The 57,671-nt window shown below is 67.3% G+C and carries 47 protein-coding genes, 1 tRNA gene and 2 rRNA genes (2 of these 50 cut by a window edge); 21 read left to right on the top strand and 29 right to left on the bottom strand.

All coding sequences use genetic code 11. From position 1 onward, the window contains the following. Nucleotides 1-1,180, bottom strand: partial view of an acyl-CoA carboxylase subunit beta gene (locus ACW178_RS07010; protein WP_191555346.1) — the 5' portion only. It extends 356 nt beyond the left edge of the window; only the first 1,180 of its 1,536 coding nucleotides appear in the window; it begins with the start codon at nt 1,178-1,180; the stop codon falls past the left edge of the window. Here ACW178_RS07010 and ACW178_RS07005 point away from each other — a divergent pair. From ACW178_RS07005 to ACW178_RS06985, 5 genes are all read left to right on the top strand, one after another. Beyond that, complete coding sequence (locus tag ACW178_RS07005; RefSeq protein WP_152949744.1) at nt 1,179-1,319, top strand: hypothetical protein; 141 nt, start codon at nt 1,179-1,181, stop codon at nt 1,317-1,319. The two genes, ACW178_RS07010 and ACW178_RS07005, sit on opposite strands and share 2 nt — an antisense overlap. Beyond that, entirely contained in the window at nt 1,312-2,748 is a 1,437-nt protein-coding gene (locus ACW178_RS07000; RefSeq protein ID WP_191558615.1) for a helix-turn-helix domain-containing protein, read from the top strand. The genes ACW178_RS07005 and ACW178_RS07000 overlap by 8 nt, the downstream gene beginning before the upstream one ends. 78 nt (nt 2,749-2,826) lie before the next feature. Beyond that, complete coding sequence (locus tag ACW178_RS06995) at nt 2,827-3,792, top strand: oxidoreductase (protein WP_492025051.1); 966 nt, start codon at nt 2,827-2,829, stop codon at nt 3,790-3,792. 51 nt (nt 3,793-3,843) lie between these two features. Next, nucleotides 3,844-5,775 (top strand): BCCT family transporter, encoded by a 1,932-nt coding sequence (locus ACW178_RS06990; protein WP_287104227.1) that lies wholly within the window; start codon nt 3,844-3,846, stop codon nt 5,773-5,775. A gap of 47 nt (nt 5,776-5,822) precedes the next feature. Continuing rightward, the gene (locus ACW178_RS06985) at nt 5,823-6,227 is read left to right on the top strand and encodes a DUF1622 domain-containing protein (RefSeq protein ID WP_183217663.1); all 405 of its coding nucleotides are present in this window, start codon (nt 5,823-5,825) and stop codon (nt 6,225-6,227) included. 23 nt (nt 6,228-6,250) lie between these two features. On the opposite strand, the gene ACW178_RS06980 is transcribed toward ACW178_RS06985, so the two are convergent. The 3 genes from ACW178_RS06980 to ACW178_RS06970 are packed head-to-tail and all read right to left on the bottom strand — an operon-like array spanning nt 6,251 to nt 10,911. Continuing rightward, nucleotides 6,251-7,366, bottom strand: a complete 1,116-nt coding sequence (locus tag ACW178_RS06980; RefSeq protein WP_182714092.1) for an osmoprotectant NAGGN system M42 family peptidase — start codon at nt 7,364-7,366, stop codon at nt 6,251-6,253. A gap of 10 nt (nt 7,367-7,376) precedes the next feature. Continuing rightward, nucleotides 7,377-9,146, bottom strand: a complete 1,770-nt coding sequence (gene ngg / locus ACW178_RS06975) for an N-acetylglutaminylglutamine synthetase (RefSeq protein ID WP_287104224.1) — start codon at nt 9,144-9,146, stop codon at nt 7,377-7,379. Beyond that, the gene (locus ACW178_RS06970) at nt 9,136-10,911 is read right to left on the bottom strand and encodes an N-acetylglutaminylglutamine amidotransferase (protein WP_492025009.1); all 1,776 of its coding nucleotides are present in this window, start codon (nt 10,909-10,911) and stop codon (nt 9,136-9,138) included. Before ACW178_RS06970 ends, ngg begins: the two co-directional genes overlap by 11 nt. Before the next feature lie 64 nt (nt 10,912-10,975). Between ACW178_RS06970 and ACW178_RS06965 the strand changes: the two genes are divergently transcribed. Beyond that, nucleotides 10,976-11,473 (top strand): MarR family winged helix-turn-helix transcriptional regulator, encoded by a 498-nt coding sequence (locus ACW178_RS06965; protein WP_191555340.1) that lies wholly within the window; start codon nt 10,976-10,978, stop codon nt 11,471-11,473. Between the two features lie 12 nt (nt 11,474-11,485). On the opposite strand, the gene ACW178_RS06960 is transcribed toward ACW178_RS06965, so the two are convergent. After that, nucleotides 11,486-12,340: a hypothetical protein gene (locus tag ACW178_RS06960; RefSeq protein WP_492025008.1), complete on the bottom strand. Its 855-nt coding sequence runs from the start codon at nt 12,338-12,340 to the stop codon at nt 11,486-11,488. 88 nt (nt 12,341-12,428) lie between these two features. On the opposite strand from ACW178_RS06960, the gene ACW178_RS06955 reads away from it, so the two are divergent. Continuing rightward, on the top strand, nt 12,429-13,838 hold the full coding sequence (locus tag ACW178_RS06955) for an SLC13 family permease (RefSeq protein WP_054765040.1): 1,410 nt from the start codon (nt 12,429-12,431) through the stop codon (nt 13,836-13,838). Between the two features lie 7 nt (nt 13,839-13,845). On the opposite strand, the gene ACW178_RS06950 is transcribed toward ACW178_RS06955, so the two are convergent. Genes ACW178_RS06950 through ACW178_RS06905 form a run of 10 tightly spaced genes read right to left on the bottom strand, consistent with a single transcriptional unit; the run spans nt 13,846 to nt 24,195 of the window. After that, nucleotides 13,846-14,871 carry a Gfo/Idh/MocA family protein gene (locus tag ACW178_RS06950; RefSeq protein WP_287104214.1) on the bottom strand — a complete coding sequence of 342 codons (1,026 nt, stop codon included), beginning with the start codon at nt 14,869-14,871 and terminating at the stop codon, nt 13,846-13,848. Then, nucleotides 14,868-15,854 (bottom strand): MDR/zinc-dependent alcohol dehydrogenase-like family protein, encoded by a 987-nt coding sequence (locus ACW178_RS06945; RefSeq protein ID WP_228186352.1) that lies wholly within the window; start codon nt 15,852-15,854, stop codon nt 14,868-14,870. Before ACW178_RS06945 ends, ACW178_RS06950 begins: the two co-directional genes overlap by 4 nt. Then, the gene (locus tag ACW178_RS06940) at nt 15,838-16,344 is read right to left on the bottom strand and encodes a DUF1003 domain-containing protein (protein ID WP_287104585.1); all 507 of its coding nucleotides are present in this window, start codon (nt 16,342-16,344) and stop codon (nt 15,838-15,840) included. Before ACW178_RS06940 ends, ACW178_RS06945 begins: the two co-directional genes overlap by 17 nt. Before the next feature lie 19 nt (nt 16,345-16,363). Further along, nucleotides 16,364-18,439 carry a bifunctional glycosyltransferase/UDP-glucuronate decarboxylase gene (locus tag ACW178_RS06935; protein WP_287104587.1) on the bottom strand — a complete coding sequence of 692 codons (2,076 nt, stop codon included), beginning with the start codon at nt 18,437-18,439 and terminating at the stop codon, nt 16,364-16,366. Next, nucleotides 18,436-19,527 carry a CgeB family protein gene (locus ACW178_RS06930; RefSeq protein ID WP_287104588.1) on the bottom strand — a complete coding sequence of 364 codons (1,092 nt, stop codon included), beginning with the start codon at nt 19,525-19,527 and terminating at the stop codon, nt 18,436-18,438. The genes ACW178_RS06935 and ACW178_RS06930 overlap by 4 nt, the downstream gene beginning before the upstream one ends. Further along, a complete protein-coding gene (locus tag ACW178_RS06925; RefSeq protein ID WP_287104590.1) occupies nt 19,524-20,660 on the bottom strand; it encodes a CgeB family protein in 1,137 nt (378 codons plus the stop codon). The genes ACW178_RS06930 and ACW178_RS06925 overlap by 4 nt, the downstream gene beginning before the upstream one ends. Next, on the bottom strand, nt 20,657-21,763 hold the full coding sequence (locus ACW178_RS06920) for a glycosyltransferase family 4 protein (protein WP_287104592.1): 1,107 nt from the start codon (nt 21,761-21,763) through the stop codon (nt 20,657-20,659). Before ACW178_RS06920 ends, ACW178_RS06925 begins: the two co-directional genes overlap by 4 nt. After that, the gene (locus ACW178_RS06915) at nt 21,760-22,803 is read right to left on the bottom strand and encodes an SDR family NAD(P)-dependent oxidoreductase (RefSeq protein ID WP_287104594.1); all 1,044 of its coding nucleotides are present in this window, start codon (nt 22,801-22,803) and stop codon (nt 21,760-21,762) included. Before ACW178_RS06915 ends, ACW178_RS06920 begins: the two co-directional genes overlap by 4 nt. Further along, the gene (locus ACW178_RS06910) at nt 22,800-23,912 is read right to left on the bottom strand and encodes an NAD-dependent epimerase/dehydratase family protein (RefSeq protein WP_183217644.1); all 1,113 of its coding nucleotides are present in this window, start codon (nt 23,910-23,912) and stop codon (nt 22,800-22,802) included. Before ACW178_RS06910 ends, ACW178_RS06915 begins: the two co-directional genes overlap by 4 nt. Nucleotides 23,913-23,925: 13 nt before the next feature. Next, nucleotides 23,926-24,195: a hypothetical protein gene (locus ACW178_RS06905; RefSeq protein WP_182714104.1), complete on the bottom strand. Its 270-nt coding sequence runs from the start codon at nt 24,193-24,195 to the stop codon at nt 23,926-23,928. 265 nt (nt 24,196-24,460) lie between these two features. On the opposite strand from ACW178_RS06905, the gene ACW178_RS06900 reads away from it, so the two are divergent. From ACW178_RS06900 to ACW178_RS06885, 4 genes are read left to right on the top strand one after another with little or no spacing between them, the layout of a single operon-like run. Continuing rightward, complete coding sequence (locus ACW178_RS06900; protein WP_492025007.1) at nt 24,461-25,576, top strand: inositol-3-phosphate synthase; 1,116 nt, start codon at nt 24,461-24,463, stop codon at nt 25,574-25,576. Nucleotides 25,577-25,614: 38 nt separating this feature from the next. Continuing rightward, on the top strand, nt 25,615-26,160 hold the full coding sequence (locus ACW178_RS06895) for a histidine phosphatase family protein (RefSeq protein ID WP_492025006.1): 546 nt from the start codon (nt 25,615-25,617) through the stop codon (nt 26,158-26,160). Next, entirely contained in the window at nt 26,153-26,944 is a 792-nt protein-coding gene (locus ACW178_RS06890; protein WP_287105710.1) for a TIGR04290 family methyltransferase, read from the top strand. Before ACW178_RS06895 ends, ACW178_RS06890 begins: the two co-directional genes overlap by 8 nt. Continuing rightward, the gene (locus ACW178_RS06885; RefSeq protein ID WP_287105711.1) at nt 26,941-27,873 is read left to right on the top strand and encodes a glycoside hydrolase 5 family protein; all 933 of its coding nucleotides are present in this window, start codon (nt 26,941-26,943) and stop codon (nt 27,871-27,873) included. The genes ACW178_RS06890 and ACW178_RS06885 overlap by 4 nt, the downstream gene beginning before the upstream one ends. On the opposite strand, the gene ACW178_RS06880 is transcribed toward ACW178_RS06885, so the two are convergent. From ACW178_RS06880 to ACW178_RS06845, 8 genes are all read right to left on the bottom strand, one after another. Then, nucleotides 27,848-28,957 carry a pectinesterase family protein gene (locus ACW178_RS06880; RefSeq protein WP_287105712.1) on the bottom strand — a complete coding sequence of 370 codons (1,110 nt, stop codon included), beginning with the start codon at nt 28,955-28,957 and terminating at the stop codon, nt 27,848-27,850. The genes ACW178_RS06885 and ACW178_RS06880 overlap by 26 nt on opposite strands. A gap of 73 nt (nt 28,958-29,030) precedes the next feature. Next, a complete protein-coding gene (locus tag ACW178_RS06875; protein WP_395942200.1) occupies nt 29,031-32,009 on the bottom strand; it encodes a TonB-dependent receptor in 2,979 nt (992 codons plus the stop codon). A 149-nt stretch (nt 32,010-32,158) separates the two neighbouring features. After that, complete coding sequence (locus tag ACW178_RS06870; RefSeq protein ID WP_201463806.1) at nt 32,159-33,097, bottom strand: FecR family protein; 939 nt, start codon at nt 33,095-33,097, stop codon at nt 32,159-32,161. Continuing rightward, nucleotides 33,094-33,654 carry a sigma-70 family RNA polymerase sigma factor gene (locus ACW178_RS06865; RefSeq protein ID WP_228186374.1) on the bottom strand — a complete coding sequence of 187 codons (561 nt, stop codon included), beginning with the start codon at nt 33,652-33,654 and terminating at the stop codon, nt 33,094-33,096. Before ACW178_RS06865 ends, ACW178_RS06870 begins: the two co-directional genes overlap by 4 nt. Before the next feature lie 94 nt (nt 33,655-33,748). Then, a complete protein-coding gene (pelA, locus tag ACW178_RS06860; protein ID WP_492025005.1) occupies nt 33,749-35,056 on the bottom strand; it encodes a pectate lyase in 1,308 nt (435 codons plus the stop codon). Between the two features lie 85 nt (nt 35,057-35,141). Beyond that, nucleotides 35,142-36,275: an FMN-dependent L-lactate dehydrogenase LldD gene (gene lldD / locus ACW178_RS06855; protein WP_287103787.1), complete on the bottom strand. Its 1,134-nt coding sequence runs from the start codon at nt 36,273-36,275 to the stop codon at nt 35,142-35,144. A gap of 9 nt (nt 36,276-36,284) precedes the next feature. Further along, nucleotides 36,285-37,046, bottom strand: a complete 762-nt coding sequence (lra1, locus tag ACW178_RS06850; RefSeq protein WP_191555325.1) for an L-rhamnose 1-dehydrogenase Lra1 — start codon at nt 37,044-37,046, stop codon at nt 36,285-36,287. Between the two features lie 29 nt (nt 37,047-37,075). Beyond that, nucleotides 37,076-37,855, bottom strand: coding sequence for an IclR family transcriptional regulator (locus tag ACW178_RS06845; RefSeq protein WP_152949725.1), 780 nt, complete (start codon nt 37,853-37,855; stop codon nt 37,076-37,078). A 167-nt stretch (nt 37,856-38,022) separates the two neighbouring features. Here ACW178_RS06845 and rhmD point away from each other — a divergent pair, with 167 nt between their 5' ends. From rhmD to ACW178_RS06805, 8 genes are all read left to right on the top strand, one after another. Beyond that, nucleotides 38,023-39,216, top strand: coding sequence for an L-rhamnonate dehydratase (gene rhmD / locus ACW178_RS06840; protein WP_492025004.1), 1,194 nt, complete (start codon nt 38,023-38,025; stop codon nt 39,214-39,216). Between the two features lie 19 nt (nt 39,217-39,235). Further along, nucleotides 39,236-40,099 carry a 2,4-didehydro-3-deoxy-L-rhamnonate hydrolase gene (locus tag ACW178_RS06835; protein WP_152949723.1) on the top strand — a complete coding sequence of 288 codons (864 nt, stop codon included), beginning with the start codon at nt 39,236-39,238 and terminating at the stop codon, nt 40,097-40,099. Next, on the top strand, nt 40,096-40,848 hold the full coding sequence (locus ACW178_RS06830) for an SDR family NAD(P)-dependent oxidoreductase (RefSeq protein ID WP_287103795.1): 753 nt from the start codon (nt 40,096-40,098) through the stop codon (nt 40,846-40,848). The genes ACW178_RS06835 and ACW178_RS06830 overlap by 4 nt, the downstream gene beginning before the upstream one ends. A 9-nt stretch (nt 40,849-40,857) precedes the next feature. Beyond that, on the top strand, nt 40,858-41,760 hold the full coding sequence (locus ACW178_RS06825; RefSeq protein ID WP_201464063.1) for an amidohydrolase family protein: 903 nt from the start codon (nt 40,858-40,860) through the stop codon (nt 41,758-41,760). 62 nt (nt 41,761-41,822) lie between these two features. Further along, complete coding sequence (locus ACW178_RS06820; protein WP_287103799.1) at nt 41,823-43,100, top strand: sugar MFS transporter; 1,278 nt, start codon at nt 41,823-41,825, stop codon at nt 43,098-43,100. Then, nucleotides 43,100-45,379, top strand: coding sequence for a hypothetical protein (locus ACW178_RS06815; RefSeq protein ID WP_492025003.1), 2,280 nt, complete (start codon nt 43,100-43,102; stop codon nt 45,377-45,379). Before ACW178_RS06820 ends, ACW178_RS06815 begins: the two co-directional genes overlap by 1 nt. Nucleotides 45,380-45,402: 23 nt before the next feature. Continuing rightward, nucleotides 45,403-46,836: an oligogalacturonate lyase family protein gene (locus ACW178_RS06810; protein WP_287105498.1), complete on the top strand. Its 1,434-nt coding sequence runs from the start codon at nt 45,403-45,405 to the stop codon at nt 46,834-46,836. Between the two features lie 155 nt (nt 46,837-46,991). After that, nucleotides 46,992-49,724: a TonB-dependent receptor gene (locus ACW178_RS06805; RefSeq protein WP_201463798.1), complete on the top strand. Its 2,733-nt coding sequence runs from the start codon at nt 46,992-46,994 to the stop codon at nt 49,722-49,724. Between the two features lie 98 nt (nt 49,725-49,822). Here the strand turns inward: ACW178_RS06805 and ACW178_RS06800 are convergent, their stop codons facing one another. Beyond that, nucleotides 49,823-51,223 carry a glycoside hydrolase family 28 protein gene (locus ACW178_RS06800; protein ID WP_287105495.1) on the bottom strand — a complete coding sequence of 467 codons (1,401 nt, stop codon included), beginning with the start codon at nt 51,221-51,223 and terminating at the stop codon, nt 49,823-49,825. Nucleotides 51,224-51,458: 235 nt separating this feature from the next. Here ACW178_RS06800 and ACW178_RS06795 point away from each other — a divergent pair, with 235 nt between their 5' ends. Both ACW178_RS06795 and kduI read left to right on the top strand, forming a co-directional pair. Then, nucleotides 51,459-53,789, top strand: a complete 2,331-nt coding sequence (locus tag ACW178_RS06795) for a glycoside hydrolase family 88 protein (RefSeq protein WP_492025002.1) — start codon at nt 51,459-51,461, stop codon at nt 53,787-53,789. A 64-nt stretch (nt 53,790-53,853) separates the two neighbouring features. Further along, a complete protein-coding gene (gene kduI, locus ACW178_RS06790) occupies nt 53,854-54,699 on the top strand; it encodes a 5-dehydro-4-deoxy-D-glucuronate isomerase (protein ID WP_287105102.1) in 846 nt (281 codons plus the stop codon). A 96-nt stretch (nt 54,700-54,795) separates the two neighbouring features. Here kduI and ACW178_RS06785 read toward each other — a convergent pair whose 3' ends face one another. The 5 genes from ACW178_RS06785 to ACW178_RS06765 all read right to left on the bottom strand — a co-directional run. Continuing rightward, nucleotides 54,796-55,134: a glycoside hydrolase family 3 C-terminal domain-containing protein gene (locus ACW178_RS06785; protein WP_492025001.1), complete on the bottom strand. Its 339-nt coding sequence runs from the start codon at nt 55,132-55,134 to the stop codon at nt 54,796-54,798. A 90-nt stretch (nt 55,135-55,224) separates the two neighbouring features. Then, nucleotides 55,225-56,390, bottom strand: a protein-coding gene (locus ACW178_RS06780) for an IS3 family transposase (RefSeq protein ID WP_191559183.1) whose coding sequence is annotated in 2 segments (ribosomal slippage) — nt 55,225-56,132 and nt 56,132-56,390 — 1,167 coding nt in all. Because the reading frame shifts where the segments join, the coding sequence is not laid out codon by codon here. 256 nt (nt 56,391-56,646) lie between these two features. Then, nucleotides 56,647-56,723: transfer RNA gene (locus ACW178_RS06775), tRNA-Met, on the bottom strand. Between the two features lie 66 nt (nt 56,724-56,789). Continuing rightward, nucleotides 56,790-56,904: ribosomal RNA gene (rrf, locus tag ACW178_RS06770) — 5S ribosomal RNA — on the bottom strand. An 87-nt stretch (nt 56,905-56,991) separates the two neighbouring features. After that, nucleotides 56,992-57,671 (bottom strand): 23S ribosomal RNA (locus tag ACW178_RS06765) (it continues 2,106 nt past the right edge of the window).

Below are 57,671 nucleotides of genomic sequence, written 5' to 3'. Positions count from 1 at the left end.
TCGGAACCGTCGCCTCGGCATAGGCGAAAAGCAGCTTGGCCCCATGTTTGATCAGGGCGCCGTACTCCTGCTTGGTCCCCGGCATGAAGCCCGGCACGTCCACGAAGGTGACGATCGGAATGTCGAAGGCGTCGCAGAAACGCACGAACCGCGCGGCCTTGCGGCTTGAATCGATGTCCAGCACACCCGCCAGCACCTGGGGCTGGTTGGCGACGATCCCGACCGTCCGGCCGTCCAGCCGGCCGAAGCCGCAGATGATGTTCTTGGCGAAGTCGGCCCCGATCTCGAAGAAGTCGGCCTCGTCGAGCACCTTCAGGATCAGCTCCTTCATGTCATAGGGCTGGTTCGGATTGGCCGGGATCAATGTGTCCAGGCTCGGCTCGTCCCGCTCGGGCTCGTCATAGCTCTCGCGCACCGGCGGCTTTTCGCGGTTCGACAGGGGCAAAAAGCCGATCAGGCGGCGCACCTCCGACAGGGCCTCCAGGTCGTTCTCGAACGCCCCGTCCGCCACGCCCGACTTGCCGGCATGCACCCGCGCGCCGCCCAGGTCCTCGTGGCTGACGACCTCGTTGGTGACGGTCTTCACCACATCGGGGCCGGTCACGTACATATAGCTCGTGTCCTTCACCATGAAGATGAAGTCGGTGATGGCCGGCGAATAGACGTCGCCCCCCGCGCACGGCCCCATGATCACGCTGATCTGGGGAATGACGCCGCTGGCCAGGGTGTTCTGCAGGAAGATGTCGGCGTAGCCGGCCAGGCTCTCCACCCCCTCCTGGATCCGCGCCCCGCCCGCGTCGAACAGGCCGATGATCGGCGCGCCGGTGGTCAGGGCCATCTTCTGCAGCTTGACGATCTTGGCCGCATGGGCGCCCGACAGGCTGCCGCCGAACACCGTGAAATCCTTGGAGAAGACATAGACCAGCCGCCCGCCGATGGTGCCGCGCCCCGTCACCACCCCGTCGCCGGGGATGCGCTGCGTCTCCATCCCGAAGTCGTGGCTGCGGTGCTCGACGAACATGTCGGTCTCCTCGAAGGAGCCCTCGTCCAGCAGAACGTCGATGCGTTCGCGCGCCGTCAGCTTGCCCTTGGCGTGCTGGGCGGCGATACGCTTTTCCCCGCCGCCCAGTTTCGCGGCGGCGCGACGGCGCTCCAGTTCTTCAAGGATGGCTTGAGTCATGATCGGTTTCGGCCTCTCGTTCGAACGGCAAGGCGTGGCGCCTTCATCGCAAAATGGCAAACGCAACTTTGCAAAAGATGCGGAACTGCGCGGACTTGCAAAGGCGGCGGCTGTGAACTGCAAACTTGCGAATGGCTGAGAAGCTTTTTCTGGGACCCAAACTGCGCAAGCTGCGCGAGGCGCGCGGCTGGACGCTGGAGGCCTGCGCCGAACGTCTGGGCCTGTCGCCCTCCTATCTGTCGCAGATCGAGACCAATCAGCGCCCGGCCACCGCCCGCGTCCTGATCGCCCTGACCCGCGCCTTCCATATCGACGCCAGCCTGTTCGATCTCGAGGGCGACGCCCGCCTGATCGCCGACCTGCGCGAGGCCACCACCGACATCGCCGGCCCGGTCAGCGGCGGGGCCGAACCCCCGACGGCGGCCGAGCTGAAACAGGCCGTCGCCAACACCCCGCGCCTGGCCCATCAGTTCCTGGCCCTGCACCAGGCCTTCCGCCAGCTGGACGAGCGGGTGAAGGCGCTGGACGACACCCTGGGCCGCGACGAACTGGGCGCCCGCGTCGCCCTGCTGCCCTATGAGGAGGTCCGCGACTTCTTCCACTACCGCGACAACTACGTCGACAGCCTGGACACGGCGGCCGAGGCCCTGGCGGCCGACATCCCCCAGGACGGCCCGATCGAACGGGCGCTGGAGACCCTGCTGGCCGACCGGCACGGCGTCCGCACCGTCTATGTCGCGGGTCAGGAGGCGCTGCGCCGCTACGATCCCGCCAGTCGCATACTCTCCCTGGACGCCTGGCAGCCGGGCGCCACCCGCTCCTTCCAGCTGGCCCACCAGCTGGCCCTCATGTCCTTCCGCGACCGGATCGAGACCGAGCTGGACCGCGCCGCCTTCCGCACCCAGGCCGCGCGCGACGTGGCCCGCGTCGGCCTGGCCAACTACGCCGCCGGCGCCCTTCTGTTGCCCTACCGCGCCTTCCTCGAGGCGGCGCGGGCGGAGAAACACGACATCGACCGGCTGCGCACCCGCTTCCAGGTCAGTTTCGAACAGGTCTGCCACCGGCTCTCGACCCTGCAACGGCCCGGCTGGCGCGGGGTGCCCTTCTATTTCGCCCGCGTCGACATGGCCGGCAACATCACCAAACGCCATAGCGCGACCCGCTTCCAGTTCGCCCGCTTCGGCGGCGCCTGCCCCCTGTGGAACGTCCACGAAGCCTTCGCCACGCCCGACCGGATCGGGGTCCAGCTGGCCGAGATGCCCGACGGCTCGCGCTACATCTCCATTGCACGCTCCGTGTCCAAGCCCAGCGGCTCCTATCTGGCCAACGACCGCCGCTACGCCCTGTCCCTGGGCTGCGAGGTCGAGCACGCCGGGTCGCTGGTCTATGCCGCCGGCCTGGACCTGAACGGTCCCGCCGCCCGGATCGGCGTCAGCTGCCGCATCTGCGAGCGCACCGACTGCACCCAGCGCGCCTTCCCGCCCCTGGACCGCCCCCTTCACGTCCCCGAGAACGAGCGCGGCGTGGTGCCCTATGTGCTGGATGGCCCCCGCCCGGACCGCTATTGATCGGGGCATGACCTCACACGCACCCATCGGCGTCGCCGTCGTCGGCTACGGCCTGGCGGGCCAGACCTTCCACGCCCCCTGATCGAGGCGACCCCCGGCCTGACCCTGTCCGCCGTCGTCTCGTCGCGGCCGGATGCGGTCCACGCCGACCGGCCCGGCGTCGAGGTTCTGCCCGACCTGGATGCGGCCCTGAGCCGTGACGGCATCGGTCTGATCGTCGTCGCCACCCCCGACGCCCTTCACGCCGAACAGTCGATCGCGGCGCTGAAGGCCGGAAGGTCCGTGGTGGTGGACAAGCCCTTCGCCGCCACGCTTGAGCAGGCCGAGGCCGTCGCCGCCGTCGCGGCTTCGTCGCCCGGCGTCTTCAGCGTCTTCCAGAACCGGCGTTGGGACGCGGACTTCCTGACCCTGCGCCGGCTGATCGACCAGGGCGAACTGGGCGAGATCGCCGTGTTCGAAAGCCATTTCGACCGCTTCCGCCCCGCCGTCGCCGACCGCTGGAAGGACAGGCGCGACGGCGGCGTCTGGGCCGATCTGGGCCCGCACCTGATCGACCAGGCGGTGCAGCTGTTCGGCCCGCCCCTGGCCGTCTACGCCGATCTCCAGCCCCAGCGCGTCGGCGCTGCGGCCATTGACTACGCCCACGTCCTGCTGCGCTACGACCGGCTGCGGGTCATTCTGAACATGGGCCACCTCGTCGCCGAGTCCGGCCTGCGCTACCTCGTCCACGGCACGGGCGGCAGCTTCATCAAACACGGGCTGGACGCCCAGGAGGGCCAATCCAAGGCGGGCCTGCGTCCCGGCGACGCCGACTGGGGCCTGGACCCGTCGCCCGGCGTGCTGACCAGGCAGATCGACGGCGAGATCGTCCGCACCACGCCCGCGCCCGAACGCGGCGACTACCTCGCCTTCTACGCCGCGGTCCGCGACGCCATCCGCGGCGCGGCGCCCGCGCCCGTTCCCGCCGACCAGGCGCTGGTCGTCATGCGCGTCCTGGACGCCGGCCTGCGCAGCGCCGCAGAGCGGCGGGAAATCCCCCTGTGAAGACGGTCTGAAAGCCGGTTTGAACCGAACTCGGCAATGGACGCCGCAACCATGGCGGAACTGTCACGCTATAGGTCCATGCTCAAGACCAAGATGAATCCGCGCGTCTTCTGGGGCGCAAGCCTGATCGTCGGCCTGCTGCTGGCCCTGGCCGTCGCCGCCCCCGGCGAGTCCGACCGTCTGTTCCAGGCCGCTCAAGGCTGGGTGATCGACACCTTCGGCTGGTTCTACATCGCCGCCGTCGCCGGATTTCTGCTGCTGATCCTGTTCCTCGCCCTGGGGCCGACCGGGGCCCTAAAGCTCGGGCCGGACGATTCGGAGCCGGACTTCCCCTATGTCTCCTGGCTCGCCATGCTGTTCGCCGCCGGCATGGGCATCGGCCTGATGTATTTCGCCGTCGCCGAGCCGATCCAGCATTACGCCAGCCCGCCCGAGGCCCAGCCCCGCACCTTCGAGGCGGCGCGAGAGGCGATGGTGATCACCTTCACCCATTGGGGCGTCCACGCCTGGGCCGTCTATGCGCTGGTCGGGCTCAGCCTGGCCTATTTCGCCCATCGAAAGGGCCTGCCGCTGACCCTTCGCTCGGGCCTGTCGCCCCTGTTGGGCCGGAGGATCAACGGACCGATCGGCGACGCCGTCGACGTCTTCGCCATCTGCGGCACCCTGTTCGGCATCGCCACCTCCCTGGGTCTGGGGGTGTCGCAGATCAACAGCGGGCTTAACGATTTGACCGGCCTGCCCAATACGCCCTGGGTGCAGGTGGGGCTGATCGCCTTGGTCATGGCGTGCGCGACCGCCTCGGTGCTGACCGGACTGGACAAGGGGGTCCGGCGGCTGTCGGAGCTGAACCTGGTGCTGGCGGTGCTGCTGATGCTGTTCGTCCTGGTCGTCGGGCCGACCGGCTTCCTCTTGAAGGCCCTGGTCCAGAACTTCGGCCTCTATCTGGACCATTTCTTCATCCGCACCTTCAACCTCTACGCCTATGAGCCCCGCGGCTGGATGGCGAACTGGACCCTGTTCTACTGGGCCTGGTGGATCGCCTGGTCGCCCTTCGTGGGCATGTTCATCGCCCGCATCTCACGCGGCCGCACGGTGCGGGAGTTCGTCATCGGCGTGCTGCTGGTTCCCACCGGCTTCACCTTTCTGTGGATGACGATCTTCGGCAATACGGCGGTCAATCTCGATATGGGGGTCGCGGCGGGGGCCATCGCCGATGCGGTGACGGCGGACCTGTCCACCGCCATATTCCGCTTCTTCGAGGAACTGCCGGGCGCCGCCGTCACCTCGACCCTGGCGGTGCTGCTGGTGGCGGTCTTCTTCGTCACCTCGGCGGATTCCGGCTCATTGGTGATCGACACCATCGCGTCGGGCGGGGCCGACGATACGCCGCGTTGGCAAAGGGTCTATTGGTGTTCGCTGGAGGGGCTGGCCGCCGCCCTGCTGCTGTTGGCCGGGGGCCTGGGCGCGCTTCAGGCGGCGACCCTGGTGGCCGCCCTGCCCTTCGCCGTCATCATGATCCTGCTGGCCGCCGGACTGGTGCGGCAGATGAACGCCGACCTGGCCGGACGCGCGGTCGAGACCGAAGGCCCGCCCCTGTCCGAACAGCTCAAACGCATTCTGTCGCCCGCGAACCGGCGCGACATCGACCGCCAGCTGGATCAGGCCGGAGCCCCGGCCCTTGAGACGGTTCGCGCGGCCCTGTCCGCCGAAGGCCTGGAGGCTGAGGTGGCGCGCGAGGCGACAGGCCTGGTCCTGACCGCGGCCGGTCAGAGCGGGCCGACGTTCCATTATCGCCTCGCGGCGCGTGAACGTCCGCGCCCCGCCATGACCGCGCTGGATGCGCCCGAGAAACGCCGCGCGATGGAATGGCGGCTGTCCGCCTATTCCGACGCCGCAGGGCGGGCGCGCGATCTGACGGGGTTCACCCGGGAACAGATCGTCGCCGACGTGCTTGAACATCTGCGCCTTTGGCGCATGGGGTGACGTCGCCCGGACGAGGTCGGCGATACGGATAAGCGATCGGAACGGCCATGCTGAGCCAGGTTCACGCCTTCATCCAACCGTTTGCGGTGCTGCTGGAATTGGCCGGCGCCGGCATCATCGTGGGCGGGGTCTTGCTGGCGACCGGGCTGTTCGCCCTGCACGGCGTCCGGGATCGAAACTGGCGCCAAGCCTATACCACCTATCGGGCGAACCTGGGCCGCGGCATCCTCCTCGGCCTGGAACTCCTGGTTGGGGCGGACATCATCAGCACCATCACCGCACCCCTGACGCTTCAAACGGTCGGCCTGCTGGGTCTGGTCGTCCTGATACGGACCTTCCTCAGCTTTTCGCTGGAAACGGAGATCGAGGGCTGCTGGCCCTGGCGCCGGGCCGCGAGGGCGGAGCCTGGGCGAGCCCCAAGGGCGGAGCCTGGGAGAATGGACAGGCGCTGACGCCGGCACCCCCCCCAGTCGACCTATTCATCAACCGGCTGGTGGGTGAAGCCCTTGACCCCGCTGAGGGGTTTGGCGTCACGGCCGATTTCGACCTCGCTCTCGGCATAGGCGATCAGCAGGCGCGTCAGATCCGCCAGGGCGGTTTCGTGGATCCGCTCATAGCCGTGGCTGGCGTCCACGCCGAAGGTGATCAGGGCGGTGCGGATGTCCGCCCCGGATTCCAGCGCAGAGGCCGAGTCCGAGCGGTAGTAGCGGAAGACGTCCTTCTGATGCGCGATGTCGTGGTCGCGCGCCAGCTGGACCAGTTTGCGCGACAGGTGCCAGTCGAACGGCCCCGTCTGGTCGGCCATGGCGATGGTGACGCCGAACTCAGACGAGTTCTGGCCCGGCGCGGTCGTGCCGTTGTCGACCGTGACCATGGCCGCCACGTCCGGGATCAGCACGGACGAGGCGCCCAGCCCCACCTCCTCGGCGATGGTGAACAGCCACCAGGTGTCGACCGTGGGGGTGCGCTCTTCACGGATCATGCACTCCAGAGCGGCCAAAAGGACCGCGACCCCCGCCTTGTCGTCCAGATGGCGCGAGACGATGAAGCCGGTGTCCGTGAACTCGGGCTGGGGGTCGATGGCGACAATGTCGCCGACGTCGATCCCGAGAGCCAGGGTGTCGTCGCGCCCGTGGGTCACGGCGTCGATTCGCAGCTCGACCTGACGCCAGCTCACCGGCTGGGTGTCCACCTCCTCATTGAAGGTGTGGCCCGAGGCCTTCAGCGGCAGGATGGTGCCGCGCCAGGCGCCGCCCTCCGAAAAGACTGTGGCCCGCGCGCCCTCGGCGAAGCGCGACGACCAGTGGCCGATGGCCACAAGCTCCAGCCGACCGTTGTCCTTCACCTGTTTGACCTGGGCGCCCAGGGTGTCGACGTGGGCCACGACCGCGCGGGCGGGTTTGGAGGACCGGCCCGGCAGGCGGGCCCGGATCGCGCCGCGCCGGGTCAGTTCATAGTCCAGCCCCAGCCGCTGCAGCTCTCGGCACAACCGCCACACGGCCTCATCGGTATAGCCGGTGGGGCTGGGCGTGTTCAGCAGGTCGGCGAGGCGGGACTTCAGATAGTCGAGGTCGATCGCAGGACGGGCCAAGGGGCCTCCTTCAGACGTCGGCCCGAACCACGGCGCGCGCAGAGGTCGGGGCGGACAGGGGGAACAACAGGTCGATGAAACGCTCGGCCGTCGGCTGGGGTTCGTGATTGGCCAGGCCGGGGCGTTCATTGGCCTCGATGAAGGCGTAGTCGGGCTCGCGCGGCGACTTCACCATCAGGTCTATGCCGGTGACAGGGATGTCGATGGCGCGGGCGGCGGCGACGGCGGCGCGGATCAAGGTCGGGTGCACCTCCTCCGTCACATCGTGGATGGTGCCGCCCAGGTGCAGATTGGCCGCCTTGCGCACCAGAACCTCGACGCCCTCGGGCGCGACGTCGTCCAGGCCATAGCCGGCCTCGCCCAGGGTGCGTTCGGTCTCTTCGTCAATGGGTATGGTCGATTCTCCGCCGGTCGCAGCGGCGCGGCGGCGGCTCTGATGCTCGATCAGGGCCCGAAGCGGGGTGCGCCCGTCGCCGATGACGCGGGGCGGGCGACGCAGGGCGCAAGCCACGACCTTGTAGTCGATCACCACCAGACGCAGATCCTCCCCCTGGACCTGTTCCTCGATCAGCACTTCGGAACAGATGCGGCGCGCGCGGACCAGGGCCGACTGGACGGCCTTCATGGTCGTCAGACCCACGGCGACGCCCTGCCCCTGTTCGCCCCGCGCCGGCTTGACCACCAGGGCGCCGAACCGCTCCAGGGCCGCGTCGATGGCGGAGGGATCGTCCGGATCGACCCGCTCGGGCACGCGCACCCCGGCCGCCTCGACGATGCGTCGCGTCATCCGCTTGTCGTCGCAGATGCTGAGCGCCACGGCCGAGGTCAGCTCCGACAGGCTCTCGCGGCACCGCACCGACCGGCCGCCCCAGTTCAGCCGGAACAGTCCGCCCTCGGCGTCGATGATCTCGGTATGGATGCCGCGCCGCCGCGCCTCGTTGACGATGATCCGGGCATAGGGGTTCAGGTCGTGATCGTCGGTCGGGCCGACGAACAGGGCCTCGTTGATCGGGTTCTTGCGCTTGACCCCGAAGAAGGAGACGCGGCGAAACCCCAGCTTCTCGTACAGGGCGATGGCCTGGTCGTTGTCGTGCATGACCGACAGGTCCATGTAGGCCAGGCCCTGGGTCTTGAAATGCTCGGCCAGCCGCCGGACCAGGGCCTCGCCGACGCCCGGCTGGGTCGCCTGGGGATCGACCGCCAGACACCATAGCGAAGATCCGCATTCGGGATCGTCGAAGGCGCGCGCGTGATTGACCCCCGTCACCGTGCCGATGACGGCGCCCGTCGTCGCATCTTCGGCGACGAAATAGGTGATCGTCCGGTCGTCGCGATGGGACCAGAAGAAGTCGGGCGGGACCGGCACCATCTTGCGCTTGGCGTAGATGTCGTTGACCGCCTGGGCGTCCGCCTCGGACGTCAGGCGGCGCACGGTGAAGCCTCTCGGCTGGCGACGGCCCGCGCGATAGGTGGCCAGCTCCAGCCGATAGGTGTGCGACGGGTCCAGGAACAGCTCCTGCGGCGCCTGGGCCAGCAGGACATGCGGATTGCGGACGTAGAAGGCGATGTCGCGCCGGTCCGGCCCCTCGGCGCGCAGGGCCTCGACCAGGGGCTCGGCCGTCTCGAAGGTCTGGGCGAACAGCAGCCGGCCCCAGCCGCAGTCCAGCACGGCGTCCGGCCTCGGTCCGTCGCCGGACTGCACCGGCGGCTTCAACCCCTCGTGACGCAGCCGCTTCAGCCGGTGCGCCTTGGACCGTTCGGGTCGAACGTCAGACGCCATGCTGTTGCATCCACATCTCGAGTACGGCGACCTGCCACAGCTCCGACCCGCGCAGCGGCGTGATGTGCTGGGTCGGATCGGCGAACAGGGTGTCCAGATACCCCCTGTCGAACAGACCCCGGTCGCGGGCGGTCTGATTGGTCAGGGCCTCGCGCACCATCTCCAGATACGGACCCTGGATGTATTTCAGCGCGGGAACGGGGAAATAGCCCTTCTTGCGGTCGATCACCTCGGACGGGATCACCAGACGCGCCGCCTCCTTCAGCACCCCCTTGCCGCCCTGGGCCAGCTTGTGCTCCGGCGGAATCCGGCCGGCCAGTTCGACCAGCTCGTGGTCAAGGAAGGGCACCCGCGCCTCCAGCCCCCAGGCCATGGTCATGTTATCGACCCGCTTCACCGGATCGTCGATCAGCATCACCTGGCTGTCCAGGCGCAGGGCCTGATCGACCGGCGTATCGGCGCCCGGTTGGGCGAAATGGGCCTCGACCAGGGCGCGGCTGACGTCCGTGTCGGCCATATAGGCGCCGTTCAACTGGGTCTTCAGCGTCGCATGGCTGCGGTCGAAAAAAGCCTTGGCGTAGGTCTCGACCGGGTCGGTCGCCCCCAGCATCGGCGGGTACCAGTGATAGCCGGCGAAGACCTCGTCCGCCCCCTGGCCCGACTGCACCACCTTGATATGTTTAGAGACTTCCTGGCTCAGCAGATAGAAGCCGACATTGTCGTAACTGACCATCGGCTCCGACATGGCCCCGATCGTCCCCGGCAGGGCCTCCATCAGCCGCTGGTGCGGCACGAAGATCTGGTGGTGTTTGGTGCCATAGTGTTTGGCGATCAGGTCGGAATAGACGAACTCGTCGCCCTTCTCGCCATTGGCTTCTTCGAAGCCGACCGAGAAGGTCATCAGATCCTTCTGGCCCAGCTCGGCCAGCAGGCCGACGATCAGGCTGGAGTCCACCCCGCCCGACAGCAGGACCCCGACCGGCACGTCCGCGACCATGCGACGCTTCACCGCCTCGCGCAGACTGTCCAGCACCCGGTCGCGCCAGTCCTCGGCGGTCAGGGCCGCGTCCTCGGCGTGGCGGGTCATGTCGGGCCGCCAGTACAGCCGGTCCTTGGCCGTGCCGTCCGCCTCGATCACCCGGATGGTCGCCGGGGGAAACTTCTTCACCCCCTTCAGTATGGTGTGCGGCGGCGGAACGACCGCGTGGAAGGTCATGTAGTGGTGCAGGCCGACCGGATCGATGGTCTTGTCCACATCCCCCGCCGCCAGCAAGGCCGGCAGGGTCGAGGCGAACCTCAGCCGCTTGCCGCTCTCGGCCAGATACAGCGGTTTGATGCCGAAGCGGTCGCGGGCGATCACGGTTCGGCCCGTGTCCCGCTCGTGCAGGACGAAGGCGAACATGCCCTTGAACCGTTCGACGCAGGCCTCGCCCCAGGCCTTCCAAGCCTTGATGATGACCTCGGTGTCGCCGTGCGAGAAGAAGCGGAAGCCCAACCCCTGCAGCTCTTCGCGGAGTTCAGGATAGTTGTAGATGCAGCCGTTGAAGGCCAGGGTCACGCCCAGGTCGGCGTCCACCATCGGCTGCTGCGCCGCCTCCGACAGGTCGATGATCTTCAGCCGGCGATGCCCCAGCCCCACCGGGCCGCGCATTACGATGCCGGACCCGTCCGGTCCCCGAGGCGAGAGTGCATCCGTCATGCGTTGTACGGCGCCGGCGTCGGCCGGGCGTCCGTCGAAATTGATCTCGCCGCTAAGACCGCACATGGGGCCTCCTTGAATTGTGGATGCAGCGGGTACAAATGTTTCGTGTACGAAAGAGTTCAACCGGATGATTGATCTTTCAGCGGGGCTGTCTCCCAAGGGGCCGACGGATTCCACGGCGACACTGGTCCGCTCCCTCAGGCGGATCGCCCAGGCGATCGACGTTCGATCGCGGGAAATCGCGCGCCTGACGGGCCTCACCTTGCCGCAGCTGCTGGTGCTGCAATCCATCCGCGACCTGGGCGAGGTCAGCACCAGCGCCATCTCGCGCGACGTCTCCATGTCCCCGCCCACAGTGGTCGCCGTGCTGGACAAGTTGGAGGCCAAGGGGATGGCCGTGCGTTATCGCTCAACGATTGATCGGCGGATCGTCCATGTCCGGCTGACAGAGGCCGGGCGAGACGCCCTGGCCTCCTCGCCCGGCCTGTTCGGCGACGGCTTCATTTCAGGTTTCGGCCGACTGTCGGCGGACGACAGGGCGGCGATGGCGACGGCCGTGGATCGGCTGGCGACGATGATGCAACCGCGCCCGCCTGCGTTTTCAGAAGACGGCGAAACGGGCTGAGGACGACCGCCGTCAGCCGCCCCGCCACTCGCTGAGCAGCTTGCCGCTCGCATCCTCAAAGGCCACGCGGTCCAGCCGAACCGCGCCGATACAGACCGGCCGCTGATCGGGGCCGGCGGCGCGGCAGCGGATGGCGCGGCCGTCGGCGAAGGCGGCCATTCGCCCTTCCAGCACCAGCCGGTAGCCGCCGGACGGCGCCGGGGGCGGCTGGTCCCCTTCGCCCCTTACGACATATTCGTAGGCGCGACCGTTGCGGCGGCCGGTGCGCGGACCGTCCTGGTCGAAGACCGCCGCCAGGCCCACGGTTTGGGGAGACGGGGCGACGGGGCCGCCGGCCAGGGGATCGCCCTGGACGCCGGGGCAGCCCTCGGCCCTCAACCAGGGACGGGTCAACCAAAAGCCCTCGGCGGCCTCCCAGCTGTCGGCGCCCCCGGCGATCAGGGCGGAGTCGGTCCAGTCGCCCGGCGCCAGCGTCAGCTTCAGGGTTCGCCGCCGATCGCCCCAGGACCAGCGGGCCAGGCCGTCGCCGGACGCAGCGTCCCCGGCGGGCGGCGTGCCGGGCCCCGTGCAGCCGAAGACCTGACGCACCGCAAAGCGCCGACCGACCAGGTCCGTGCCGCCGACCTCGCGCCCCGCCGCATAGGCCGAAGCGGCCACGTCCATGGCCTGCAACAGGCCCGCCCGGTCCAGGGTCGGCGCCGGCGCGACCGAGACGACCGGGGCCTGGGTCTGGTGTTGGGGCTGAGACGGAGCGGCTTCAGGCGCCGGCTCCTCGCGCTGACAGCCCGCCAGGACGAGACCGAGGAGGAGGACAGACGCCGCGAGCGCGACGACCGACGGGCGAGGCGACGCGATCGGTTCGAGCATGAACCAAGCCTAGCATAAGGTCGGTCGCTTTTGGGGCGGCCCTGCGAAAAAGGTTGACGAAGGGCGCGGAGAACGGTCTGCACACCCTATGACTTTCGACCAGATGGTTGCCCTGGCGGTGCTGATCGGCGTGGTCGGCGTCCTGATCCACGGCAAGCTGCGCGCCGACGTCGTCGCCCTGAGCGGCGCGGCCGTCCTGCTCTTGCTCGGCGTCGTGCGGCCCGTCGAAGTGCAGAGCGCCTTCGCCAGTCCGGCCGTCATCGCCCTGGCCGGCCTGTTCGTGATCGCCTACGCCATCGAACTGTCGGGCCTGCTGGGCCTGCTGATCCGGCAGGCGACCGGTCTGGCGGCCCGCGTCGGGGCCCAGGGCATCTGGATCGTCATCGGCCTGTGCGGCGCGGTCGGGGGCTTTTTGAACAACACCCCGGTGGTCGTCCTGGCCGCGCCGGTGATCCGCGACGTGGCCCAGTCGCTGAAGCTGTCGCCCAAACGTTTTCTGATGCCGCTAAGCCACGTCACCGTCATGGGCGGGCTTCTGACCTTGATCGGCACCTCGACGAACCTGTTGGTCAACGACATGGCGCGCAACGCCGGCCAGCCGGTCTTCGGCCTGTTCGAGATCACGCCGGTGGGTCTGTTCATCGCGATCGTCGGCGGCCTGTGGCTCTATTTCTTCGGGGCGCGACAGCTGGGTCGTTCCGTCGCCCAGGACGAGGCCCAGGCCGCGCGGCTGGCCGAGATGGAGGCGGCGCGACGACGCGCCGAGGCCGAGGCGGCGAAGCGGCGCAAGCGCATCATCCCCTTCGGCCTGCCGCGCCTGGGCGAATCCCGCAATCAGGCGGACGGGTCGGGGGACGCCCATCTGGGCGACGTCACCCTGTATGAGGCGGCGGACCGCCCCTTCCGGCTGCGCCCGGCCATGATGTCCCTGGCGGTCTTCGTCCTGGTGATCGCCTCAGCGGCCCTGGGCTGGGCGCCGATCGCCGCCTCGGCCTTCGCCGGGGCCGTGGCGCTGATCCTGCTTCGGGTCATCACGCCGGAGGAAGCCTACGCCGGTCTGAGGCCGGAAATCCTGCTGCTGATCGCCGGCATGGTGGTGGTCGGAACCGCCATTGAGGTGACCGGCCTCGCCGCAGCCGGCGCCGAGCGACTGATCGACGTCATCCGCCCCATGGGGCCGTTCGGCGCCCTGGTCGTGCTCTATGGCGTCACCCTGTTTGCGACGGAGCTTCTGTCCAACGCGACCGTAGCCGTGCTGATCACCCCCATCGCCGTCGCCCTGGCGGAAAGCCTGGGCGTCGATCCCCGGCCCTTTCTGGTCGGGGTCATGATGGCCGCCTCTGCCGCCTTCGCCACCCCCTTCGGCTATCAGACCAATGTGCTGGTCTTCAACATGGGCGGCTACAGCTACATGGACTTCGTTCGCGTGGGGCTTCCGTTGAATCTGGCGACCTGGGTCGCGGCCATGGTGGCGATCCCGATCGTCTTTCCGTTCTGATCAAGCCTCAGGCTGCGGCGGCGTAGATCCGGTCCAGAGTCCGGGCCACCTCCACCAGCCGCTCGACCTCAGGGTCGTATCGCTTCCCTTCCGCCAGGGCCTGAGCCCAGGCCTGAGCGGCGCGGCCGCCCCAGTCGTCCGGCGGCGACGCCAGAACGCGCCGCGTCACGCCTTCAAACGCCGTGGCCTCGAAATCATAGAAGGAGCCGCCGAGATTGCGCAGGGCCGCCCCGCCCTTCTCGCCGTAGAAGGCCGCTTCGATCACCGCGTCCTGGCCCGCAGGCAGTCGCCATGAACAGGCCAGGCGGACCACCGCGCCGGATTTCAGGATCAGGGTCGCGACGGCGTAGTCTTCCGCCTCCTTGCGACCAGCCAGGGGGCGACCCTGCCGCCGCAGATTCGCCTCAACCCCCGCCACCGCGTCATCCAGCAGCCACAGACACAGATCGACCAGATGGACGCCTAGATCCATGACGCATCCGCCGCCAGAGAGAGCCGCGTCGTAGAACCAGGGCTTGTCCGGCCCGTAGGCGTTATGGAAGGTCAGATCGACCGCGTGAATGCGGCCCATAACCCCTAACTCAAGCTGGGTCTTCAGAGCCTGAACGGCGGCGGTGAACCTGTAGCTGAGGTCCACCGCCAGCAGCCGGTTCGCGCGGCGGGCGGCGGCGATGGCGGCCTCGGTCTCCTGCGCGTTCCGGCCCAGCGGCTTCTGGCAGAAGACGGCGACGCCGGCGTCCAGGGCCCGTTGCGCCTGATCGGCGTGAAGCGCGCTGGGTGTGGCGATCACCAGACCGTCCAGATCCTTGGCCAGCAGATCGTCGAGGTCGGCGCAGACCGTCGCGTCAGGGGCGAGAACCAGGGCCTCGCGCGCCATGTCCGGATCGGGTTCGGCGACGGCGACCGCCTCGACCCGGCCGGCGTCCAGCATGGCCGCCATCCGATGCCGCCCGATCCAGCCCACCCCCAGGAATCCCACGCGCGGGCGACGCAGTTCAGACGACGCGCCGCGTTGCAGAAGCAGATCGGTCATCGCATCCTCACCACCGCCTTGAGGAAGCCGTCCGGTCGGTCGCGCGTGGCGTCCAGCGCCTGGTCCAACTGTTCAAGCGGATAGGCGTGGGTGATCAGGTCGTTGAGGTCCAGCTGCCCTGAGCGCACCGCCTCCACGGCCTCGCGCACCCCTTCAGCATAGACGGCGGGGTCGCGCTCATGGGCGTTGACAACATCCAGGCCGCGCCAGTTCCACAGCTGCATGTTGATCTGCCGAGGGCCGTCCTGGTGATAGCCGGCGATGACCAGCCGGCCGCGTTCACGGGTCAGTTCAGCCGCCAGGTCCAGCGGCCAGGCCTTGCCGACCGCCTCGATCACCACATCGCAGAACCGCCCCTCCGTCAGTTCGGAGACCTTGGCGATCAAGGCGTAGTGGTCGTCCAGCGCCAGGGTTTCGACCGCCCCCATGCGACGGGCGACGTCCAGAGAATAGGGCCGCCGGGAAAGGGCGATGACGCGGGCGCCCGCATCAGTCGCCAACCGTGTCAGGATCGCCCCCAGAAAACCAATTCCGACGATGGCGACGGTCTGACCGGGCGAGATCCCGCTGCGCCGAAAGATGTTCATGGCGCAGCCCAGGGGTTCGCCCGCAAACGGCAGGCCGTCCAGTTCGGACGGCAGGGGCACCACCGCCGCCTGATCGGCGACGTCATATTCGGCGAAACTGCTCTGGGACAGGGCCGCGACCCGGTCGCCGACCGCGACACGCGATACGCCCTCGCCGACCGCATCCACGACGCCCCACCCTTCGTGGCCCAGCCCGCCGGGCGGCGTTGGAAAGGTCATCCAGTCCGGCCCCGCCCAAGGCGTCAGATTGGAGGCGCAGACGCCGCAGCCCTCCAGCCTGATCCGGACCTGACCCACGCCGGGTTCAGGCCTGGGCACGCGCTGCACCTCCAGTTGACCGGGGCCTGTGACGACCGCCGCGCGCATGGTGTGCGTCTGGTCAAGAACCTCTGTCATCGTCTTCCTCATTTGATCGCGTGATCTGATCGAGAACGGCGTCCGGCGCGACGTCGCGGCGCAGCTCGTCCAGGTGCGGGTCCGTCTCCGAAAGTCCCGCGTGCGCGGCGAGGCGACCGACCAGATCAATCAGCCGGGTGATTTCGTGTTCGGCCAGCAGATTGATCTGCAGGTCCAACTCCGCCCGCCCATGCTCCGCCGCCGCCATCCGGTTCTGGCTGATCAGCACGAAGGTCGACAGGAAGATGGCCTCCACGGAGGCGGCCATGGCCAGAACGACCAGGGTCGCGTCGAAACGCCACGGCTCCGGTCCCAACAGGTTCCAGACGATCCAGCCGCCGAAAATCAGCAGGTGCAGCAGCACGAACCCCATGCTCCCCGCGAATCCGGTGATGCGCTGGGCGAGCCGTTCCGGCCATGGCGCCGCCTCGGCCGCCTCTTTTCGCTGCGCACGCATGGCCTCGATATTGCGCCGCAGAACCTCCGCCATGTCGCCGTCGGCCCGCACCTCAGGCGCTGAGGGCCGGACGGTCGCTGACCACAATCGGGCGATCGGCGTCGAACCAGTTGATGGTGCGGCACAGACCGTCAAGCAAGGCGGTGGTCGGGCGCCAATCCAGGACTGCATCGGCCTTGGCGATATCCGGACGGCGACGCCGCGGGTCGTCGGCGGGCAGCGGTCGGTGGACGATTCCGGAGCCGGAGCCGGTCAGATCAAGAATGACCTCGACCAGTTCGGACACCGTCAGCTCGACCGGATTGCCGAGGTTGATCGGTCCCGGCTGCGGTCCCTCATGCTCCATCAGGGCGATCAGGCCGCCGATCATGTCGTCCACATAGCAGAAGGACCGGCTCTGGCTGCCGTCGCCATAGATGGTGATGGGCGCGTCCGAAAGGGCCTGGGTGATCAGGTTGGAGACGACCCGACCGTCGGCCGCCGACAGGCGCGGCCCATAGGTGTTGAAGATCCGCGCCACGCGAACCTCGGCTCGCCCCGCCCGATCATAGTCGAAGACCAGGGTCTCGGCCGCCCGCTTGCCCTCGTCATAGCAGGCGCGCGGGCCGATCGGATTGACGTTGCCGCGATAGGTTTCCGGCTGGGGATGGACCTCCGGATCGCCGTAGACCTCGCTGGTGGAGGTCAGCAACAGACGCGCGCCGGTCTTCTCGGCCAGTTGCAGCAGGTTACGAACCCCGAGGATGCAGGTCAGCATCGTATGCTCCGGATCCTGCTGATACTGCGGCGGCGAAGCAGCGCAGGCCAGGTCGTAGATGCGGTCGAACCCACGGGCGGCGATCCGCTCCGGCAGGGGGTCGACGATGTCGTGGCGCACGAACTCGAACCGCGGCTGTTTCATCGCGTCCTTGAGGTTCGCCAGGTCGCCCGTCTGCAGATTGTCGAGGCAGACGACGTGGCGACCTTCCGCCAACAAACGGTCGCACAGGTGCGAACCGAGGAAACCGGCGCCGCCGGCGACCAGGACGGTGCGGGTGTCGGATATGGACTTCATAGGTCGGTCCTTCGTCTTGGCCCGTGGAGCCGCGATCAACTCACGCTCCAGAGTGTGGGCGCGGTGGGAGGGGGTGTGTTCGGACAGGATGCGACGGCGCGCGGCCTCGCCCATCGCCCGAGCCTGATCCACAGGCGCGGACAGCGCCTCGATCACCGTCTCGGCGGCGTCGGCCAGCAGGATCTCCTCGCCCGGGGTGAAGAGCGTCTCGATGCCAGGCCAGGCGTCTGAAATGATCGGGCAGCCGCAAGAGCCGGCCTCGAACAGCCGGATCGAGGGGCTGTGCCCGGCCGCCCGCATGTCCGCGCGAGTGACGTTCAGGGTGAAGCGACTGGCGGCGTAGAAGGCGGGATGGTCGGCCGGGGGCAGATGGTCGATCCGCTCGACATTCTCGGGCCAGTCGATGTCATCGGGATACTGAGGGCCCGCCACCACGAAGCGACGATCCGGCATACGCCGGGCCGGCTCCAGCAGCAGACGCTCCAATGTCGGCTGACGATCCGGGCTGTAGGTGCCGAGGTAGGACAGATCCCACCGCGGAGCGGCGGCTTGCGGTCGATAGGCCTCGGGGTCCGCCGAACAATAGAGGGCGCGGGCCGCCGGCGCGCCGTGGTCGCGCTCCAGACGCTCGAGCATCGCCCCGCCGGTGAAGGAGAAATAGATGTCGTAGTTCGCAATCTGGTCGGCTCGCAGATAGTCGCAGTCGTCTTGCGCCAGCCGGGCCAGGGTCACAGGGGTGTCGATGTCGTAGAAGGCGACCACGCCCGTCGCCGTGCGACGCGCCCACCGGCCGATCTCGATCCCCTCGGGCACGTATGAGCCGACCAGGACGGCGTCTGCGCTGCGCACCTCGTCGGCGAAACGCTCCAGATCCTGCAGATCCGAATAGAAGTCGAGGCGGCAATAGTGCGGATCCGACACATCGCGGTGCGCCGCATACCAAGGGGTTTCCCGCTCCAGGAACACCACCTCGTGTCCCCGGTCCGCGAAGGCGGACAGCAGGGCGCGGAAGGTCACGGCATGGCCATTGCCCCAGGCGGACGACAGGCTGAGCCCCAGCACGACCAGCTTCATGCCGCGCTCCTTTCGCGGCGCGCCGCAAGCCGTTCGCGGAACAGGGCGTCCACCGCCTCGGCCCGCTGGGCGTAGGTATGGTCCGCCAGGACGCGGTCGCGCGCCGCCCGGCCGATGGCCTGCGCCCGTTCCGGCGTCAGGGCGGCCAGATGCGCCGCCACGTCCTGGCCGTCGCGCGCCACCAGCACTTCGACGTCCGGCTTCAGAAACTGTTCGACGCCTTCCCAATAGTCGGTGATCAGGCAGGCCCCGGCGCCGGTGGCCTCGAACACCCGCGTCGCTGGCGAGAAGCCGACCTCGGCCATGCTGTCGCGGGCGACGTTCAGCACCGCCAGGGGCGTACAGTTGAAGGCGTTGTGCTGGGCCGTGCCCACATGACCGATGGTCTGGACGTTCGCCGACATGGCCTTGTCGGCCCAGCCGTTGCCGCCCAGCAGAAACCGGCGTTGCGGCAGGGCGGCGGCGGGCTCCAGAAAGAAGGTCTCGATCCGGCGTTCCCGATCCGGCAGTCGATTGGCCAGGAGCGCGAGGTCGGCGGAGAAGCCGGGGTCCGGCTGGACGGGATGATGGGTGGCGGGATCGAGCGCATTATAGATCGGACGGCAGTCGCGGGCGCCGAGCGCTTGGAACGCCTGCACGACCGGAGCGCCGCCGCCATAGGTCAGGACGTGATCAATCTGCGACAGGACCCGCCGCAGCGGATGATCGGGCGCGGCCTTCACCTCCGCCAGGGTGGCGGGGGCGTCCACGTCCCAGTAGACGGTCAGGGCGTCGGGGCGCGCCAGGTCGAACACGCCCAGCAGGACGTCGTCGAACACGCCGACGCCGGAAGCCTTGACCACTACGTCGGCCTCCACGGCGCGCGCCATGGCTGTCTTGCAGCCTTCGACGGTGTTGTCCCACACCACCACCTCAGCCCAGTCCGGCGCATCAATGTCGCGATGCTGCTGCCGGTCGAAGGCGTCGGGCTCCAGAAACAGGATGTCCCATCCGCGTTCGGCCAAGGCGCCCAGCAGGCCGCGATAGTAGGTGGCCGCGCCGTTCCAGTAGGACGACAGCAGGCTGGAGCCGTAAAAGGCGATCTTCATTCCGCAATCTCCATGACGGGGTGGAAGGTTGGAGCGGGATCGGCGGCGGGCGCGCCGAGCCGCCCCAGCACCGCCATCAGTTCATCGACCCGGTGTGCGCAGGTGTGGCGGGCGCGGATTGCCGCCAGTCCGTGGTCGGTCAGTTCCGCGCGCAGGCCGGCGTCCGACTTGACCGCCCGGAGCGCCGAGGCCATTTCGCTGCCGGACCGCACCATCAGGAAGTCACGACCGACCTCGAACAGGCCCTCGCTGTCCGTCCACGGCGCGCTGACCAGGGGGATTCCACAGGCCAGGGCTTCGAACACGCGAATGGTCGGAATGCCCGGAAGCGTCTCGACGTAGAAACGGCGCGGGACGTGAACGGTCGCCAGGCGCCGTGCGAACACCCCCGGCGCGGCCGCATTGGCCAGCCAGCCGTGATAGCGGACGTCGTAGCGGTCCAGCAGGCGCCGCGCCGCCTCGGGATAGCGGACGCCGTAGAGATCAAGGGCAAGGCCGCTCGCCGCCGCCGGGGCGAACAGAAATCGCTCCAGCTCCGCAGTCCGCTCCCCGTCGCCCCAGTTGCCGACCCAGACCAGTCCTTCCCGGCCCTGCTGCTCAAGCGGAGGATGGAACAGGCGGACGTCGGCCGCCTCATGCCAGACGAAGACGCGATCGCCCCAGCCCCATCGGCGGTACACCGCCGCCAGGGTCTCACCGAAGGCGAGCACCCCGTCATATTCCGACAGGTCGAAAGCCTGCATGGCCTCCGGTTCGCTGACGGCCCGGTGGTGGGTGTCGTGAAACAACAGAGTAAAGCGGCCCCGCCCCCGCGCGCGACCGACGGCCGCCACCAGCGCCGGATCGTTCCATTCATGCACGATGACCAGGTCCGCCCCGTCCAGCGCCCGATCCACATCAAGGGGCGGATGGAAGCGGCGGCTGACCAGTTCGGGATAGGCCTGCCGATAGGGCGCCAGTCCTTCTTCGCCATGGTCCGCGACCAGATTGGCGCGGCTCCAGGCGTCGTGCGGCTCCCACGCCTCGACCTGATGGCCGCGGGCGATCAGTTCGCGCAGCACCCCCCGCAGGAAATGCACATTGCCGTGGTTCCAGCACGACTCCAGCGAATGGGTAAAATAGACGATCTTCACGCCGCCGCCTCCCCGAAGGGGGCGCGCTGGGCCAAGGCCTCGGCATAGACGGCCAGGGTTCCCTCGACCATGGCCTCGAGGCTGAACTGTTCGGCGCGCTCGGCCGCCAGCCGTCCCAGGCGGCGCGCGCGGTCGGCGTCTTCCAGCAGTTCATCCAGAACGACCGCCAGCGCGGTGTCGTCTTGCGGAGAGACGAACAGCGCCGCCCCCTCCCAAAGCTCGCGGAAGGTCGGAATATCGGCCAAGACCAGGGCGCATCCCGCCTGGGCCGCCTCCAGCACGCCCAGGCCGAAGGGCTCGTAAAGCGACGGGGCGCAGAAGATTGACGCCAGTCGAAGCCTTTGCTGCAAGTCGGTGGGGCTCAGCGCGCCCAGGGGCTGGATCCGGTCCAGATGAACCGACTGACCGTTCGGTCCTTCAAGCGGACCGGCGGCCTCGACGCGGCCCCGCATCCGTCGGGCGGCCCGTTCGAGGGTCGCAATATTCTTGCCCTCGTCCCACAGCCGGCCCGAGGTCAGAACCTGCCGGCGCCGGGGAACCGGGCGGGTTCCAATGGGACGGCGGCCGTTTCGAACCGTAGCGGGCAGGACGCCGTAGCGCGCCGCCGTCGTCTGCATGAAGGCGAAACTGGGGGCGATCAGACGGTCACAACGCCGGTAGCCCTGGGCGAGCCGCTCCGTCCGCCAGTCGAAATCCTCCGGCAAGGCCGTTCCACGCACCGCGTCCCACCAGGTCGCCACGCAGGAGTGACAAACCCCGACCACGGGCGCGCCCCAGTCCTCGTCGCCCCGCAAGGCGGGGCTGTTAAGGTGCACCAGATCCACACCGTTCTGGGCAGCCAAACCGCGCAGGGCCCGCGCCGTCTGGTCCAGCGGGCGGGGACCGTCCGCCAGCCAATCGAGCGTCCCCCCCGCCTCGACCAGCGTGAGCCCCCCAATCTGTTCGGCGGCTCGTCGCTGGGCGGGACGGGGCGCAGGGCCCGACACGGCTAGGGTGATGCGGACGCCGCGCGCCGACAGGCCTTCCGCCAGATCCAGCGCATAGGTCCAGACGCCGCCCACGGCGTCGGTGGTCATCAGCACGTGAAGGGGGACCAGACTCATGCCGCCGCCGAGCCGATGCGGGCGTCCAGTCGCCGTTCCGCCCGCAGCCAGTCCGCCAGGTCCGACACGCCCGGCCGCCAGGACTTGACCGCGCCCAGCCCCAGGGCGCGGTGGGCCGCCGAGGCGTCGGCGACGAAGTAGCGCTGATCCCCGGCCCGCCAGTCCTCAAACTGCAGTTCGGTCGCGCGACCGAGCAGTCGGTCGATATGAGCGATCAACCCCCTCAGGCTGACGGCGTTCTCAGGCCCGCCGCCCAGGTTGAAGGCGCGGCCCGACACGGCCTCGATCCGCTTCCAGGCCGCGACATAGGCGTCGACAGCGTCCGATACGTCCAGAATATCGCGCACCTGCCGACCGTCGCCGTAAAGGGTGATCGGGGCGCCTTCCAGCGCCCGGATCAGGAAATGGGCGACCCAGCCCTGGTCCTCCGTACCCATCTGACGGGAACCGTAGATGCAGCTCATCCGCAGCACGCAGGTCGGCACGTCGTAGCTGCGGGCATAGTCCAGCACATACTGATCGGCCGCGCCTTTGGAGCATCCGTAGGGCGTGTGGAAGTCCAGCGGCCGCCGTTCGTCCACGCCCCGAGTCCGCAGCGCGGGCTCCGTCGGCAGCCAGGCCTCGTTCTGAACGGCCAGTTCGATGTCGCCCAGATCGCCGTAGACCTTGTTCGTGCTGGCGAAGACGACCGGAGTGCATCGACGGCGCGCCGCCTCCAGGACGTTGAGCGTCCCGATCAGATTGACGTCGAAGTCGGTGCGGGGATCGACCAAGCTGGTCGTCACCGCCACCTGGGCGGCCAGGTGGAAGACCACGTCCGCCTGGGCGACCGCCGTCTCGACCGCCTCGGCCTGGCGGACGTCAGCGGTCAGGTGCCGGACCTGTGCGCCGTGGCGCAGCAGCAGCCATTTGAGGTTTCCCTCCACCCCCCGCCGCGCCAGGGTGTCCAGCACCACGATCTCATGACCCTGGCCGGCCAGTCGGTCGGCGAGGTTGGAGCCGATGAAACCGGCGCCGCCCGTGATCAGGACGCGGCTCATGCGACCAGCCCCCGACGTTCCAGCTCGCCGCGCGCCTGATCAACCCGGTCCTGGGCTTCCTGGCGCGCCACCCATTCGGCCAGTTCCTCAAGACCTGCCGCGAAGTCCTGACGCGACTCATAGCCGAGTTCCTCGCGGGCCTTCGTCAGATCGGGAATATTGTGGCGGATGTCGCCTGCCCTGGCCTTGTTGGTGATCAGGGGTTCGATATCCGGCCGCCCCATCGAGGCCGCCTGCAGCCGCGCCACGTCCTCGACGGTGCGGTCCTCCCCAGAGCCGATGTTGAAGACCTGCCCATTCGCGTCCGGCTTCTCCAGCGCCAGAAGGAAGGCGCGCGCCACGTCCGAGACATGCACGAAGTCGCGTCTCTGACGGCCGTCCTCGAACACCATCGGCGACTGACCGTTGGCGATGCGGGAGGCGAAGATGGCCAGGACGCCGGTGTAGGGATTGGAAAGGGCCTGCCCCGGCCCGTAGATGTTCCAGAGCCGCAGGGCGCAGCTTTCCATCCCGTATTGGGCCGTCAGGGTCAGGGTGAGCCGTTCCTGAACGAATTTGTTGATCGCATAGACGCTCTTCAACGCCGGCGACTTGGTCTCTGGCGTCGGCACGGGGATCAGCGCACGCCCCTGGTCGTCCGTGGGGTCCCATGAGCCGTCCGGGTTCCGGGCGCCGCGCACCACCTCCTGACGCAGATCGCCGTCTTCAGTGCGGTACAGGCCCTCGCCGTAGATGCTCATCGAGGAGGCGACGACCACCCGCTGCACCGGCTGGTCGATCAACTGCTGGAACAGCACCGCCGTGCCGTAATCATTGACCGAGGTGTAGCGGTCGATCGCATACATGCTCTGGCCGACGCCGACCTCCGCCGCCAGGTGAACGACCTTGTCCACCCCCTGAAGCGCCGCCCGGACCCGGTCCTCGTCGCGAATGTCGCCGACCACCAGTTCGACCTCGGGGTCCAGTTCGTCGGGCCGCGCGCCAGTGGGGTGAACCTGCTCGATCAGGCTGTCCAGCGCCCTCACCCTGTGGCCTTGTTCAAGCAGGGATCGGGCGAGATGACGGCCGACGAAGCCCGCGCCGCCGGTGATCAGGACAGTGTTCGCCATGGGGATCTCCGGCTCAGCGCTGCACGAACTTGGAGAAGCGGCTCATCTCGCCGCTGCTCGTATGGTCCTGCGCAAGCAAGGCCAGGTCGCTGTCTTCGAAGATGCGGAAGAACTCGTCCCAGGAGATCTCCTCCAGCGCCTCTTCCTTGTCGCCGAAGTCGAACCTCAGCACCCCGCCGCCGTCGGCGTCGGCCGTGCTGGCCACGCGAGAAGGCCTGGCGCCGCGGGCCTCGGCCCAGGCGCGGATGTCGTCATGATCAGTCAGGCGGTTCGCTTCGGACATGGTGCAGCTCCGGCAGGTTCACCCGAGCAACAGCTTCTTCTACCCATCTGTTCCGATATTCGGAGCGTTCAATTTTGAACATATTGCGCTAGCACTTCCCTTTCCGCCTTTTCTTTCAATGTTCAAAATTCGACACAAGAACATATATCGTCCGCTTCGAACCTTGATCTGATGGATACTTGGCCATTTCACGGAACCGGGAGCTTTGTAGATCCTTCCTCTTGCTGCGGCCGATCGGGCCGCGGAACGGCGAAGGGACCAGCCAATGCAGCGAAAATCCGTTCGGATCGGCGTCGTGGGCGTGGGCAACTGCGCTTCGTCCTTCGTTCAGGGCCTGGCCCATTACGCGGCGGCCCCCAGCAACGCCCCTCCGCCCGGGCTGATGAACGTCGAACTCGGCGGTTATCGTATCGAAGACATGGAAATGGTCAGCGCCTTCGACATCCATGCGGCCAAGGTCGGCCGCGACTTGTCGGACGCCATCTTCGCCCCGCCGAACAACACCTTCCGCTTCGCCTCCCCCGGCCCCTCGGGCGTCACCGTCCAGCGAGGACCGACGTTGGACGGGATCGGCCGATACATGATCGACGACCTGGAAGAGAGCGCCGCTCCCCCCGTCGATGTGGCCCAGGCCTTACGCGACAGCGGAACCCAGGTGCTGGTCTCCTACCTGCCCGTGGGATCGCAAAAGGCCACCGAATATTACGCCGAACAGGCGCTGCGGGCCGGCTGCGCCTTCGTCAACTGCATTCCGGTCTTCATCGCCTCGGACCCAGCCTGGGCGAAGCGGTTCAGCGACGCCGGACTGCCGCTCGTCGGCGACGACATCAAGAGCCAGGTCGGCGCCACCATCGTCCACCGGGTTCTGGCCAATCTGATGCGTGAGCGGGGCGTGCGCGTGGATCGCACCTATCAGCTCAACTTCGGCGGCAATTCCGACTTCAAGAACATGCTGGAGCGCGAAAGACTGACGTCGAAGAAGATTTCCAAGACCCAGGCGGTCACCAGTCAATTCGAGACGCCCCTGGCCGACGACGACGTCCATGTCGGCCCCAGTGATTTCGTCCCGTGGCTGACCGACCGCAAATGGGCGCACATCCGTCTGGAGGGCACCACCTTCGGCGACGTGCCGATCAGCATGGAGGTCAAGCTGGAGGTCTGGGACAGTCCCAACAGCGCAGGCGTCGTCATCGACGCCGTCCGATGCGCCAAGGTGGCGATGGATCGCGGCGTATCCGGGCCTCTGATCGGGCCGTCCAGCTGGTTCATGAAATCCCCCCCGGAACAGTTCACGGACGAGGAGGCGCGCGAACGGACGCTGCGCTTTATCCGAGGCGACGAGCCCGCCCCTGCCCCGCGCCCCACTCGCCTGGTCTCGTGACGATCATCCACCTGATCCGACACGGAGCCCACGATCTTGTGTCCCGACGGCTTTGCGGACGCACCCCTGGCGTGGGTCTGAGCGACACGGGAAGACGTCAAGCCCAGGCTCTGGCGCGCGCCCTCCCCCGACTTGATCGGGTGCTGACCAGCCCCCTGGACCGGACGCGAGAGACCGCCGCCGTGATAGCCGCCGCCCACTCCGGTCGGCTCGAAGAGGAAGCCGCCTTGAACGAAATTGATTTCGGGGACTGGACCGGCCGGGATTTCGCCCAACTGGACGCCCTGCCCGAATGGCGCCGGTGGAACGCCGCCCGCGACCAGGGCCGGGCGCCGAACGGCGAGTCGATGCTGGAGGTCCAAGGCCGCCTGTCCCGCTGGCTGGAGACGATGGCCGCCGCCGACGCCGGAGCCGTGGCGGCGGTCAGCCACGCCGACGTGATCAAGTCGGTCGTCGCCCTGACTCTGGGGCTTTCGCTGCGACACCACGATCGGTTCGAGATCGCGCCGGGGTCGATCACCACCGTCTCGGCGACGCCGGAACACCTGTCCCTTCTTCGCCTGAATGAGGTTCCTCATGGCTGAACTCAGCGCCGCGCAGGTTCGCGCTCGGGTGGCCGAACTCGGCCCCTGGTTTCACAATATGGAGCTGAAGGGGGTTCGCACCGCGCCGGATCACTTCCTCCACGACTATCCCGCCAACAAGTTCGCCCGCTTCGCCCATGTGATCCCCGATGATCTGAGCGGCCGCAGCGTGCTCGATATCGGCTGCAACGCCGGCTTCTACTCGCTGGAGATGAAGCGGCGGGGGGCGGACCGGGTGCTGGGCGTCGATTTCGACGACCGCTATCTGGACCAGGCGCGGCTCGCCGCTGAGGTCGAAGAGGCGGATATCGAGTTCCGCAAACTGTCCGTCTACGACCTGGCCAAACTCGGCGAACGGTTCGACCTCGTCATCTTCATGGGCGTCCTCTACCACCTGCGCCACCCGCTGCTGGCGCTGGACCTGATCCACGAGCACGTGGCCGACGACCTGCTTCTGTTCCAGTCGATGCAACGCGGCGCAAACGACATCTTTGAACCCGAAATCGACTACGACTTCAGCCAGACGGCCCATTTCGACCGGCCCGACTATCCGAAGGTGCACTTCATCGAGCACCGCTACGCCGGAGACTGGACCAACTGGTGGGCGCCCAACGCCTCGGCCAGCGCGGCCATGCTGCGCAGCGCGGGGTTCCAGGTGTTGGATCGACCGGAGGAGGAAGTCTTCCTGTGTCGCCGCACAGAACGGCCGACCGAGGCCGGCGCCGTCTATCCCGCCCGCTCGCCCCTCAACGGCCATGACAAGACCAAGGAGCCGCGCCGATGATCGAGGCCGTCAAGATCTGGAACGAACCGAACAACAAGTCCCACTGGGACCCCCTGCTGGACCCCGAATGGGCGCGTTTCGCCGAGATGACGCGGCTGGCCGGGGCCGCTGTCCGGGCCGAGAATCCCACGGTGACCCGCGTCCTGGGCGGGATGTCCCCCATCGACCCTTCCTTCGTTCGGCGACTGGAGGAGATGGGGGTGATGGGGGCGATCGACGTGGTCGCCGTCCATGGTTTTCCCCTGGACTGGAACCTGTGGCCCATCGACGAATGGCCCGCGCGAATCGACGAGATCAAGGCGGTCACCGACAAGCCGGTCTGGGTGACGGAGGTCGGGGTCTCCGCCTTCGGCTCCGAAGAGGTCCAGGCCTGGGGCGTGAAAAAGACCGCCGAACTGCTGATCGGCAAGGCGCCCCGCATCCACTGGTACAGCCTGTACGACCTGCCCCGCACATGGGAGGCCACGACACGGCATCGGGAGGCTGAGGGGTCGTCCTACTACCGGCACTTCCACATGGGCCTGTTGCGAGAGGACGGCTCGCCCAAGGCCGCGCTGGAGGCCTTCCGGCCCTATGCGGCCGACATGGGGGTCTGCCAGTGGTTTCACTTCCAGGATCACAGGCTGGACGATGCGGTCCGATGGCTGAAGGACCTGGGCGTACGTCGGCTGCGCACCGGCCTGTCCTGGGCGGACCGTTATCGCGACGGCGCCCTGGACTGGTTCGACCGGCAGATGGAGACCTTAGCCGACTTCGACGTGACCGTGACCTTCTGCTTCACGCCCGAGCATCGCGGTCTGGAGCCCCACCACACCAGCCCGCCGCAGGTCGCCGAAGAGTTCGCAGACTTCTGCGCCGAGATGACCGCCCGCTATGCGCCGGCCAGACCGCAGGATGCGGCGATCAGCCCAGCACGACTGATCGCGTGATGCGCCCGGCCTCGTCTGCAGACAGGCGGCGCCCCCGCCCGAAGTCGGCGGCGCCCGGTCCGGTCGAGCCGAAGGTCGCGAAGCGCGCCTCCTCTGGCTGAAGCATGGTGCGCGGATTGCCGTCGCGCCCCGTGTACCACATCTCCGTCCAGCCCTCCGGGGCGATGTGGTCGTCCATCCAGCAGTCCAGAAAGGCGGCCGCGCCGACGTAACGGGGATCGCCGTATCGCCCATCGGGAAAGGCGCTGGACGGCCGCCAGGGTCGGCCCAAGAAGACGGAGCCCGGACGAACATCGGCGTCCTTGGTCAACCGGCAGTCTTTGAAGACGAAGCCGAACGGCTGATCGATCGGGGTGCTGGGCGCGGTGACGTAACCCTCGATCGGATCGGCCGGACGTGTGCGCGATCGGATTTCGCAGCCTTCGAACCAGGCGCGCCCGCCGCCGAAGATGAAGTCATAGCTGCCCGTGATCAGACAACGGTCGAACAGGGTCGATCCCGCATCGGGGAACAGGGTGTCCTGGTAGCTGAGGATGTCGCAGGCGCGCACCACCGCCCGGTCGGAGCCCTTGTCCATCATCAAGGCGACCGCCTGGGGGCCGGCGCCGTTGTGAGAATGCAGGCCGTTCGACTTGGTCATCTCCGCCAAGCCGTCGAAGGCGTTGTTGATCGTCAGGGTCTCGGCGTGAAAATCCGGGGCGCGGACGAACAGAGTCGCCGTGCGGAAGGTGCCCCAGGGCCGCCCGTCCGGCGCCGCCAGTCCGGAGGCGGCTAGGTGGTTGATCACTGAACCGCTGCGGTCTTCACCGATCAGATGAACGAAGGGCTTGTCCACCACCACCTGTTCGGTCCAGATCCCGCGCGTGATCAGGATGCGGAACGGCCGCGTCCCGTTCGATGGGGCGGCGGCGATGGCGGCCGACAGGCTGGAATAGGCCGGGGCGGCGAAGGTCCGCCCCGAGGCGGGTTTGGCGACCACCGCATCATAGGCCCGCGCCCTCGACCAGGCGGGCGGACCGACCGTCGCGAGCGGCAAGGCGGCGCCGGCGGCCAGGACAGAACGACGATGAAGCAGCGGGTTCATGGCGTCTCCGAATGAAAAGCGGGCGCCGACCGGCGAACCGGCCGACGCCCATCCTCGGGAGGGGAGAGGATGACTAGAAGCTGTAGCGGACGCCGAAGTTGTACTGCCGGCCGGTGTGCGAATAGACGTAGATGCTGTCGCGACGGCTGTCCGTATATTGCTCGTTGAAGGCGTCGGTCAGGTTCAGCCCTTCGAACGTCAGCTTGATGCGGTCGTTCAGGGCGTATGAGGCCGAGGCGTCCACCGTGACGATGTCGCGCACCCCGTCGATGTCGTTGGTGCTGGTCCCGCTGGGCACGGCCGTCAGATAGCGGTCGCGATAGGCGGCCGAGACGCGGGCGCTGAACCGATCGTCCTCGTAATAGAGGGTGGCGTTATAGGCCGTTTTCGACAGGCCGATCAGGTCGTTCTCGACAAAGCCGGTCGGGGACCGCGACGAGATATAGCTGATCTTGGAATCGACCAGGGTGACGTTGAAGATGGCGCCCAGATTGTCGAAGGGTCCGGGCAGGAAGCTGAACGGCTGCTGGTAGCTGACTTCGATCCCCTTCAGCGGACCGCCCTCGGTGTTGACCGGCTGGCTGAACAGGAAGACGTCGCTGGGCGAGACCCCCAGGCCGTTCAGCAGTTCGAGCGGCAGACCCGACTCATTGAACGGGCGCGAGGTCCTGGACGTCTGAATGTAACTGTCGATGTCCTTGTAGAACAGACCGACCGACAGCAGGGCTTCCGGCGCGAAATACCACTCGGCCGAAAGGTCGTAGGTGGTGGCCCGGATGGGGTCCAGATAGGGGTTGCCCGAGCTGACGCTGAAGACGCCCACGGTGCTGAGGCTGCCCCCGGGCGTGACACTGCCCAGGTTCGGACGGGTCATGACCTTGGCCGCGCCGAAGCGGACCAGGAAGTCCGGCGTCACTTCAGCAGTGACGTTCAGGGCGGGCAGGACGTCGTCATAGTCGCGGTCCACCGTCGTCTGCTGCGCCGCTCCGGCGACCAGCTGATAGCCGGTCGAGCTCTGTTCCGTCTTCACATAGCGCACCCCGACGTCGCCGCGGATCGGCACGCCGGCCAGTTCGGTGCTGAAGTCCAGTTGCAGATAGGCGGCCGAATCCTTCTCCGTCACGCTGCGGATATTGCCGCGCGCATTGCTGTTGGACGCCCCGCTCAGCTCGAACAGGCCCGTGTTGCTGTAGATGTCGAACAGGTCGGCGAAGGCCTGAAGGTTCGGCGCGATCCAGCTGGTGACCGTTCCGGCCGGCGCGTCCAGGTTCCGGCCGAAGCCGCTGACCAGTTCGGTCAGGCTGGCCAGGGTCACCCCGGCCGGCAGCTGGGGCACCACGCCTTCATTGACCCGCGCCAAGGCCCAGGAGTCGAACTCATATTCCTTGTAGTTGACGCCGGCCTTCAGGGTCAGGGACGGATTGAAATCATAGCCGGCGTCAAACTGGGCCGTCTTGATGGTGTTGGTCACGCCCTGAGGCCGCAGACGGATCTCCGAGCGGGCGGCGCCGAAATTATAGGCCAGCGGATCGGTGACGTCATAGCCGAAGCCGATCAGCGGCGCGTTCCGGTTCTCACGGTAGTCGTAGAAATAGTTGTCCGAATTCTCGCGGTTCAGGATGACCGTGGTCTGGATCGGATTGTCAAAGTCCGACTTGGAGTAGCCGACCAGACCCTTCACCCGGAAGCGATCGCTGAAGTCGTGCTCCAGGCTCAGCGTCGCCTGGGTGTATTTGGTGTCCAGCTCGTCAAAGCGGGTTTCGGTCTCCACATCGACGTCGTCGAACAGACCATAGACCATGTCGCCGTTCGCATCGATGACGCCGTCGCGAACGATGATTTCGGGCCGGCCGCCCTGAGAGGCGTTGCGGGCGAAGGACAGGGCTTCCAGCCAGTTCTCCTGCCGCGTCGCCTTGAAATCGGAATAGAGGAGATCAAGGTTGATCAGCGTCTGTTCCTGCGGGCGGAACTGCAGCGAACCCGTCAGGCCCAACCGCTCCTGATCATGGGTCAGACGGCCGTAGCGGGGAAAGCGCGGCGAATAGACGTCCGCCCGGCGCGCATCGGCGAAGGGTGAAGCCGGGTTGTATCCGCCCGCCTCGGTTCCGTTCAGCCAGCCGCCGGACCCGTGGCCTTCCTCCAGCAGACGCCGCTTGGTGTAGGCGACCGAGACCAGGGCGCCCAGGCGGCCGTCCATCCAGGTGTTGCTGGCCAGGGCGGCGAACCGGGGGTCCCATTCCTGCGACAGATCATTGTAGCCGTATTGACCCGACAGGACCAGGTTGGCGCCGGCGTAGTCGAAGGGCCGGCCGGTCTGCAGATCCACCGTCGCCCCGAGCGAGCCCTCCTCCGTCTCGGCCGAGGCCGTCTTGCGCACGGTGATGCTGTTGAAGAGTTCCGAGGCGAAGACGTTGAAATCGAAGGCGCGGTTGCGGTTGGCGCCGCCCGAGCTGTCGGTGCCCGAGGCCGTGCTCTGACCCTCCACGCCGTTGATGCGCACACGGGTGAACTGCGGTCCCAGGCCGCGCACGGTGATCTGTCGGCCCTCGCCGGCGTCGCGGGCGATGGAGACGCCCGGCACCCGCTGGATGGACTCCGCCAGGTTTGCGTCCGGGAAGTCGGCCATGTCCTCGGCCTTGATGACGTCCACGACGCCGTTGGCGCGGCGCTTGGTCGTCAGGGCGCTGCTGAGCGAGGCGCGGAAACCGGTTACCACAATCGAGTCGACTTCAGAGACCGGATCCTGCGTCTCATCCCCCTGGGCGACGCGGGTGTCGCGGGCGAGGACGGCGGTCCGTCCGTCGTTGGACGCGACGACGAGGTTGGTGCCGGCGAGCAGTCGGTCCAGGCCCTGCTGCACGGTCAGGACCCCCTGAACCGCGCCGGTCTGCTGCCCCGCCACGGCGTCGGAGGACGCCAGGAGTTGTAGATCCGCCTGCCGGGCGAAGGCCGGCACCCCGGTCGCGGCGGGTTGGGCCGGCACGTTGAACTGCCGCGTCTGGGCGTGGGCGGCTCCGGCCGAAGCCAGGGCGATGGTGCTGACGGCGATCATGAGCGACGCGCGAGCGTCGAATTTTGGCGCGAATGGCATGCGCAGGCCCTCCCTTATCTGTTTCCTGTTCCCGGACCCTTCTGACGAGGGTTCCATTCAAGCGATGCTCAGGCGCGGACTTTCCGTCACGCGCCCGTCATTTTTCTTCTTCAGCCGCCCAGAACGATGACGGTGTCGGAAACCTGGACCGATGCGCCGTGCGCGACGGCGACCGCCCGTGCGAAGCTGTCGGGCTCGTTCGTCCGGAACCAGCCCACCACGCGGCGCCCCTCCAGGGCCGGGTCGCTGATGATGATCTTGCGGCTGTTGTAGCGATTGAACTCGGCGGCGGCGGCGGCGACCGTGTCGCCGTCAAGCACCACCTGACCGTCGCGCCAGGCCAGGGCGCGCTCCGCCTCCAGGGGCCGGCTGACGGGACGCGCCGCGCCGGCCTTGTCGCCAATGAAGACCTGTTCGCCCGCCTTGACGCGCCGCCGTGCGCCGCCGGGGTCGTCGACGCTCCAGACCTCGACGACGCCTTCGGTCACCATGACCTGGGCGCCGATGCTCTTGCGGCGCACGGAAAAGGCGGTGCCGACCGCCTGCACCCGCACCGCGCCGGCCTCGACGACGAAGGGGCGGGCGGCGTCCTTGGCGACCTGGAACCAGGCCTCGCCGCGCTCGATCGCGACCTCGCGGCGGCGCGGCTTCAGGCTGACCTCGACCACCGTATCGGTGTTGATCGCGGCCAGAGAGCCATCCTCCAAGGGCACCCGGCGGATCTCGCCCAGACGAGTGGACAGTCGCTGGCGTTGCAGGGCCGAGACGAAAACACCGCCGGCCGTCAGCGAGGCGGCCAAGCCGGCCGCCCCCGCCAGGACCCAGCGCCGGGCCGGCCGACCTGTCGTCGCCCCGGGTTCAGCCGCCTGGGCGGGCGCGGCGGCTAAACAATAGGCCGCCTGCGCTCGCGCCAGCGCTCCGCGGTGACGCCGATCCTGGGTCAGCCAGGTCTCCAAGGCCGCGCGTTCGACGTCCGGCAGCGGGCGATCCAGCTTCACCGCCCAGGCGGCCGCTTCCGCATCGATCGGATTCAGGTCGGAAGCGCTCATGCCTTGCGCCTCGTCATGCCCGGCGCCTCGTCCGCGGCCAGGGCGGCCAGAATCGCCTTCAGCCCACGCGCGGCTTCGTTCTCGACCACGTTCTCGCTGACACCCAGTCGGCGTGCGATCTCCCGCTGCGACAGACCCAGAATGCGCCGCATCTCGAAGATGCGCCGGCATCGGTCGGGCAGACGGCTGATGATCTGCATCACGCGTTCAAGTTCCTTGCGCCCGGCCGCAATACGCTCCGGAGACGGTTCGTCCCACTCGATGTTCAGACCGTCGATTTCCGTCACGGTTTCGAACCGAACGACGCGTTGCCGACGCAGCTGTTCGAGAACGATCGACCGGGCGGTCTGGAAGAAGTAGGCGCGGGGGCTGCGGATGCGGCCTGGATCGTCCAGATCGACCAGTCGGCAATAGGCCTCCTGGATCACATCGTCCGTTTCGGAGGCGGCGACCAAGGACTGGGCAAGCCAGCGGCGGACGTCCGCCTCATGCGGCAGAACCTCGCGCGCCAGCCAGCGCACGGCCTCGTCGCTTGGAATGCTCAGTCTGGTCGCCACAGGCCCCTCCATCTGATGACGATGAGCGGCGCGACCGTTTCCGTCAAAGGCCGCCGAACGAGGGAAAAAAAGTTCGACGGCCGAAGGCCCCCGATCAGCCGTTCTCCGCCGACCAGACGGCGTACAGATCAAGCGCCCGTTGCGGCGAGGTGATCCACCAGGAATAGCCGTTGCGCCGCCCGATCGAAATCTCGTTCACGTCGTCGTGGATGGTCTGGTCCTTGTCGCCGAAGATCGGCCGTCCGGTCACCAGATCATAGTTGCGCGACCAGATCGGACCGGCGCCGGGCTTTTCGATCAGTTTGCGGCCCTGATCTGTCATTTCGAACGACTTGTTATAGACCCGGACCGCCTCCAGCCAAGCCGCCGCGCCGCGCACGGCCGCCTTGACCTCGGCGGAAGGGTTCGGCTCGCGCATCAGGAAGATCAGGATGTCGGTGGTTTCGCCGCTGGCGATGGAGCGAGGCTCATAGTTGCGGGCGCTGGTCGGAACCAGGCGCATCGGCTCCACCTGCTGAGGCCAGCCCAGCAGGCGATCGCCCTGACGCACCTGGGCCGCCAAAATGACTTCGACCGCCTTGTGCGTCGCCTCCCCTGCACGGGACTTCAAATCATTCGAAACGAAGTCGAAGCCCTCGCGTCCCTGCGACACGTCCCGCAGCAGCATGGCGGCGTTGGCGACAGCGTTGTCGTTGAAGGTGATGGAATCGTGGAAGCCGCCTTCCAGAGGCCAGATCTGCGGCCAGCCGCCGTTCGGATATTGGGCGTTCAACAGATAGCGCACGCCGCGCTCGATACTGGCGCGCCAGGCGTCGCCCTGGGCGCCCGGGGCGTGGGCCGCGACCTTGGCCAGGAAGCGCATCTCCGTCCAGGTCGCCTCATTGTCGAGGGTGCCGACGAAGGTCCAGAACCGGTCCGCGGGCGCGTCGAAATTGGCCGGATTCTGCTCCATGGTCTCGGCGTCGTTCGAGAACCGCTGACCGGGCAGACGGGCGATCGTCCGATCCTGGTTCTTGCTCCACCCGCCGGCCGGCGTCTGGAAGCTGGCGATGGCGTCGGCGATTCGGCGGGCCTGCGCCGATTCGTACCAGTCCGACGGTCGGTCCAGAGGCATGTTGTACTGGCTGGGCCCCACGGCCTGAGGCGGCGGCGGCGGAGTCGCGCCAGGCGGCAATTCGGCGGCCAGAGCCGCCCGGTCCGCCAGGTGCTGGGCCTGGGAACGAGCCAGATACTCCACCCAGGCGCCGCGCTCCCCATCCGGCAAGGCGCCGATCCGATCAATGGTCAGACCGACGGCGGGAGTGTTCAGGCGAAGAACCTCGGCCTCAGCCGGCGCTCCGGCCATGGCGACCAGGGTCAGAGCCCCCAGGGCGGTGAAGGATCGGGTAAAGACAGAACTCACGAGCGTACTCCCAATATTTTGGGAAACACTTCTACATAATGAAACATGAGACGCAACCGCCCGCCGTTGGGCGGTCCCTGCGCCGTCACTCCACGATCAGAGTGCGATCAAGGGTGGAGACGGACTTGGCTCCCGTCAGGGTCATGGCCACGCGCATCTCTTTTTCGAACAGATCGAGAAGGTCGCCCACGCCCGCCTGCCCCCGCGCCGCCAGGGCGTAGATGAAGGCGCGCCCTAACATCACGGCGTCCGCGCCGAGCGCCAGGGCCCGCACCACGTCTAGGCCGTTGCGGATGCCGGAATCCAAGAGGATCTTCAGGTCGCCCTGAACCGCGTCGGCGATGGCCGGCAAGGCCCGCGCCGAGGAGAGAACGCCGTCCAGCTGACGCCCGCCATGGTTCGACACAACGATCCCGTCGGCGCCGAAGGCCACGGCGTCGCGCGCATCCTGGGGATCCAGGACGCCCTTGATGATCATGGGGCCGTCCCAGGCGTCGCGGATCCACTGAAGATCCTTCCACGAGATCGAAGGATCGAAATTGGCGCCCAGCCAGCCGATATAGTCGGCCAGACCCGTCGCCTTGCCCAGATATCGGGACACGTTGCCCAGGTCGTGCGGCCGCCCCCTCACCCCGACGTCCCAGGCCCAGGCGGGATGGGTCATGGCCTGGATCATGCGGCGCATCTCGGCGTTGGGCCCGCTCATGCCCGAATGGGCGTCGCGATAGCGGGCGCCGGGGGTGGGCATGTCGACGGTGAAGACCAGGGTCTTCACCCCCGCCGCCTTCGCCCTTTCCAGGGCGTTCTTCATGAAGCCCCGATCGCGCAGCACATAGAGCTGGAACCACATCGGCCGGTCGATGGCGGGCGCCACCTCTTCGATGGGGCAGACCGAGACGGTGGACAGGGTGAAGGGCACGCCGCGCGACGCCGCCGCCCGGGCCGCCTGCACCTCGCCGCGCCGGGCGTACATGCCCGTCAGGCCGACCGGCGCCAGGACGATCGGCAGACGCAGGGTCTCGTCGAACAGTGGCGTCTCCAAGCTGAGGCTGGACATGTCCTGCAACACCCGCTGGCGCAGGGCGACGTCGCGCCAGTCCTCGACGTTGCGGCGCAGGGTGTGTTCGGCATAGGCGCCGCCGTCGATATAGTGAAACAGGAAGGGCGGCAGCTTGCGCCGCGCGGCCTCGCGGTAATCGCTGGGCGACGAAATGATCATGGGCCTGTCTTACTGGAAGTTGGCGAAGGCCCCGCCGTCGACCAGCAGGGCGGCGCCGGACATGTAGCCCGCCATGTCCGAAGCCAGGAAGGCGACCACCGAGGCGATGTCCTCGGGCCGGCCCAGCCGACCCAGCGGAATCCGCCCTTCCATATAGGTCCGCTTGGCGGGATCGGACAGGTCGTCCTTATTGATGTCGGTGGCGATGGTGCCGGGCAGGACCGAGTTGCAGCGAATGCCGTATTGGCCCAGGGCCACGGCGCAGGACTGCATCAGGCTGTGAACCCCGGCCTTGGTCGGGGTGTAGTGGGTCTGCATCTCGCCGCCGACCAGGGCCGAGATGGAGCTGATCGCCACGATGGCCCCGCCGTCGCCCTGCTTCACCATCTGGTTGGCGGCGGCCTGGGTCATGAAATAGGCCCCGTGCAGATTGACCTCCATGGTCCGGCGCAGGGTCTCCACCGGCATGTCCAGGAAGGCGTGGAAGGGGCAGATCCCGGCATTGGAGACGAAGACGTCCACCCGGCCCAGGGCCTGGACCGACCGGTCGATGAAGTCGGCGGCGCTGTCCGGCAGGGCCACGTCGCCGTCGACGGCGACGGCCCGGCGGCCCAGCCGCTCGATCTCGGCGACGACCTCGGCGGCCGCCTCGGCGTCGCGAAAGGTGTTGATCGCCACGTCGGCCCCCTGGCGCGCGGCCTCGATCGCGGTCGCCCGGCCGATGCCTCGCGACGCCCCGGTGATCAGGACGACCTTGTTCTCAAGCAACATGGGGGCTCCGGCGGTTCTGTGGGTTTGGATCAGGTTTTGGGCGACCAGCCGAGGTCGGCGCTGATGGCGTCAGCGGCCTCCGTCACCGTCTTGGTCAGTTCGCTCATCCGCGCGTCGGACATGTATTGAGCGGCCGAGGAGACGCTGAGGGCCGCGACGATTCGGCCGTCGACCGAGCGGATCGGAGCAGCGACGCAGCGGATCTGGTCTTCGTTCTCCTCAAGATCGAAGGCGTAGCCCTTCTGGGCGTAGCCGCGCATCCGCTCCAGCCAGACGGCGCGGGCGGCCGAGTCGAACTTGGCGTCCGGCTCGGCGTAGAAATCGATCCACTCCGCCTCGGTCTTGTCCAGGATCAGCGCCTTGCCCAGGCCGGTCGAGGCGATGGGGTGACGTTCGCCCAGGCGCGAACCGATGTTGATGCGGCGACGTCCGGCCACCTTGTCCAGATAGAGGGCATGGCGGCCGTCCAGCACGCCCAGATGCACCGTGTCGTCCGTGGCGGCCGACAGCTGCTCCAGCCAGGGCCGGGCGACGCGCGGCAGATGCATCTGCTGGCTGGCGGCGTGCCCCAGCTCCAGCAGTTTCGGCCCCAGGGAATAGCCCTCGCGCGGCCGGAACGACAGCAGACGACGCTCGACCAGGGCCGAGGCCAGGCGGTGGGTGGTGCTGCGGGTCAGATCCAGCTTTTCCGACAGTTCGGCCAGCGGCAGGGAGCCTTCGATCAGCGCGTCGATGACGTCCAGACCGCGCAGCAGGGTCTGGCTGCCGGACGCCTTGGCCCCCGCCTCTTCTTCACCTGCGACCTGCATGGTCTTGATTGACGCCGTTCGTCCCATTTCGTAATCCTCATTCTCAGAATGTAGCAAAACGCGCAAGTCGTCCAAAGCTATGCAGGGAACCTTGGCGTGTCGCAGGGAGGAAAGCCAGTGAAATCCCGAAATATGGGAGCGGATCGCCGCTTTTTGGCGGGTTCGCAATGAGCCGCCTGCCCCGGATCAAGCATGTCCGCGCCTTCGTCGTTAAAAACGACGGGACCGGCGGCGGCGCCGACTATCACGATCAGGGCGACGGCCACTGGATCGACGACCATATCGCCACGCCTATGGCGAAATATCCCGAGTATCGTCAGAGCCGCCGCAGCTTCGGCATCAATGTGCTGGGCACGCTGGTGGTCGAGATCGAGGCCGAGAACGGCGTCGTCGGTTTCGCGGTCACGACCGGCGGCGAACCCGCCGCCTATATCGTCGAAAAACACCTGGCCCGCTTCCTGGAAGGGCGCGATCCGTCCGAGGTCGAGAAGATCTGGGACCAGATGTATTTCTCCACCCAGTATTACGGTCGCAAGGGTCTGGTGGTGAACGCCATCTCGGGCGTCGATCTGGCCCTGTGGGACCTGTTGGGCCGTCTGCGCCAGGAGCCGGTCTTCGCCATGCTGGGCGGGCCCGTGCGCGACGAACTGACCTTCTACGCCACCGGCGCCCGGCCCGACAAAGCCAAGGAACTGGGTTTCATCGGCGGCAAGATGCCCCTGCACCACGGCCCTGCCGAGGGCGAGGAGGGCCTGAAGAAGAACCTCGCCGAGCTGGAGGCCATGCGGAACGCCTGCGGCGACGACTTCTGGCTGATGTTCGACTGCTGGATGGCGCCGGACCTGAACTACGCCACCCGCCTGGCCCATGAGGCGCACAAACTGGGTCTGAAGTGGATCGAGGAGGCGCTGAGCCCCGATGACTACTGGGGCTATCAGGCGCTGAAGAAGAACGCCCCCAAGGGGATGCTGGTGACCACCGGCGAGCATGAGGCGACCCGCTGGGGCTTCCGCATGCTGCTGGACATGGAATGCTGCGACATCATCCAGCCGGACGTCGGCTGGTGCGGCGGCGTCACCGAACTGCAGAAGATCTCCGCCCTGGCCGACGCCAAGGGCGTGCTGATGATCCCCCACGGGTCCAGCGTCTATTCCTACCACTTTGTGGTCACGCGCCATAACAGCCCCTTCGCCGAGTTCCTGATGATGGCCCCCGGCGCCGACGAGGTCGTGCCCATGTTCCATCCGCAGCTGATCGGCGAACCCGTGCCGGTCAACGGCAGGCTCAAGGTTCCCGACACGCCAGGCTTCGGCGTGGAGCTGAACCGCGACATCGCCCTGCACCGCCCCTACGCCCGCTAGTCGAGAGTCCCCCCGTCTCATGAAACTGCTTCGCTACGGCCCCAGGGGCCAGGAAAAGCCCGGCCTGCTGGATGCGAACGGCCGCATCCGCGACCTGTCCGGCGTGGTCGCCGACATCACGCCCGACCAGCTGTGGGGCGAAGGCCTGGCTGCGCTGAAGGCGATCGATCCCGAGCGCCTGCCGCTGGTCGAAGGTCAGCCGCGCTACGGCGTGCCGGTGAACGGCGTGCGCAAATTCATCGCCATCGGCCTGAACTTCGCCGACCACGCCGAGGAATCGAACCTGCCCATTCCGTCGGAGCCTGTCGTCTTCGCCAAGGCGGTCTCCTGCCTTCAGGGACCGAACGACACGGTCGTCATCCCGCGCGGCTCTGAGAAGACCGACTGGGAGGTCGAGCTGGGCATCGTCATCGGCAGGCGGGCCTCCTACGTCGAACAGGCCGACGCCCTGGATCATGTGGCCGGCTATGTGCTGATCAACGACGTGTCCGAGCGCGCCTTCCAGACCGAGCGTGGCGGCACCTGGGACAAGGGCAAGGGGTGCGACACCTTCGGTCCGGTCGGCCCCTGGATCGTCACCCCCGACGAGGTCGGCGACGTCCAGAACCTGGACATGTGGCTGGACCTGAACGGCAAGCGGATGCAGACCGGCAACACCCGGACCATGATCTTCGGCGTCGCCGAGATCGTGTCCTACGTCAGCCAGTTCATGACGCTGGAGCCGGGGGATCTGATCACCACCGGCACCCCGCCCGGCGTGGGCCTGGGCCAGAAGCCCGAACCCTTCTACCTCAAGGCCGGCGACGTGATGGAGCTGGGCATCGACAAGCTGGGCAGCCAGCGTCAGGCCGTGGTCGCCTGGTCCAGGGATTTGGTCGCATGAGCGCCTATGAAGGACGTTTTGCGGGCCGGGCCGCCGTCGTGACCGGCGGCGCCTCGGGCCTGGGCAAGGCCGCCGCCGCCCGCATCGTCGCCGAGGGCGGCCGGGTGGTGCTGTGGGATCTGAACGCGGACACGCTTAAGGCCGCCGCGGCTGAGGTCGGCGCCGTGACGACCGTGGCTCTGGACGTGGCCGATCCCGAGGCGGTCGCATCGGCCGCCGAGACCTCGAACGCGGCGCTGGGCGGCCGCATCGACATCCTGGTCGCCTCCGCCGGCGTCACGGGCGCCACCGCGCCGGTGCAAGAGTTTCCGATCGACAGCTGGAAGCGGGTCGTGGACATCAATCTGAACGGCGTCTTCTACTGCTGCCGCGCCGTCGTGCCCTTCATGCTTCGGAACGGCTACGGCCGGATCGTCAACGTCGCCTCGGTCGCGGGCAAGGAAGGCAATCCCAACGCCAGCGCCTATTCGGCGTCAAAGGCGGGGGTGATCGGCTTCACCAAGTCTCTGGGCAAGGAACTGGCCGGCCAGGGCGTCATCGCCAACAGCCTGACCCCCGCCACCTTCGAAAGCCCGATCCTGGAGCAACTGCCCCAGAGCCAGGTCGACTATATGCGCTCCAAAATCCCCATGGGGCGCCTGGGCGAGGTCGAGGAGAGCGCCGCCATGGTCTGCTTCATGGCCTCCGAAGAGTGCAGCTTCACCACCGCCTCGACGTTCGATACGTCTGGCGGGCGCACGACCTACTGAGTGTACGCGGTGGGCTCGGATCTCCGCATCGTCGATTCCCACGTCCATCTGTGGGACCTGTCACGGGCGCGCTACGGCTGGCTTCAGGACGATCCCCTGCCGAACAATCCAGCCGGGGACATGTCGTCCATCGCCAACGCGAACTATCTGCTGGACGACTATCTGGCCGATACGGCCGGCTGGCGTGTGGAAAAGATCGTTCACGTCGAGGCCGGCCAGCCGGTAGGCCGGCAACTGGCCGAAACAGACTGGCTACAATCGCTCGCCGATGACACCGGTTATCCACACGCGATCGTCGCCGGCGCCGACATGCTTGACCCACACCTGGACGCCCTGCTGGAGGCTCACGCCGCCCGCGCGAACGTACGCGGCGTGCGCCAGATCGTCTGCTGGCACGAGGATCCGCTGAAAACCTATACCGACCGAGACCTGTTGCGAGATCCGCAGTGGGTGGCAGGCTTCGCGAAACTGGCGCGGCACGGCCTGTCGTTCGACCTCCAGCTCTATCCGTCGCAGATGGCGACCGCCGCCATCATCGCCGCGCGTCACCCCGACATTTCGATGATCGTCAATCACGCCGGACTGCCGACCGACCGCGACGCGGCGGGAATGGAGCGCTGGAAGCGGGGTCTGCGCCTGCTGGCCGCCCAACCCCAGGTCTCGATCAAGATTTCCGGCCTCGGCATCACCGACCGCGCCTGGACCCCCGACAGCATTCGCCCCGTCGTCCTGGAGTGTATCGACGCCTTCGGGACCGAGCGGGCCATGTTCGCCTCCGACTTCCCGGTCGAGCGGGTCCACGGAACCTTCGACGCCTTCTATTCCGCCTTCGACGCGATCACGGCCGACTTCTCGGCCGAAGAGCGCGACCGCCTGTTCGCCGCCAACGCCGAGGCGATCTACCGCATCTGACACCCACCCGCCGAGGCCGCGAAAAGACGGCCAGGCCCGCGAGAAACACCAGGAGAGCCCCAATGGTCATCGAGACCGACGCCGCCCACACCCCCGGAGGTCTGGCCCAGCCCTCAGTTTCGGGGCCTGCCGGTTCCTTGAAGGGCCCGCTGGCCTTCGCCATCGCCTGCTTCCTGATCTGGGGCCTGGCCTATGGCCTGCTGGACGTGCTGAACAAGCATTTCCAGGAGACGCTCAGCATCAGCCAGGCCGACAGCGCCTGGCTGCAGATCGCCTATTTCGGGGCCTATCTGCTGCTGTCGATTCCGGCGGGCATGCTGCTGCACGCCCGGGGCTACAAGTTCGGCATCGTGTCGGGCCTGGCCGTCACCGCGATCGGCGCCCTGCTGTTCATCCCGGCGGCGGGCGCAGGGGCCTTCCTGCCCTTCGTCGGCTCCATGTTCGTTCTGGCCGCCGGCCTGTGCATTCTGGAAACCAGCGCCGACACCTACGTCAACGTCTTGGGCGATCCGGCCAAGGCGTCTCAGCGGCTGAACCTGGCCCAATCGTTTAACGCCCTGGGCGTCTTCTTCGGGCCGCTGATCGGCGGCACCGTTTTCTTCAGCCCGACGACGACCCAGGCTCTGGGCGGGGCGACCCGCTCGATCCAGATCGTCTACGGCCTGATCGCCGTCGGGGTGATCCTGTTCGCCCTGGCCGTCTGGCGCGCCCGCCTGCCGGAGACCGGCCTGTCGGACCACGGCTCGGCCGAGGGCGACGTTCCCGCCCTGCCCCTGTCGAAACAGCCGCACTTCGTCGCCGGCGTGATCACCCAGGCCCTTTATATCGGCGCCCAGGTCGGCATCGGCGCCTATTTCATCAATCTGGTGACCCACAACTGGCAGGGCCTGACGTCGCAGCAAGGCGCCTTCATGCTGTCGCTGGCGGCCATCGGCTATCTGGTCGGCCGCTTCTTCGCCACCGCCCTGCTGCTGAAGATCAGGCCGCGCGCCCTGCTGACGGCCTATGGCCTGATCAATGTCGTTCTGACCCTGGTCGTGGCGGCCGGGATCAATATCGTCTCGCCGGTCGCCCTGATCGCCGTCTTCTTCTTCATGTCGACCATGTTCGCGACCATCTTCGCATTGGGCACGACCGGGCTGGGCGCCGCCACCAAGCGCGCCTCGTCCCTGATGGTCATGGCGATCGGCGGCGGCGTGCTGCTGCCGTGGCCGATGGGCAGGATCGCCGACCTCTACGGCGCCAACGTCGCCTTCCTGATGCCTGCGGTCTGTTTCGCGGTCGTCGCCTGGTACGGATGGAAGGGCGCGGGCTTGGGGCTGAAGGCGGAGGCGAAGTAATGGGTTTCCGCGCCGCCCTTCTCGCCTTCACCCTGCTGGCCGGCCCCACTGCGGCCTGCGCCCAGACAGTCGCGCCCGTCGCCGTCGCGCCCGCCGCGCCGATCGACCGACACGCCCTGGTCACGCGCCATAATGTGACGCTGACCTCGATAGACCCTCATGCGCCGATCATGCTGGGCAATGGGAACCTGGGCTTCACCGCCGACATCACGGGGTTGCAGACCTTTCCGGAACAGTATTCGGAACTGTCCCCCCTGCTGACCATGGCGCAGTGGGCCTGGCACAGCTTTCCCAATCCGAACGGCTATACCGAACAGGACGGCCTGATCGACGTGCCCGTGCCGGGACGGGGGGAACAACCCTATGCCTGGATGAAGTCGTGGGCGGTGGCCGAAACCCAGCCCGCCTACACCTGGCTGCGGGCCAATCCGCATCGGTTCTCTCTCAGTCGCATCGGCCTGACCTTCGCCGACGGCGGGCCGCTGGAATTCGCCAAGGTCGCTCACACCCGCCAGACGCTGGACCTGTGGTCTGGGACCCTGACCAGCCGCTTTACCTATGACGGCCAGCCGGTCGAGGTCGTCACCCGCGTCCACCCGACCCTGGACATGGTGATGGTCGAGATCGTCTCCCCCTTGGTCTCCACGCGAGGCCTGGGCGTGCAGGTCCGCTATCCAAGCGTCGCCCCCGCCATCAATCCCGATCCGACGTCGTTTGACGCCTCGGGAGCCCAAAGCCTGACCGTCGTCGCTCAAGACGCGGGCGACGTCCGCATTCGCCGCACCCTCGACGACACCCGCTATTATTCCGGCATCACCGCGTCCGGTGAGATCGAGCAAGCCGGCGCCGACGCCTTCCGAGCGGGCGCCGCCGGTCGCGACCGGCTGACCGTCATGGTCCGCTTCGATCAGCAGGAGCGAGCGCCCGCGACACCGGCCTACAGCGCCGGCGTCCAGGCGACGGCCGCCCACTGGAACGGGTTCTGGACCCAGGGCGGCGCCGTGGATTTCAGCGGTTCCACCGATCCCCGCGCATCCGAGTTGGAGCGCCGCGTGGTCCTGTCGCAATACCTCTCGGCCATGAACGGCGCCGGCGAACTGCCGCCCCAGGAAGAGGGTCTGTTCTCCAACAGCTGGTACGGCAAGTTCCACCTGGAAATGCACCCCTGGCACGCCGGCTGGCAGGCCATGTGGGGCCATGCCGACATGCTGGAGCGGAGTCTGCCCTGGTATGTCGGCCATCTGGACCAGGCCCGCGCCGAGGCCGCCCGCCACCGGGTCAAGGGCGCCTGGTGGCCCAAGATGGTCGGACCCGAGGGCCGCAACAGCCCCAGCCTCGTCTCGCCCTTCATCATGTGGCAGCAGCCGCATCCGATCCTGCTGGCCGAGCTGGTGTGGCGATCTGAGAGGGATCCCGCCGTACTGGATCGATACGGCGAGTTGGTCGAGGCCACCGCCGACCTCCTGGCCTCCTGGCCCATCGAACGCGACGGCCGGCTGAACCTGGGACCGCCGATGATTCCGGCGCAGGAAAACTATGATCCCCTGACCACGATGAACCCCGCCTTCGAGGTCGAGTATTTTCGCTGGGGGCTGGAAACCGCGCAGGCCTGGCGCGAACGCAAGGGCCAGGCCCGCCGCGCCGACTGGGATCAGGCCCTGGCCAGGATGGCGCCGCCGCCGATGAAGGACGGCCTCTATCTGCCGGTCGAAAACGTGCCGGACTTCTGGGAGACCGCCATGTCCGACGCCTGCCGCAGACACGCTACGGCGGCTCAATGCAAGAACCGCGACCACCCCTCCTTCCTAATGGCCTACGGCTTCATCCCAGGCGCTCGGATCGACCCGGCCGCCATGCGCCGCACCTTCGAAGCGGTGGAGCGGAACTGGGACGTGCGCCAGACCTGGGGATGGGACTTCCCCATGATGGCCATGACCGCCGCCCGCCTGGGTGAACCCGACAAGGCCGTGGACTGGCTGTTCGCGGACCTGAAGAACAATCAGTGGGGCGTCACCGGCATGACGCCGCGCGTCCATCTGGACGAGCACGCCGACGAGCTGGTGCCCGTCTCGGCCGGCGCCGGCGGAGTCCGGATGGCCGTGAATCCCGACGGCCCCGGCTATCGTCGCGCGGCGGAGACCTACTTCCCGTCCAACGGCTCCTTACTCATGGCTGTCGGCTTGATGGCCGCCGGATGGGACGGGTCCAGCGGCCATGCGCCCGGCTTCCCCAAGGAGGGCTGGACCGTGCGGGTCGAAGGCCTGACGCCCGCCCCCTGAACCCGAAAGACAGGATCGCCCCCATGACGACCTCCAGACGCTCCGCCCTCAAGGCCCTGCTGGCCGCCCCCGCCGCCGGCGTGCTTGCCGGCCAGGCCCAGGCCGCGACGGCCCAGGCTGGGCCGGCCGGCGCGCCGGTCTTCCCCGCGCCCAACACCGCCCCGCCCATTCATCAGGCCAGCGAGGCGCCGCCGCCCTGGCCGACCTGGGAGGGGCCGGTTCCGACCGACTGGATCGACCCCAAGACCGGCCATCGCATTGTGCGCCTGTCCGGGGACGAGGGCGGGAGCAAGCTCTACTTCTACCGCAACAGCTTCACACCCGAGGGGGATGTTCTGCTCTTCTCCTCGCCCCAGGGCGTCATCAAGGTCGAGCTCGACAACGGCTTTCGACGATCTGTGCTGGTGGCCGACCCGGACGCGGACCTGATGGTCACGGGCCGCAGGACGCGGACCGCCTACTATACTGTCTCTGATGCCGGCGAAGGCCAGCCGACCGATCGGCCGCGCACCCTGTTCGCCGTCGATATCGACACGGGCCGCACACGACGTCTGGCCCGGATCGAACAGGGCCAGTTCAGTTCGATCAACGCCGACGAGACCCTGGTGGTCGGGACGGTGGCCTATGGCGACGCGCCGCTCCAGCCCGACGCCGCCGATCCGCGCAATCGCCGCGCAGGACAGGCCGAGTACGCCGCCGTCGGCCCCGACGGCCGCCCGCTGAACTTCGCCAAGGCCAAGGGCGTGCGGATGCTTCAGCGCTGGGCCGCGCGCGTGCCGATGGAGTTGTTCGTCATTGATCTGCGCACCGGTGAACGCCGCGTCGTCCATGCGGCCAGAGACTGGCTGAACCATCCGCAGTTCTCGCCCACAGACCCTGAGCGCATCATCTTCTCGCACGAAGGGCCCTGGCACCGGGTCGATCGCATGTGGACGATCAAGACGAACGGCACGGACCTGCGCAAACTGCACCAGCGGACGATGAATTTCGAAATCTTCGGCCACGAGTGGTTCAGTCCTGACGGACGCCAGGTCCTGTACGATCTGCAGACGCCGCGGGGTCAGGTCTTCTGGGTGGCGTCCGTGGACCTTCAAACCGGAAAGCGCGTCTATCGCCGCCTGGAGCAGAACAGCTGGTCGGTGCACTTCAACAGCTCGCCCGACGGGAGCTTCTTCGCCGGCGACGGCGGCGACGCGGACATGGTCGCCCATGCGCCGGACGGCAAATGGCTGGTGCTTCTGCGCCCGGAACCGGTGGTCGATCATGACCCAGAAAGCGATCAGGACGACCTGATCTCGGTCGAATATCTGCGGACCGAGCGGCTGGTGGACATGGGCCGCCACGACTATCGGCTGGAGCCCAACGTCACCTTCACGCCGGACGGACGGTGGGTGCTGTTCGTCTCCAACATGCACGGTCGCAATCACGTCTATGCGGCCTCTGTCGCCCGAAACTGACAGGGCGCAAACGAGCCTTGCCCAGCCAAATCCACCACGTATTGCAAAATACGAGAAGTTGTTGCACAAAACGGTACGTTACGCGTCCGATCATGTGCGACGCCATACCAAGAAATGACACCGGTGCCACAGACGCCGGATGGGGAGAGAACAGGATGCAACGGATCAACCTCCGCAATTCGTGCGCCGTCGGCGTATCCCTGGCGGCGCTGTCTTTGGCGCTGCCGGCCGTCGCGCAAACGGCGCCGCAGGAGCCCGTGCCGACAGGGGTCGCCGATCAGCCAGCAGCCCAGGTCGAGGACATTGTCGTCACCGGCTTCCGCTCCAGCCTTCAGCAGGCGCTGAACATCAAGCGCAGCGAGGCCGGCGCCGTGGACGCCATCCTGGCCGAGGACATCGCCGATTTTCCGGATCAGAACCTGGCCGAAGCCATCCAGCGGCTGCCCGGCGTGACCATCGACCGGGTGAACGGCCAGGGCACGACCATTTCGGTCCGGGGCCTGAGCTCGGACTTCACCCGCACCCGCATCAACGGCCTGGAAGCCCAGGCGGCGTCCGGCGGCAGTCGCAACCGCAGCTTCGACTTCTCCATGTTCGCCTCGGAGCTGTTCAACAGCATCAAGGTCCGCAAGACTCAGTCGGCTGAGATCGAAGAAGGCTCCTTGGGCGCCACGGTCGATCTGCAGACCGGCCGGCCGATGGATTTCGGCGGCAGCGGCCTCAACTCGGCCTTGTCGGTCCAGGGCTCCTATAACGACCTGTCCGAAAAGACGGTGCCGCGCCTGGCCGGTCTGTTGAGCTGGACCAATGAAGACCGCACCTTCGGCGCCCTGATCTCAGCCGCCTATTCCGAGCGGTCGCCGATCCTGGAAAGCTTCAACACCACCCGCTGGCAGCAGGGCGACGCGAGCCGGCCCTACGGCGTGGGTCAGAACCTCGGCGGCTGCATCCCTTGCACCACGGCGGCCCAACGCACCGAGGTGCTGAACGCCTTTTATCCGCGCATTCCGCGCTACACCTTCGGCAACACCCAGGAGGACCGCCTGGGCGTGACCGCCGCCCTTCAATGGCGGCCCAGCGCCCGCACCGAGGTGGCGCTGGACCTTTTGTGGTCGCGCCTGAACTCCGAACTCGAAAGCCCGAACCTGGAGGCCTGGTCTTTCAGCCGCGCGGCGGTGAACAGCGTCGTCGTGCGCGACTATGCGATCGACGCCTCCAAGAACGCCTTCTCCTACGGCGTGTTCGACAATGTCCTGGTGCGGTCGGAAAACGGCTTCACGCGAAATGAAAGCACCTTCGCCCAGGCCTCGCTGAACGTCCGCCACGACTTCACCGACCGGTTCCGCGGCAATCTGAAGCTGGGCGCCAACAAGTCGGAGGCTCGCACCCCGCTGAACGTCGCCTACGCCTTCGAGCAGTCGGATGTGGACGGCTACACCATCGACTTCCGAGGCGACGACCGTCTGCCGCTGATCAACTACGGCTTCGACACCACCTCGGGCGAAGACTTCACCCTGATCCAGGCGACCCGCAGCACCAGCGGCGGCGACTTCGACAACCAGGTCGCGGCCGGCGCGCTGGAATACGACTGGTCCGACGCGGTCACCTTCAAATTCGGCGGCGAATACCGCACCTATGGTTTCAGCAACTTCGGTGTTTCGCGGGCCAACACCGCGACCGTCGGCGCGGACCGTCTGACCGGGGTCGACTCCATCGGCAAGATCGTCAGCATCGACGGCAAGATCGGCGTGCCGGCGGGCTCCAGCCTCAACTTCATCGTGCCTGACATCGGCAAGATCGCCGACTTCCTGAGCGTCTATGACGACCCATTGACCCCCAACCGCAGCGAGCGGGAAGTGGACGAAACCGATCAGGGCGTCTTCGTTCAGACCGACTTCAACACCCAGCTGGGCGCCGTGACGGTGCGGGGCAACGTCGGGGTCCGCTACGCCCGGACCGAGGTGGAATCCAAGGGCTGGCAGACCATCACCACCCCGGCCGGTCCGACCTATGAATACGTCACCGCCAACAATGACTATGACGACGTTCTGCCGTCGTTCAACCTGGCGATCGAGCCGCGCGAAGACTTGGTGATCCGGCTGGGCGCGGCCAAGGTGATGTCGCGGCCTTCGCTGGGCGATCTGACCCCCGGCGGCGGCGTTTCGCCCACCACCCGCACCGTCTCCTACGGCAATCCGCTGCTCGATCCATTCCGCGCGACCAACTACGACATGTCGGTCGAGTGGTACTTCCAGAACGAGGGCCTGCTGGCCGCCGCCGTCTTCTACAAGGACATCGACAGCTTCATCACCTCGGTGACGGAATCGATCGTGTGGAGCGACCTGGGCCTGCCGGACGAACTGCTGCAGGGGGCGGCGCGCCCGACGGACGTCTTCCAGGTCACGCGCAAGCTGAACGGCCAGGGCGGCACGCTGCACGGGCTGGAGATTCAGTATCAGCAGCCTTTCACCTTCCTGCCTGGCTTCTGGTCGAATTTCGGTTTCATCGGCAACTTCACCTATGTGGACTCCGAGGTCGATTACGGCGCCGCCGGCAAGAACCGCCTCACGGGCCAGTCCAAGAATACGGTCAACGCCACCCTCTATTACGAGAAGGGCCCCTTCCAGGCGCGCACCTCGGCCGCCTATCGCAGCAGCTATCTGATGTCCTTCCCAGGCAGCAACGGCAACTCCGAGGAGGGCATGAACGACACGGTCTATCTGGACGCCTCGATGTCCTACGACATCACGCCCAACCTGACCTTCTCCCTGGAAGGGATCAACCTGACCGACGAATACAACGATCGCTATGTCGATGTGGCGGACCGCGTGTCCGACTACCGTCACACCGGCCGAGAGATCGCCGTGGGATTGCGCTGGAAGTACTGACCTTCCCTCTCTGACCTCTTCAGCGCAATTGACTGGGCCCGGAGCGCAATGCTCCGGGCCCGTTTTTTGTCGCCTGGCCTGACGGTGGGAAGCTGGGTTCAGGCCCTGTCACTCAGACCCGTGACGCGCGCCGAATCCGTCACACGCGGCGCCTTGCCGTCTAGGGTGTCGATGTTGCAGTCGACGAAGCGCCAGCCCTGGGCGTTGGCGATGGTCCCGGCGTCGTGGACGTCCCAGTCCAGGCGCTCGAACAGGAAGTCCTTGAGCGGCGCCTCGGGATAGGCGGCGGCCTCGAACCCAACCTTGCCCCCCGCGGCCTTGATGTCGGACAGGCGGACGTCGTGGATGCGCGGCACGCCTCGGTCGCGGGGCACCGGCGTCGCCAGCGCCCGCCAATAGTCCGGGACGTCCGCGACGCCAGGCGGAATCCGAGCGTAGCTGTAGTTGGGGTACCAGTTCAGGTTGACCCGGAACAGGGTGCGCACGTCCTGCAGATGGATGTCGCGCAGGCGGATGTTGGAGATGACGCCGCCGCGCGTGTGGCCCGATTTGAAGAAGATCCCCAGCGGCACCGGATATTCGATCCTGAGGCCCGAGACCTCGATGTCCTCGAACCCGCCGGAGGTTTCGCTGCCGAAGGTCATGCCGGCCAAGGCGTCGCGCACGACACAGTCCTTCACCCGCACCTGACGGCAGGGCCGGGCCACGCGCAGCCCGTCCCAGTCGCGCCCGGCCTTGATGCACAGGGCGTCGTCATTGACGGCGATGTCGCACCGCTCGACCAGCACGCGTTCCGAGGAATCGATGTCCACCCCGTCGGTGGACGGGCCGCGCCCGCCGATGTTGTTGCGGATGATCAGGTCCGAAACGGTGACGTCGCGCGAATAGCAGACGTGGACGGTCCAGAAGCCCGACCGCGCCAGATTGAGGCCCGAGACCTCCGCCTGATCCGCCTCATAAAGATGGATCAGACGCGGGCGGCGGCAGTCATAGTCGGCGGCCCAGCGCAGATCGCGCGGATCATAGTCGCGCCGCAACGCCCAATAGCTGTCCCAAAAGACCTGGCCGTCGCCGTCCACCAGCCCCTCGCCGGTGATCTTCGCATTCTGCTGACGATAGATGTTGAGCAGCGCGGCCGGCCAATCCATCTCGATCCCCGCCACGCGGGTCCGGATCATCGGATAGGCGGCGATGTCCTTGAGGCCCCGGATCGTCGCCCCTCGCCCGATCATCAGGGTCACGCCCGACTTTACGAACAGCGAACCCGACAGGTAGAGGCCGGGCCTGATCACCACCGTGCCGCCGCCCTCGGCCGCCGCAGCGTCGATGGCCGCCTGGATCGGGCGCGTATTGATCGTCTGGCCGTCTCCGACGGCGCCGAAGTCCGCTGCATCATGAATTTTTCCGCCTTGCGCTCGGGCGACGGCGGGCAGAAGGGCGGGCGCCGCCGAGGTCAGAGCGCCGGTCAGGCCGAGGTGAAGCAGGGATCGGCGATTCATGGCGGGCCTTTTCGCACTCTGCAGAGGGAGGAGCCGGGCGCGGCCATTTGACCGCAGAAAGCCGCTTCCCATATTCTGCTCTTCCGTCTCACGATAGCGGACGGTATGGTCCTGGCAAGCCGAAGCGGCGCGTGCGGCCGTGCGCCGCACAGGAAGGACACCGGTTACCACGCGCGCCGGCGCAAACGACAACGAAGAGAGAGCGACGCCTTCACGCGCCGCCGGAGGAAAGCCAATGCCCCTGCCCTCGCGCACCCGTCTGGCGCTGACGACCGCCCTGACCGCCGGCCTGACCACCGCCCTCGTCCTCACCGGCCCGGCTCTGGCCCAGACGGCGTCCCAAACCCCGCCCCCGGCCCCGGCCCCGGCCCCGGCCGCGTCTGAGGCCATCGCCTCGAGCGCAGCCGCACTGCCGCCCGGCGTCGAGGCGGACTGGCTGAGCCCGCGGCCCCGGCCGACCCTCTATACGGAAGCCGCCGGCCTGCCCTCCCGCCGCGATACGATGGCGGCGGTGGACTATGTCGCCTCATCCCAGATCGCCGCCATGGCCGCCGAGCCGATCGCTCTGTCGACCGGCAGCAATCTGACGCAGATGTCGTCCAACTGGGTGGCTGCGACCTTCTATGTGGGGGCGGCGCGCCTGGCGCGGGTGACGGAAGATCCGAAGACGCTGCGGTTCCTCAGCGCCGTCGCCGACCACTATAACTACAGCCTGCGGGGGGCCCGGTCCGGCAAGACCCTGCTGAACGCCGACGACATCGCCATCGGCGATCTGTACGAAGAGCTTTACGCGCGACGCGGCCAGGAAGGCGTTCTGATGCCTCTGCGTCAGAGGCTGGACTGGCAGATTCCCCATCTGGCGCGGGCGGAGGAGACGCCCGCCCTCGTTTGGTGGTGGGCCGACGCCCTCTATATGGCGCCGCCGGTTCTGGCGCGCATGTCGGCCATCACAGGCGACCCCAAATATCTGAACGCCGCCGACAAGGAGTGGCGGCGCACGGCCGATCGGCTTTGGGTCCCAGAGGAGCGCCTGTTCCTGCGCGACGAACGATTCAAGGACCAGGACCACCGCGACGCCGACGGCGACCGCATCTATTGGTCGCGGGCCAACGGCTGGGTCATGGGCGGGTTGGCGCGCTGGCTGGAATCGGTCCCGGCCGACCTGCCGAGCCGCCCCTTCTACGTCGATCTGTTTCAGACGATGGCGGGACGGATCGCCGAGCTGCAGCAAGACGACGGGCTTTGGCGCGCCAGCCTTCTGGACCCGGGGGCCTATCCGGAGGCTGAAACCTCCGGCTCGGTCTTCTACGTCTACGCCCTGGCCTGGGGCGTCAATCACGGCCTGCTGGACCGAGAGGCCTATCTGCCCCACGTGCTGAAGGGCTGGGCCGCACTGAACCGCCATGTCCTGCCCAGCGGCCTGTTGGGCGCCGCCCAGAAGACAGGGGACCAGCCGGTCTCGACGGCGGCGGACGACGCCGGCCTCTACGCCACCGGAACCTACATCCTGGCGGGGCTGGAGATCGCCGATCTGAACGGACCGGCCCAGTCCCTGCCCGAGCCGGAGCCTGCGCGGGACACCGCTGAGGTGATCGCCGCCACCACGCCGACGCCGCCCGCTCCGGTCACCGTGAGGGGACCGGAAGAGACCCGCCGCCGCGAGGCCGAGATGCGGGCCACCGCCGCCCTGTCCTATGATCCCGCCGTCCTGGGCCGCCCCTCGACGATCGCGCCGCTGGCCCCGCCGCCGGCGGATCTGCAGACGCCGCGCGCCGTCGCCCGCTTCGCGCCCGATCGGCTGGACGATCTGTTGTGGGAGAACGACCGGGTCGCGCATCGCATCTATGGTCCGGCCCTGGAGGGGCGTGAACCGCCGTCCGGGTCGGGGATCGACGTCTGGGCCAAGCGGGTCCGCTATCCCTTCATGGACCGCCAGCTGAAGTTCCCGAACTACCACGTCGATCGGGGTGAAGGGCTGGACTATTACGACGTCGGCCGCGGGCGCGGCGCAGGGGGGCTGGGCGTCTGGTACGACAACAAGCTGTGGACCAGCCGCAACTTCTCCACCCACGCCATCACCCGCACCGGCGGCGATGAGGCCCGGTTCAGTGTGACCTACCGCCCCTGGCCGGTCGATGTGGTCCGCAACGTCTGGGAGACGCGGGCGTTCAGCCTGCCGCTGGGGTCGAACTTCACCCGGATGACCTCGACGCTGAACTCGAACTCCGACGCCCCGTTGATCGTCGGCATCGGCATCTCAAAGCGACGGAACGCCAACGGCGCCGGCTTCGTCACCCGCGACGCCGCAACCGGGCGGATGATGTTCTGGGAGCCGGAAGATCCCGAGCACGGCAGCCTGGGCATAGCCGTCGTCGCCGACCCGTCCATGGTCGAAGGCTTCGCCGAGGATGCGGACAACTATCTGATGCTGGTGCGGGTCACGCCGGGCCGGCCCTTCGTCTACTATATGGGCTCGGCCTGGTCCCGCGGCCTCGACTTTTCCGACCGCCGCTCATGGGAGGCCTTCGCCGCCGATCAAGCGTTCGACTTCCGTCCGGCGCCCTGAACGCGGCCGGTCCCACTCCCGCCCCCCCACACCCGAACCGAGGCAGAGCGACATGTACGACAAGATGTACGACAAGGTTTATCAGGCCACTCATCCGGACATGGTGGACGGCGCCACCAATGAGCAGCTGCGCGACCGCTATCTGGTGTCCGGCCTGTTCCAGCGCGGCCGGATCAGCCTCAACTATTCGCATCATGAGCGGCTGATCATCGGCGGCGCCGTGCCGACCGACGCGCCGCTGGCCCTGCCCCGCCATTCAGAGCCGGCCTCCCTGGCCGGCAAGCCGTTCCTGCACGCCCGGGAACTGGGCGTCGTCAACATCGGGGGCGCAGGCTCGGCGATCATCGACGGCGAGACCGTGCGACTGGGCTTCCGTGACGGCCTCTATGTGCCGATGGGCGCCGCCGAGGTGATCCTCGGCTCCGACGACGCGGCTGATCCGGCGCGGTTCTATCTGGTCTCAACCCCCGCCCACGCCCGCTACGACCTGGTCAGGATCCCCATCGAGGCGGCGACGCCGCTGGAGATGGGCGCGCTGGAGACCTCCAACGAACGCACGATCTACCAGTATATCGTGCCGGGCAAGGTCAAGTCGTGCCAACTGCTGCTCGGCGTTACGGTGCTGAAGACCGGTTCGGTGTGGAACACCATGCCGCCCCATCTGCATGACCGCCGATCGGAGGCCTATCTCTATTTCGGCCTGAGCGAAACAGACCGAGTGTTCCACTTCATGGGCCAGCCCGACAAGACGCGCCACATCATCGTCCAGGACGGCGAAGCGGTGATCAGCCCGCCGTGGTCCATCCACATGGGCGCAGGCACCTCCAACTACACCTTCATCTGGGGCATGGGCGGCGAGAACCTGGACTATACCGATATGGACAAGCTGGATCTCTGCCAGCTGAAGTAGCCGCCTGGTTGGCGTCTCCGCAGGCGGCCCTGCGACCTTGTTCGGCTGACACGCCATTGAGGCCCCGCCGCAGGTCGCAGGCTTACTGGGCGGCGATCATCCGATGGGGTCGCAGACGTTAGGCGTCGGCGGCAGGGGCAGAGGGTTCATGTGGGACGGACGCGCATAGCTGAGGCCATAGCCGCGGGCGAACTGCACCACTTCGCCCTCATGCTCCCCGGTGCTGCAAGCCGACCCCGGCCAAGCGAAGGACAGACGACCGGTGAAGTCATAGGCCCCGCCGGACAGGACGTCGGCCAGCCCCGCCCCCTCCGTGCCGGGCAGGAAGGCGGCGACGAAGGCGTCCGACAGGTTGATCAGGTCGTTCACATAGGCGGGACGGCCCGAATAGAGCACCGACACCACTGGAACCCCCTTGCCCGAGACGGCGTGCAACAGGGCCAGGTCGTTCGGGCGGCGATGGCTGTACTGGACGGGCGCCGGGAAGCGTACGTCGTGAGGCGCCCCCCTCTGGTCCCTCGATCATTATGAGAGTCCAGGGGGTTGATAGCCGATCTGCTTCGCCGACGGGAGCGGCCGTGCGGCGGAGCTGATCAAGTTGCGCAGCCGAACGGCCGCGGGGTTCAGGCGCACCGCCTCCGGGGTCAGTCCCCCGTGCGCCGAGTGCGGCCTGACGTGGTTGTAGTCGATGCGCCAGCGCTCGATGACGGCGCGGGCCTCGGCCAGGGTGGCGAAGACCTCCTCGTTCAGACACTCGTCGCGGAGCCTGCCGTTGAAGCTTTCGACGAAGCCATTCTGCTGCGGCTTGCCCGGCGCGATGTAATGCCAGGCCACGCCGGTGCGGTTGGTCCATTCCAGGATGGCCCGGCTGGTCATCTCGGTCCCGTTGTCGCTGACGATCATGGCCGGACGCCCGCGTCGGGCGATCAGCCGGTCCAACTCGCGCGCCATGCGTGAGCCGCCGATCGAGGTGTCGACCACCAGAGCCAGGGCCTCGCGCGTGAAGTCGTCCACGATGCACAGGATGCGGAAGCGTCGGCCCCACGACAGACTGTCGGCCACGAAGTCCAGCGACCAGCGCTGGTTTGGGCCGTCCGGCAGGGCCATGGGCGCACGGGTTCCGGTGGCCCGCTTGCGGCCCCGTCGCCGTCGCACCGCCAAGCCTTCCTCCCGATAGAGCCGGAACAGCCGCTTCTTGTTCATGCTGAGGCCCTCCCGTTGCAACAGAATGCCCAAGCGCCGGTAGCCGAACCGGCGGCGCTCAGCCGCCAGGCTGCGCAGGCGCTCGCGCACCTCCACATCGCCCTGTTCAGGCTCGCGACGCACCGTCTTCGGATCGATCTGAACCAGCCCGCAGGCGCGCTTCTGGGAGAAGCCGCGCTCCGCCATCAGACGAAGCACGGCCGCTCTGCGCGCTGCAGGCCCGATCAGTTTTTTCCCAGAAGATCCTTCAGCGCCGACACGTCCAGCATCGACTCCGCCAGCAGCTTCTTCAGCCGCCGGTTCTCGTCTTCCAGCGCCTTCAGCTTCGTGGCGTCCGACACGCTCATGCCGCTGTACTTCGCCTTCCACCGATAGAAGGTCTGCTCGCTGATCCCGTGCCTTCGGCATACCTCCGCCGTCGGGCTTCCGGCCTCCTGCTCGCGCAGCACGCCTATGATCTGCGCTTCGTTGAACCTGCTCTTCTTCACGTCCGTCTCCTTGATGAAACGGACTCTCACTCAAAACGAGGGATCAGGAAGGGGGCGCCTCAAAAGCTGCGCTGACCGGCCTCTTGCCAACCCCACCAACCCCAGTTCAGATCACCAAAGGACTCTCGTTATGGCTGGATGAGAAACGGGGGTCACGTCAGGACGCTTGGCGTTCGGGTCCGGGCTGGGGCGGCGCGGGCCTGTAGGTTCAGACAGCAAAAACCCGCTAGATCGTTGATCTAACGGGTTTAAAACTTGGGTGCGGGAGCAGGATTTGAACCTGCGACCTTCAGGTTATGAGCCTGACGAGCTACCGGGCTGCTCCATCCCGCGGCAGGGGTGGTTTGTGGAGGAAGAAGGGTTCGATAGGTTTTTCATCATCGGCTGTCCGCCTGGTAGACCCGGCGGCGACCTACTCTCCCGCGCCTTGAGACGAAGTACCATTGGCTCTGGAGGGCTTAACGACCGAGTTCGGAATGGGATCGGGTGGGGAACCTCCGACATAGCCACCAGGTCAACGAGGCGGACAGCGGATGATGAGAAGACATTGTCGTGACGATCATCGGGTCATTGATGATCATCGAATGAGTTTTGCTGAGAAACGATCAAACCGATCGGATTATTAGTACCAGTAAGCTTCACGCGTCGCCGCGCTTCCACACCTGGCCTATCAACGTGGTAGTCTTCCACGATCCTCAGCGAAGCCTTGTTTTGAGGTTAGTTTCCCGCTTAGATGCTTTCAGCGGTTATCTATTCCATACTTAGCTACCCTGCTGCACAGCTGGCGCCATGACAGGTACACCAGAGGTATGTCCATCCCGGTCCTCTCGTACTAGGGACAGATCCTCTCAAGCTTCGAACACCCACGGCAGATAGGGACCAAACTGTCTCACGACGTTCTGAACCCAGCTCACGTACCACTTTAAATGGCGAACAGCCATACCCTTGGGACCTGCTCCAGCCCCAGGATGTGATGAGCCGACATCGAGGTGCCAAACTTTGCCGTCGATATGGACTCTTGGGCAAAATCAGCCTGTTATCCCTAGAGTACCTTTTATCCGTTGAGCGATGGCCCTTCCACTCGGGACCACCGGATCACTATGGCCGACTTTCGTCTCTGCTCGACTTGTCAGTCTCGCAGTCAGGCGAGCTTATGCCATTGCACTCGACGAGCGATTTCCGACCGCTCTGAGCTCACCATCGCGCGCCTCCGTTACACTTTGGGAGGCGACCGCCCCAGTCAAACTACCCACCACGCCATGTCCCGGGACCGGATAACGG

It is taken from the genome of Brevundimonas sp. AVps4 (assembly GCF_058681525.1).
Note: the sequence above shows the minus strand (reverse complement) of the source record. Positions and strands in the feature narration are given on the sequence as shown.

Bases quoted from the DNA above. Each gene is read 5' to 3' on its own strand.
- ACW178_RS06935 (WP_287104587.1), bottom strand. From the start codon at position 18,439: ATGAAGCTGGTCGTGCTGGGGCTCAGCCTGTCGTCCGCCTGGGGCAAT.
- ACW178_RS06965 (WP_191555340.1), top strand. From the start codon at position 10,976: ATGATTGATCTTTCAGCGGGGCTGTCTCCCAAGGGGCCGACGGATTCC.
- ACW178_RS06810 (WP_287105498.1), top strand. From the start codon at position 45,403: ATGACGACCTCCAGACGCTCCGCCCTCAAGGCCCTGCTGGCCGCCCCC.
- ACW178_RS06920 (WP_287104592.1), bottom strand. From the start codon at position 21,763: ATGAGTCTGGTCCCCCTTCACGTGCTGATGACCACCGACGCCGTGGGC.
- ACW178_RS06910 (WP_183217644.1), bottom strand. From the start codon at position 23,912: ATGGCGAACACTGTCCTGATCACCGGCGGCGCGGGCTTCGTCGGCCGT.
- ACW178_RS06890 (WP_287105710.1), top strand. From the start codon at position 26,153: ATGGCTGAACTCAGCGCCGCGCAGGTTCGCGCTCGGGTGGCCGAACTC.
- ACW178_RS06970 (WP_492025009.1), bottom strand. From the start codon at position 10,911: ATGTGCGGTCTTAGCGGCGAGATCAATTTCGACGGACGCCCGGCCGAC.
- ACW178_RS06795 (WP_492025002.1), top strand. From the start codon at position 51,459: ATGCCCCTGCCCTCGCGCACCCGTCTGGCGCTGACGACCGCCCTGACC.
- ACW178_RS06885 (WP_287105711.1), top strand. From the start codon at position 26,941: ATGATCGAGGCCGTCAAGATCTGGAACGAACCGAACAACAAGTCCCAC.
- ACW178_RS06805 (WP_201463798.1), top strand. From the start codon at position 46,992: ATGCAACGGATCAACCTCCGCAATTCGTGCGCCGTCGGCGTATCCCTG.
- ACW178_RS06940 (WP_287104585.1), bottom strand. From the start codon at position 16,344: ATGGCGGAGGTTCTGCGGCGCAATATCGAGGCCATGCGTGCGCAGCGA.
- ACW178_RS06990 (WP_287104227.1), top strand. From the start codon at position 3,844: ATGGCGGAACTGTCACGCTATAGGTCCATGCTCAAGACCAAGATGAAT.
- ACW178_RS06880 (WP_287105712.1), bottom strand. From the start codon at position 28,957: ATGAACCCGCTGCTTCATCGTCGTTCTGTCCTGGCCGCCGGCGCCGCC.
- ACW178_RS06875 (WP_395942200.1), bottom strand. From the start codon at position 32,009: ATGATCGCCGTCAGCACCATCGCCCTGGCTTCGGCCGGAGCCGCCCAC.
- rhmD (WP_492025004.1), top strand. From the start codon at position 38,023: ATGAGCCGCCTGCCCCGGATCAAGCATGTCCGCGCCTTCGTCGTTAAA.
- ACW178_RS06915 (WP_287104594.1), bottom strand. From the start codon at position 22,803: ATGAGCCGCGTCCTGATCACGGGCGGCGCCGGTTTCATCGGCTCCAAC.
- lldD (WP_287103787.1), bottom strand. From the start codon at position 36,275: ATGATCATTTCGTCGCCCAGCGATTACCGCGAGGCCGCGCGGCGCAAG.
- ACW178_RS07005 (WP_152949744.1), top strand. From the start codon at position 1,179: ATGATCGGTTTCGGCCTCTCGTTCGAACGGCAAGGCGTGGCGCCTTCA.
- ACW178_RS06845 (WP_152949725.1), bottom strand. From the start codon at position 37,855: ATGCAGGTCGCAGGTGAAGAAGAGGCGGGGGCCAAGGCGTCCGGCAGC.
- ACW178_RS06815 (WP_492025003.1), top strand. From the start codon at position 43,100: ATGGGTTTCCGCGCCGCCCTTCTCGCCTTCACCCTGCTGGCCGGCCCC.
- ACW178_RS06820 (WP_287103799.1), top strand. From the start codon at position 41,823: ATGGTCATCGAGACCGACGCCGCCCACACCCCCGGAGGTCTGGCCCAG.
- ACW178_RS06955 (WP_054765040.1), top strand. From the start codon at position 12,429: ATGACTTTCGACCAGATGGTTGCCCTGGCGGTGCTGATCGGCGTGGTC.
- kduI (WP_287105102.1), top strand. From the start codon at position 53,854: ATGTACGACAAGGTTTATCAGGCCACTCATCCGGACATGGTGGACGGC.
- ACW178_RS06950 (WP_287104214.1), bottom strand. From the start codon at position 14,871: ATGACCGATCTGCTTCTGCAACGCGGCGCGTCGTCTGAACTGCGTCGC.
- lra1 (WP_191555325.1), bottom strand. From the start codon at position 37,046: ATGTTGCTTGAGAACAAGGTCGTCCTGATCACCGGGGCGTCGCGAGGC.
- ACW178_RS06900 (WP_492025007.1), top strand. From the start codon at position 24,461: ATGCAGCGAAAATCCGTTCGGATCGGCGTCGTGGGCGTGGGCAACTGC.
- ACW178_RS07000 (WP_191558615.1), top strand. From the start codon at position 1,312: ATGGCTGAGAAGCTTTTTCTGGGACCCAAACTGCGCAAGCTGCGCGAG.
- ACW178_RS06960 (WP_492025008.1), bottom strand. From the start codon at position 12,340: ATGCTCGAACCGATCGCGTCGCCTCGCCCGTCGGTCGTCGCGCTCGCG.
- ACW178_RS06905 (WP_182714104.1), bottom strand. From the start codon at position 24,195: ATGTCCGAAGCGAACCGCCTGACTGATCATGACGACATCCGCGCCTGG.
- ACW178_RS06835 (WP_152949723.1), top strand. From the start codon at position 39,236: ATGAAACTGCTTCGCTACGGCCCCAGGGGCCAGGAAAAGCCCGGCCTG.
- ACW178_RS06830 (WP_287103795.1), top strand. From the start codon at position 40,096: ATGAGCGCCTATGAAGGACGTTTTGCGGGCCGGGCCGCCGTCGTGACC.
- ACW178_RS06870 (WP_201463806.1), bottom strand. From the start codon at position 33,097: ATGAGCGCTTCCGACCTGAATCCGATCGATGCGGAAGCGGCCGCCTGG.
- ACW178_RS06930 (WP_287104588.1), bottom strand. From the start codon at position 19,527: ATGAAGATCGCCTTTTACGGCTCCAGCCTGCTGTCGTCCTACTGGAAC.
- ACW178_RS06985 (WP_183217663.1), top strand. From the start codon at position 5,823: ATGCTGAGCCAGGTTCACGCCTTCATCCAACCGTTTGCGGTGCTGCTG.
- ACW178_RS06945 (WP_228186352.1), bottom strand. From the start codon at position 15,854: ATGACAGAGGTTCTTGACCAGACGCACACCATGCGCGCGGCGGTCGTC.
- ACW178_RS06800 (WP_287105495.1), bottom strand. From the start codon at position 51,223: ATGAATCGCCGATCCCTGCTTCACCTCGGCCTGACCGGCGCTCTGACC.
- ngg (WP_287104224.1), bottom strand. From the start codon at position 9,146: ATGGCGTCTGACGTTCGACCCGAACGGTCCAAGGCGCACCGGCTGAAG.